The sequence below is a fragment of the Gorillibacterium timonense genome (genome assembly GCF_001457415.1).
In the GTDB taxonomy this organism is placed as follows: Bacteria; Bacillota; Bacilli; order Paenibacillales; family NBRC-103111; genus Gorillibacterium; species Gorillibacterium timonense.
This window is the reverse complement of the sequence record NZ_LN881724.1, coordinates 2189383-2247053: the sequence shown is the minus strand read 5'-3', so window position 1 is coordinate 2247053 and position 57671 is coordinate 2189383. Positions and strand designations below refer to the sequence as shown.

Genomic DNA, 57671 nt, shown 5'->3' with positions numbered 1-57671 from the left:
GATTTCGTACGTTGATGTGGTCCCGCTCTCTTACTTGGACAAAAAACATAAGCCGGCGACGGCCGAGGTTTATGCCGTTGCGGTGACCGACCCGAACTGCGTGGAAGCGAGCATTTCGGGAGACGGTGTGGTCATTCGCGTGGAGCGGGAATTCCAGGTGGAGATGACAGCCGAGACCAAGGTGTGGGTTCTCGTCAACCCAAACGGAGGCTACGGAGATGAGAAGAACTATGATTTCGACGGTTCCGACGAAGCGGAATACGACGAGCTGGATTTGGAGCTTCTTGATGAAGAACTGACCTGAGATTTTGTACAGCATATGCAAGTCAAGGGGCAACTGCTGAGGGCGGATGCCCTCTTTTGTATGAAAAATCAGCGCTAGCGTGGCGAGATGAGCCTGTGCAGGACATGAGCGAATTCTTGAACGGAGCAGGGAGGGGACGTAGGTGAAGTGTTTTTTTCTTCATGCCGGGGAAAAAGGAGCCGAGCGGTTGGCGGAGCGGTTGACGTTTCCGAGCGGTCGCAAGCTGCCGAGGGGCGATGCTTGGGACGCAGTCATCCGATATGGAACGCTGGCCGACGAGCCGGAGGGACCGGTCGTCATCGGGCGGCTCGCTCCCATTCTGCGGGCGGGTAAGCAGGAGACCTGCGGCGAGCTGCTGAGGCAGTGCGGGTTGAAGACCGGCCGAGGACTTGGAGCAAGGCATTCAGCTAAACCGCTCCGTCTCGAAGAGAGTTTCGCCCGCGATGCGGCTGTGCGCACGCATGGTCCTAACGTGCCGTCAACGGAGGCTCCTGCCGCCTGGGAATATCGGATACCGGTCTTTCAGCAGGACGCTCTTACGATGTACGCCAGGAAGTCGGCTCCTCCCGGAAACGGGATGCTTGTTCGGCGGGAGGAGCACAGCTATGGGGAACTGCCGGAAGCGGAGCGGCATTTCCGTGCGAAGCGGGCGATGCGAGACGCTGTGCGAGCCGTCTATGCGCTGGGCTTGGATTATGGCCTGGTTACGGTCGTCTCTACGGCGGACGGAGACACGTTGATCGAACGGGTCGATCCGGTGCCGGATTCGACCCGCGAGTGGATCGATCCGTTCGCGGAGGCGCTTAATCGGTTCGTGGCTGCAGAATGGCCGAAAGAGTCCGCGCTCATGCTCGGAGCCGATCCGGAATTTGTTCTGATGGGATCGGACGGGAAGGTCGTCCCCGCGTCCCGGTTCATGGAGCGGCAGGGCAAGGTGGGCTGCGACGCGGTGATTCTGAGCGGCCACCGGATCATCCTGCCGCTGGCCGAGCTTCGCCCGGACCCGAGCCCGGATCCATTGGCGCGAGCTGCGCCAGGACCCGCTCCGGCACCCCGGCCTGCGGCTGCATTACTATCGCGGCGAGACCCGGCCGCTCCAAGAGGTGGCCGCCCGCCTGTGGGCGGAGCTGGAGCCGCTTGCCGCTTACAGCGAGCAGGAGCGCGAGCTCTCCTGGCTGAAGCGGCAGCTCTTCGACGCGCCGCCCGAAGCCGGACTCATCGACGCGTCCGGAGACTTCCGCGCCGCTTGGGGCATCGGACCGGCGGATTATGAAGCCCCCGCGGGCAAAGCGAGCTTCGATCCCGCTCGCCCCCTTGCCGTCTCCGGGCTGCCCCTTACGGTCAGCACCCGCACACAGGCGGCAGTCGTGCCGACGCTTACCTCGCAGGCGCTGCTATACGTGTGACCCCTGAACGAGGAAGACGCCTCCCTATCCCGAAAGCAAGCGGATGGAGGCGTCTTGCCGTTGCGAAAGAGTCTACGTTGGCCAGCAGGCGGCGGTTATCGATTGAAGCGCCCGAGGCAGGGGTACATCGGTACACTTGCCGTTCACTCCACAACAATCTGATCGATAACCCCATTGAGCATAAGCTCAATAACAGATGTTTGGACAGCTTCGCCTTTCTCCTGCAAGAACATCCAGCTGTGGTAAAGGGCCTGAAAGGCATAAGAGGCGGTCTGAATGTCGCATGTGAACGGGATGCCGTGGTCATGCAGAGATTGTGCGGCGTCCAGTTGCTGACCATCGAAGGCCAGAAGCCGTTCTTTCGAAACCTTGCGGGCGATTTGTTCCACCGTAATCGTGTCGATTTGGCTGAGGATCGGATAACGGAGCATCCCGTTTGCCATTGCGGCAAACACTTGCCGAACGCGCTCTTTACGGGGCAGTCCGCCATTGGAGTCCAATAACAAGTTCAGCTCGTTAAAGATGGTTTTCTGAAGGCCTTGAGTAATGTCCAAAAACAGATATTCCTTGCTTTCATAAAATGTATAAAACGAAGCCTTGGCGATCCCGACGGCGCCGACCAAGTCATCAATCGTCACTTTTTTGATCCCATGCGCGGTAAATAACCGTTCACCCTCGACGAGCAGCCTCTCGCGGATTCGTTCCTTTTCTTTCTCGCTAAAACGCGGCATAGCTACCTCCTGTTCGATTGTGCATCCTCCCGGGCGAATTGAATATGAAGAATTTGACTTCGATTTCGGGTGGAGGGCAGAAGATTCAGAATCCGTATAAGCATAGATTGGCGCTCCTTAAGCAGGTTTCCGGTACTCCACGCTTGAACCAGACGTACCTGCTCGTTCAGCTTTTCAATATCTTTTGCGCGGTCAAGCCCCCACAAAAAAGGGCTGCTCATTTTTTTGTTTACGAAAAAGCGGTGGACCACGTCAAAAAACAGATGCGCACCCGAGAAGCGCTTCGCTAAGAGAGTAAAAAACCGAATGACGTCTTCCTCCGGAAAGTACATGAGCAAGCCCTCCGCAACAATGACAACCGTGCTGTTCTCCGGCAGGGGGATCTCTTCTACCCATGAAGCATCCAATACTGATTTCGAGATAAAGCGGACACGGTCATTCTCCGAGAAAAAGCGGCTGCGAAGCGAGATGACCTCCGGTAAATCCAGGTCAAACCAGGTTAAGAGTCCGTTATCGATTCGGTTCATTCGCGTATCCAACCCTGCCCCGAGATTGAGAATGACAGCGTTCGGCGTTTGCGCAATAATCTTTTTTACCTCGTCATCGATTACTTTTGTTCGCGCAAGAATGCCCTGCGTTGCGAGTTCGCCGCCATCGGTTACGGTAGTGCTGGTGTCAATCGTACGGAGCATCTCCAATGATTTTTCGTCTGTAAAGATCGGATTCTTCCGAGTCGTTTCCGCAGCTCTTGCTGCCAAAGGAATGAATAGCGTCTCTGAAATGGGGGGCCAATCCTTCCTATTCGTTGTCTGCATCCGATTCACCTCTTCGTTTTGATGATAGAAATGGATCTTCGTTATCCTTGTTCACGTTTTATGTATACCAAATAAATAAATCAGTATATATAGTATGTTTATCTTCGCTCCATTTGTCAATAAATACAGGAGTTCAGTTTTAATCACCAAATGCGGATGAAGACGGCTTCGCCGTCGAAGAGATCCAGTCGAGTGGCTATCTGCTGGGGGGAATGGTTTCGAGATCGTGATTTCACTCCAGCGTCTGGATGCTCAACGAAAAGGGCGGGCTATGGTATACTGGATTTAAGAATAAGCAAGCATCAATTGCGAGATTAAGGGCGCTGGGCAGCAAGTGAGCTGTCCTTGTCCCAAAGGTGTTGGAGGCTGGATCTGTTGGCATATACCCCGATGATGGAACAATACTTAAGCGTGAAGGCCGAAGTGCCGGACGCGTTTCTTTTCTTTCGGCTAGGCGATTTCTATGAAATGTTTTTTGATGACGCCATTCAAGCGTCGCGCGAGTTGGAATTGACTTTGACCGGACGAGAGGGCGGGGGAGGAGAACGCGTACCCATGTGCGGCGTTCCGTATCACTCTGCTGAAGGATATATTTCCCGTCTGATTGAAAAAGGCTACAAGGTCGCCATCTGCGAACAAATGGAGGACCCGGCTACGACCAAGGGGATGGTGCGGCGCGAGATCGTCCGGATCGTGACTCCTGGAACGCTGATGGAAGGCAAGCTGCTGAATGAACGAGCGAATAACTACATCGCCTGCGCGTCGGAATACGGCAGCCGGTATGGGTTCGCCGCCTGCGATTTGTCCACGGGCGAGCTTCATGTGACCTGGCTGGAACGGTCATCGGACCGCTTGGCGGACGAGCTGACCGCCTTTCAACCGGCTGAGCTGCTTGCCCACGGAGAGATGCTGGACACGCTCCGCAAGCTGCCGATGATGGCAGGCGTGCCGCGGACGGATTGGAACCGGCGCGACGAGGAGTTCGTACGCGGCCATTTTGCAGCGGACGCGCTGGATCGGCTCGATCCGGCTGCGCGGGAATCCGTCGTGCTGTTGATGACTTACCTGAAGGAGACTCAGAAGCGGTCCCTCTCGCATATTACGGAAATCCGTTTCTACGAGCCGGATGAGTTCATGACGATGGACCCGTTCACGCGGCGGAATCTGGAGCTTACGGAGACGGTCCGCGAACGGGCGAAGAAGGGCTCGCTCTTCTGGCTGCTCGACAAGACGGAGACCGCGATGGGCGGGCGGCTTCTGCGCCGCTGGATCGAGAAGCCGCTCTTCAACAAGGGTCGCATTGAAGAACGGCTGGAAGCCGTGGACAAGCTGGTGAACCGCTTGATCGAGCGGGAAGAGCTGCGCGGCGTCCTGCGCGACGTGTACGACCTGGAACGGCTCGTCGGACGCGTCTCGTACGGCAGCGCCAACGGCCGGGATCTTGCGGCGCTTCGCCGCTCGCTGGAGCAGATGCCGGCATTCCGCGCTGCTTGCCTCGCCAGCGGATCGGAGACGCTGACCCGGTTGGCGGAGAATCTCGATGAATGCGCCGACGTGCGGGAATGGATTTCGGCGGCGCTCGTGGAAGAACCGGCCTTATCTGTGAAGGAAGGCGGCATCATCCGCGACGGGTACCATGACCATCTGGACAAGCTTAAAGTAGCGAGTCGCGACGGCAAAAGCTGGATCGCCGCGCTGGAGCGCCAGGAGAGGGAGCGGACCGGCATCAAGTCGCTCAAGGTCGGCTTCAACAAAGTGTTTGGCTATTACATCGAAGTCACCCGCTCCCATATCGCCTCCTTGCCGGAAGGACTCTACGAGCGCAAGCAGACGCTAGCTAATGCGGAACGATATATCACCCCGGAGCTGAAAGAAAAGGAAGCGCTGATCCTCGAGGCGGAGGAGAAGATGTTCGGGCTCGAGTACGAGCTGTTCTGCGAGCTTCGTGACCGGATCGCCCGGGAAACACGCCGTCTGCAAAAGCTTGCGGAGGTCGTGGCGGCCGTCGATGTTCTGCAATCCTTCGCTGCTGTCAGCGCCGCAAATCGCTTTACTCGCCCGGTCGTGACGGAAGGCTATGACTTGATCGTCGAGAGTGGAAGGCATCCGGTGGTCGAAGCCGTTATGGGCGATAACGCCTTTATCGCTAACGGCACCCGGCTTTCCCGTGAGGACACCCGCATGCTCTTGATCACCGGCCCGAATATGGCCGGGAAGAGCACCTACATGCGGCAGGTGGCGGTGCTGTCGATCATGGCGCAGATCGGCTGCTTCGTCCCGGCCGAGAAGGCGGAGCTGCCGCTCATCGACCGCATCTTCACGCGCATTGGCGCGGCGGATGACCTGATCGGCGGCCAGAGCACCTTCATGGTCGAGATGATGGACATTCGCGTCATGACCGAGAAGGCGACCGAGCGCAGCCTGGTCATCATCGACGAGCTCGGGCGAGGTACCTCGACCGGCGAAGGAATGGCGATCGCACAGGCTGTGATTGAATACCTCCATGACCGGATCGGCTGCAAGACACTCGTTTCCACTCATTTTCATGAGTTGGCGCATCTGGAGGAGACCCTTGCTTACCTGCACAATGCTTGCATGGCGGTGAAGGAGAGCGGCCAGGATGTCACCTTCTTGCGCAAGCTCATCCCTGGTGCGGCGAGCACCAGCTACGGCATTTATTGCGCGCGACTAGCCGGTCTGCCGGAATCAGTCATCGAGCGCTCCTATACGCTGTTGAATGTGTTTGAAACGAAAGGGGCCGAGGAGCAGGCCGCCGTATCAGAAGCGGCCACAGCACGCACGGAGCTGCCTGGGCAGTCTCTTTCGCGAGAACAACTAGAAACTCAAACCGCACAATCCGTGCAAGCAGGAGCCTCCGGGGATTCAAACTCATCCACAAGTACACAGGCTTCCGGCAACGGAGAGATCATTCAGCTCAGCCTATTCGGTGAACCGGAGCCGGATTCGGGTCATTCTCGGAAGAGCGATGCCAAGCTGCAGCTGTTGGCGGATCGCCTTCGCGGAGCGGATCTGATCAACATGACGCCGCTTGCCGCGATGAACTTCCTCTTTGAGCTGAAGCAGAAGCTGAGCGAAGCGGAAGCGAAAGCCGGGAAATAACGATCTTGCTTCGAAAGTCGAATAGGGGATGGAAGGGGGAGTCTTGATGGGGATCATCCGACTGTTGGACGATCATATCGCGAACCAGATTGCGGCGGGTGAAGTGGTCGAACGACCGTCTTCCGTCGTCAAGGAACTGGTGGAAAACTCAGTCGATGCGGGCAGCACCCGCGTCGACGTTACGATCGAAGAAGGCGGCTTGCAGCTCATTCGGGTCAAGGACAACGGCACAGGGATCGCGGACGACGATTGCGAAATCGCCTTTGCCCGCCATGCGACGAGCAAGATCAGAAGCGGCAAGGAACTGTTCCAGATTCGAACGCTTGGGTTCCGGGGCGAAGCCCTACCCAGTATCGCAGCCGTCGCCAAGGTGGAATGTATCACCACCGGCCGCACGGATGGCCTGGGGAGACGCATCGCTATCGAAGGCGGTACGCTCGTCTCCGTCGAGGAAACGGCGGCGGAGCGCGGGACGGATATCCGGGTTCGGGAGCTGTTTTACAATACACCGGCGCGGTTGAAATACATGAAGACGATCCAGACAGAGCTTGGACATGTATCTGATTATCTCTACCGCATCGCCATGGCACATCCTGAAATTGCGTTTACACTTCGGCATAACGGCCATACGCTCCTGAATACGCTCGGCAACGGGGATTTATTGGGGGTGCTGGCTGCTGTCTATGGGGCTTCCACCGCGAAGAGCATGGTGGAAGTCCAAGCGGAAGATCTGGACTATGTCGTCCACGGCTTCGTCTCCCGTCCGGAGACGACCCGTACGGGAAGAGCGGCGTTGACTCTTGTTGTCAACGGGCGCTATATCCGCAGCTACGCGGTCACCCAGGCGATTCTGCGCGCATATCATACGCTCTTGCCGGTCAATCGTTATCCGGTGGGAGCCTTGCATCTGACGATGGACCCTTCTCTCTTGGATGTGAATGTCCATCCGTCTAAGCTGGAGGTCCGCTTCAGCAAGGAAGTGGAGCTCGTCTCCTTGATTGAAGCTGCAGTCCGTGCCGCTCTCGGTCGGCAGACGTTAATTCCGGCAGGCGGCAAAACAGCCATCGGCAAAAATGCCGTTGTCCAGGAGCAATTTGCCCTCTACCGCCCATCGGAGGACAGCGGTCCGGTGCCCGCGAATGCACCGCTGCCTGAGCCTCCTGAGCTCACAGCAGCCAGCGGAGGGAGTGGAACCGGAGTTGCTTCCACAGCTTCGGAGTTCTCCGGGAGCGGGGAGAGAAGATTCGGCGAAGCTTCTGGCGTTTCTGTTTCGCCTACTGCTTCCTTTGGCAAGATGTCCACCGGAGCTTCCTTCACGGACGGCACCACCAGCCGACCGTCTTGGCCGGAAGAACGGAGTGCCGATTCCCGTTCTTTTTCACCGGAGAGTTCGTCAGACGCGCAGCGTTCTTCCTTCGCTGGATCAGACCGCTCGGACCGCTCCGAGCAAGGCCGCTCGCCTATGCCAGGATCGTCTGCCGCCTATGCAGACCGTTCCATTGCCGGCACTCCATCCGCAACCCGCGCATCATCGGGCTCTTTCGGCGTTTTCCCGGGTCGCCCGGCATCCGCCGGCTTATCCGCACCGATCACAGCGGAACAGCTTGCCCGCATCGTGGCTCCTTCGGATGGCTCCGCTCCGGCGATGCCTGCTTTTCCGAAGCTCGATCCGGTGGGCCAGCTCCACGGCACCTACCTCGTCGCGCAAAACGAAGAGGGCATGTATCTGATCGACCAGCATGCGGCTCATGAGCGGATCAATTACGAATATTACCGGGAGAAATTCGGGAAGCCGGAGGAGGCGAGCCAGGAGCTGCTGCTGCCGCTCACTCTCGATTTTACGTCTGCCGAAGCAGCTGTCCTGGAGACCCGGCTCTCACTCTTGGAGCAGGCCGGCCTGTACCTGGAACCGTTCGGGGGAACGTCCTTCCTCGTGCGAGCTTACCCGCATTGGCTTCCTGTCGGGGAAGAGAAGGATCTAGTCGAAGAGATGATCGACTGGGTCCTCGCCGAGAAGAAGGCAGTCGATCTCTCCGCGTTCCGGGATGCGGCTGCCGCGATGTGTTCCTGTAAGGCATCAATAAAGGCGAATCAGCCCATCACCCATTCGGAGATGGAAGCCTTGCTCGATCGACTGTCCGCCTGCCGCAATCCGTACACCTGCCCGCACGGAAGGCCGATTCTCGTCAGCTTTACCCTCTACGAGCTGGAAAAAATGTTCAAGCGCGTCATGTGAAGGAGAACATTGACGAGTTCATCTTCGACCGTTTACAAATTGCAGATAAAGGCATTCATTTCTTTTAGAAGAGCGAGCAAAAACGCCTCCAACCCCAATCGGGGAAGAGGCGTTTTTGCTGTGCGAACGAACCGTATGGCGATCAGCCGATTACGCGTTCAACAGGTATTGGTTGACGATCGCGCGAACCAGTTCCAGGTTGCCGGATTTGTTGACGATCGGGTTGTTTTGCAGAGCGTAAGCTTCCAGCGACTTGAAGTCGACTTTGCCAGCGACGATGTCGGCGCCGATGCCGGACTTGAAGGAAGCGTACTTGTTGTCGATCACATGAACCAGGGCGCGGTCTTCCAGCAGCTTCGCAGCAACAACGAGCCCGCGAGCGAAGGAGTCCATTCCGGCGATGTGTCCGTAGACCACGTCGATCGGTTCGAACGATTGACGGCGAACCTTAGCGTCGAAGTTCACGCCGCCGCGGCCGATGCCGCCTTCGTTTTGGAGGATTTCGTACATGGCGAGCGTCGTCGAGTACAGATCGGTCGGGAATTCGTCGGTATCCCAGCCCAGCAGCACGTCGCCTTGGTTGGCGTCGATGGAACCGAGGGCTCCGTTGATGCGGGATACATGCAGCTCATGCTCGAAGGTATGACCGGCCAGCGTGGCGTGGTTCGCTTCGATGTTCAGCTTGAAGTGCTTGAGCAGATCGTATTTTTGCAGGAAGGAGATGGACGTCGCAGCATCAAAGTCATATTGGTGCTTGGACGGCTCTTTCGGTTTCGGTTCGATCAGGAATTGGGCGTCAAAGCCGATTTCCTTCGCATAGTCGACCGCCATGTGCATAAAGCGGGCCATGTTGTCCAGCTCGAGGGCCATATCGGTGTTGAGGAGGGATTCATAGCCTTCGCGACCGCCCCAGAACACATAGTTTTCGCCGCCCAGCTCTTTGCCGTGCTCGAGAGCTTTTTTCACTTGGGCTGCAGCATAAGCGTATACGTCCGCGTTGCTCGTCGTGGATGCGCCATGCACAAAACGCGGGTTGGTGAACATGTTGGCCGTGTTCCAGAGCAGCTTCTTGCCAGTCGCCTTCATGTTGGATTGGATCAGGGCGACGATTTCATCGAGGTTCTTGTTCGTTTCTTGCAGCGTTGCGCCTTCCGGAGCGATGTCGCGGTCATGGAAGCAGAAGTAATCGGCGTCCAGGATGTTCAGAAGCTCGAAGTTGGCTTCCACGCGAGCTTTGGCCAGGTCCATGCCGGTAAATTTGTCGTAGCCGCGGAGCATCGTGCCAGCGCCGAACGGATCGCTGCCGTTGTAGGTATAAGAATGCCAGTAGGCGACGGCAAAGCGCAGATGCTCGCGCATCGTCTTGCCGAGTACGACTTGATCCGGGTTGTAGTGTTTAAATGCAAGCGGATTGGTTGAGGTCTTGCCTTCGTATTTAATTTTGTCCACATTGCCGAAATAGCTCATGGATGATTCCCTCCGGTAATAGATTGGCGCTCGCCTCAAGGGAGAAACGCTTTCAAAATCATCATACCACTTGGTAATGACTTTGTAAATTGAGTAAACTAACTTTGTGGAAAGAAAGATGAATTCCTTTCCCAAACATGATAAAATCGAGGGATATTGAATGGTTTTGGGGGAAGTCATGAAGCAAACCGGCGATTTGAGCCTGATGAAAAAATTGAATAAAGCGCTCGTTCTCGAGTTGATCCGTCATGAATCTCCGACCTCCCGGGCACGGATAGCCGAGAAGACGGGGCTGACCAAGGCGACCGTATCCAGCCTCGTTACGGAGCTGATCGACGCCAATCTGGCCTATGAGAGCGGTGCAGGCGAATCGCGAGGCGGCCGGAAGCCCGTGACCTTGCTCTTTCAGGAAAAGGCCGGCTATGCGATCGGCATCGACCTCGGGACAGACGGGATGACGGCCGTGCTCACCGATCTGAACGGAACGATTGTCGATGAAAGACGAAAGAAAAACAACAATCGGGAGACGTTGTCCGCCATAGCGGTTCTCGGGAGCTGTATCCGCGAGCTGATGGATAGCGCGCCGACCAGTCCCTACGGGATCATCGGTATCGGAATTGGCATTCCCGGCTTCAGCGACGAAGCCGGCAACGTGCTGTTCGCTCCTAATCTCGGATGGGAGAATGTGCCGCTCCAGTCACTTCTCGAGCAGGAATACAATCTGCCCATCGTCATTGAGAACGAAGCGAATGTCGGTGCGCTCGGCGAAAGCCGGTACGGCCTGGCCAAGGGCACAGCCAACCTCGTTCACGTCAGTATCGGAGCTGGGATCGGGACGGGCATTCTGCTGAAAGGAGAGCTGTACCGCGGAGCTTCCGGATTTTCCGGTGAAATGGGTCATATCTCGATCCATCCGGATGGCAAGCCTTGCCGCTGCGGCAACGTCGGCTGTTGGGAGCTGTATGCCTCGGAGAACGCGCTCGTCGACGCAGCGCGAAAGGAGTATGAAGATCCCGATATCACCCTGGACGGTCTACTGGAAAAAGCGGAGCAGGGAGAAGAGCTCGCTCTTCAGCTCCTTGAAGAACATGCCCGTTATTTGGGCGTGGGACTCATTAATATCATAAACAGCTTTAATCCGGAGCTCATCATTCTGGGAGGGAGGCTGGCAGCGGCGGAGAAATGGCTTTCGGAGCCGCTCCAGCATTTCGTAGAAAGTCGATCGCTTCCGTATCCGCGCGCAAAGCTGGATATTCGTTTCTCGCAGCTGGGGGATCGGGCAACGGTCCTGGGAGCCGCTTCCATCGCGATCGCCAACTTCTTCGCTTCTCCGAAGCTTTCTGTGGAGTAAGCAGGAAATAGTAAGCTATCAACCTTACCAGGTGGATAGGAGTTGGCGTCATCGGTATGGGAAAGGGTGCGGTACCACGATTTTAGACGATGCCTGATAGGGGAGAGAAGGGGAAGCCTTTGAAGATGATCCTGCAACTGGATCAGGCGGGGAAACGGTTCGGAAGCAAGCAGGTGCTGGAATCGATCGATCTGTCAATCGGTTCGGGGGAATGCGTGGCGATCAAAGGCAGGAACGGAATGGGGAAAAGCACGCTTCTGCGCTTAGCCGCTGGAATCGACCGGCCTTCATCGGGTCGGGTGGAGTTCGGAGTCGCCAAGCGAGAGATCGGCTACGTTCCCGATCGGTTTCCCCATCTGAGGTTTACCTTGAACGAGTATTTGACGTACATGGGACGTATCCGCGGCATGAGCCCGAACAAGCTTCAACGACGGGTTCAGGAGCTCGCTTCCTTCGCGGGTTTGACGGCCGATGCCGACCGTCAGATTCGTTACTATTCGAAAGGCATGCTGCAAAAAAGCGCCATCCTCCAAGCGCTCATCGAGCAGCCGCAGCTGCTGCTCATGGACGAGCCGATGTCGGGACTCGACAAATCGTCCCGGGAAGATGTTCTCTTGTTTCTCAGCCGGCTGCGTTCCGAGGGGATGGCGATCCTATTCTCATCCCATGAGGACCATTGGGTCACCAAGTTGGCGGATCGGGTGTATCAACTGGAGAACGGGATGCTCCTTCTTCAAGAAGCAAGTGAGGGGGACCGTGACTTTTACACCCGGCTCATCATCGAAGTCGAGCATTTACCAGAGACTGTCGCCTGTAAGCTCGCGGATGAATTGCCTCCTCTGCAGGCGGCAGCCATTCGGGAAGCGACGTCCACCTTGACCGGACTCCGCATCGAGGCGGACCCCGCTTATTCGGATGAGCTGCTCCTTGCTCTTCTTCGAAGCGGCGGGTCTGTCCGCTCTGTAAGGGAACATGTGCCAGCCCTGGTCCCGGAGAAGGGGGGAGGGCAAATCGGATGAGAGCTCTCGTCGCTTTTCTGCTGAAGGATTTCTATCGCTCGCACCGGTATTTCATTCCCATGTTTTGTTATGTAGGGTTCGTGGGTTGGCTGTATACCATCGTACCCAATCCGGTGCTCGAAAGCTACTCCACAACGTCAACTCTATTGTATGCCATTACTGCGTGGCTGACGCTTAATTTGCTTCGAAGTGAGCCGGTCGTGCAGGGGCAGCTATCGATTCTGCATGTCGGGAAACGGATCCGATATGAGTGGGCGCGTCTTGCGGCTGCAGGTCTGCTTGTCACGGGGCTCAGCCTCTTCGCGACATTTTATCCGCTGCTCCGTGGAGCGTTTCAGCTTCGGCCGTCGGGAGCCGAGCTTCTCACCGGCTTCTATTCTCATCTCTCCCTTTCCTTGCTCATGATTTCACTTGTTTGGGTGATCGAAGGTGACGGAAAGCGGAATTACATGAACAACTTGTTTTTGCTCATCCTATTCATAGCTTTGTCCATAGGAGGACAGGGCATTCTTGCAGAGCTGCCGGAGAGCCTGCGGTTTGCGGGTTGGATCCTGCCGCCGGTTTTTCGAGTAAATGACGCTCTTCTGAACAGTGACGTCCTTTCGACGGGAGAGTACCTGACCAAGCTTGCGGCGCCTATTTGGTACAGCATGCTGCTTCTTGGGCTCGGGTTTGTCCGTCTCAGAAAACAATAATCACTACATAAAGAGGGATTCCATGCTTGTAACCACTTCGTATTACGCGACTCCGTCCACACGGGAGGAAGCCCGGCGGCTTGCAGCCAAGTCCGGAGGCCGTTATGTGGACAGGAGAAGAGATTCGTTACCTGATTTACGGAAGAAGTACGGGGATCAGGGAATCCTGTTACTTACCGAAGAGAAGATGATGTATTGTCCCGTTTCAGGCGACCCGATCTATTTTCACCCAAGCACCGCTTACATTCGGGTGAAACGGATGACGAAAGGAGAAAGCGACCCGCTCGTCGATCTTTCCGGCGTCCGTCCGGGCGATCGCGTGCTGGATTGCACCGCAGGCCTCGCCAGCGATTCGATCGTCTTCGCCCACGCCGTCGGCGATAGCGGCAAAGTGACCGCGCTGGAGAGCGAAGCGATCACCGTGCTGCTGCTGGAGGAGGGCCTCGTTCATTACGAAGCCAAATTTCAGGCCGTCAATGAGGCGATGCGTCGCATCGAGGTGGTCCATACGTTTCACCTTGACTACTTGCGCAAGCTGCCCGATAAGAGCTACGACATCGTTTATTTCGATCCGATGTTCCGCATTCCGGTGGAGGAGTCCAGTTCCATCTCTCCGTACCGCGAGATCGCGAACCCGGATCCCCTTACCTTGGAAGCAGTGGAGGAGGCCAAGCGCGTTGCCATTCGGCGGGTTCTGTTGAAGGAGCATCGAGACAGCCCCGAATATGAGCGTCTCGGTTTTCTCAAGCACCGTTCCCGCACGAAAATCGCATACGGGGTGATCGAGCTTTGAGCGAAAGGGAAACGGGAGGATCGCCTGGACCGGAAGCGAGCAAACCACCGCTCATCGTGCTGGTCGGTCCGACGGCAGTCGGCAAGACGAAGCTGAGCATCTCCATTGCCAAAGCATGGAATTGCGAGATCCTGTCCGGCGATTCCATGCAGGTCTACCGAGGCATGGACATCGGGACGGCGAAGATCCGCCCGGAGGAGATGGAGGGGATCCCCCATCATTTCCTCGACATCGTAAATCCCGACGAAACATTCAACACCGCTGATTTTCAGAAGCAAGCAGGCGAAACGATCGAGAAGATCGCCTCAAGGGGGAAGCTGCCTTTTCTCGTTGGAGGGACCGGGCTCTATATCGAATCGCTGATCTATGGCTATGAATTCAGCGAAGGAGGAGCCGACGAAGCGTTTCGCAGGGAGCAACAGGCCTACCTGATCGAGCATGGAGAGCAGGCTCTGCATGATAAGCTGAGGGAGATAGATCCCGTGACTGCCGATCGGCTTCATCCGAACGATCATCGCCGGGTGATCCGCGCTCTTGAGGTCACACATCTGACCGGCATCCCCCAATCCGAGCATCTTGCCAGGCAGCGCAAGGAATCGCCTTATCGGCTCTGTTTGCTCGGGCTCACCATGGAACGCGAAACGCTATACAAGCGGATCGAGGACCGGGTGGACCTGATGCTGGCGGACGGCTTCGAGGGTGAGGTTCGGCGGCTTCTGGCGGAGGGCTACGGACGCGAGCTGCCATCCATGCAGGGGCTTGGCTACAAAGAGATGACCGCCTACCTTGCCGGTGAATCAAGCCTGGATGAAGCGGTTGCTTTATTAAAGCGAAATACCCGGAGATTTGCCAAACGCCAGCTGTCCTGGTTCCGCCATATGAAGGAAATCTCGTGGGTTGAGGTCGATGGAGGAAAAAACTTTTCCAAGCAAATGCAAGAAATTGATGCTATAATAGCAGGAAAGATCAATTTATAAAGCGAATCATTCCAATACAACATAAACCGAACAGTCCGTTGCGGGGACGGTTAAGTTTTCTACCAGGAAAGGGGATCTTGAATGAACAAGTCGATCAACATCCAAGATAATTTTTTGAACTCGCTGCGCAAAGAGAATATCCCGGTTACGGTATACCTCACCAACGGGTTTCAAATCCGGGGTCTTGTCAAAGCCTTCGATAACTTCACGATCATCATCGACAGCGAAGGTCGGCAGCAGATGGTGTACAAGCACGCGATCTCGACCTTTACTCCGCTCCGTTCGGTCTCTTTCCTGTCCGATTCCAACGCTGAGTAAGGGATGTAGAATGATCAGAACAACCCGCTTCGATAGATGCTTCAAGGAACCCATGAAGAGCAACCCAAGTCATCGCGCTGGGGTTGTTCTTTGTTTTAGGCGCATCGAATTTAGGAAAAACGAAACATATTCGCCGTTTGACTCGTATATTTTACGGTTGGCCATAGAGAGAAAATAGGAATAGGGGGAATCCCACATGTCGAATCGAGGGCCGCAGAAGAAACCGCCGCTCAAGAAGAAGAAACGACTGAACAAGAAGAAAGTGTTTACCTTTGTGCTCATTGCGGCTGCACTCGCCATCGTGATCGGCCTGTCCGGATATGTGTTCATCCTTTACAGCGGACAGAAGCAATTGAAGGCAAATGAGAATAATTTCGTCATGTCGCAAGCCTCAACCATCTATGACGTCGATGGGAATGAAATCGCCAAGCTGTATGACCAGGAAGGGAACCGCGAGATCGCGAAATACGAAGAGTTTCCCGATCTGCTGATCGACGCGTTCGTCGCCACGGAAGACAAGCGCTACTGGGATCACTCCGGGGTTGACCCGCAGTCTATCGCCCGGGCGATTGTCAAGGATATCGTTCACCGCAGCGCGGTGGAAGGCGGAAGCACGATCACCCAGCAGCTAGCCAAGAACATGTTCCTCAACTCCGACAAAACCTTCTTCCGCAAAGCGACGGAAATGTCTATGGCCATGGCTCTTGAGGAGCGCTTTGACAAGAAGGAAATCATGGAGATGTATCTGAATCGGATCTTTTTCGGCAACAGCTCCTGGGGAGTGAAGACAGCCGCCAAAACCTATTTTGGCGTGACCGACTTGAAGAAGCTTGAGCTCTGGCAGATCGCAACGCTTGCCGCCATGCCGAAGGCTCCTTCCTATTACAATCCGATCAAGAATCCCGACAAGTCGATGGAGCGTCGAGAAGTTGTATTGACGCTGATGTATAACCAGGGCTATATCACCAAAGACCAGCTGGAGCAAGCATCCAAGGTGGAGTACGTTCGTCCGGCCAAGAGCACAACCGCTTCGAGCACGTCCATGTTCGACAGCTTCAAAGATTATGTCTTGCAGGAAGCGGCCGACAAGTACGGTATCGAAGAAGATAAGCTAGCTCGCGGCGGGTACAAGATCTATACCACGCTGAACCGGAACGCTCAGAAAGTAATGGATACGGCGTACAAGAACGATGAATTGTTTCAAAAAGACATGAACGGGGAAAGCATGCAGAGCAGCATGGTCATCCTGGACAACGCCAGCGGCGGGATCGTCGCGATGATAGGCGGACGGGATTACGAGTACAAGATGACCTTCAACCGCGCTATGAACATGACCCGCTCTCCGGGCTCGTCCATTAAACCGATTCTCGTCTACGGGCCGGCGCTCGAGAGCGGCAAGTATACCCGCTACAGCCAGCTGGACGATGTTCGGACCGATTTCAACGGGTACAGTCCCCGCAATGCCGACGGCAAATACGAGGGGAAAATCTCGCTGGAATATGCCGTCAAGAAGTCCAAGAACGTACCTGCGGTCGCTGTATTGAAGGACATCGGCGTGAAGACGGGCAAGACCTTCGCCGAGAAGCTCGGCATCACCTTTGATAAAACCGACAATAACCTGGCGCTCGCGCTCGGAGGAATGGCGCATGGGGTCTCTCCGCTGCAGATGGCACAAGCTTACAGTGCCTTCCCGAATAACGGAGTTCTTCATGAGGCCCACGCGATTACAGAAATTGTAAATGTCGACGGAGACACCACCGCTTCCTTTAAAACAAAAGCCAAGCAGGTCATGAGTGCGGAGACGGCGTGGAACATGACGCAAATTCTGGAAACCGTCGTTCAAAAAGGCGGAACAGGGACGAAGGCGGCGATGAACCGGCCGGTGGCGGGCAAGACCGGCTCGACACAAATGACCATCAAGGGGCTTGAAAAGTACAACACCGACCTTTGGTTCGCCGGCTATACCCCGGAATGGACCGCCGCCGTCTGGATGGGCTTCGACACCACAGACAAAAACCATTACATTACCATATCGAGCGGTAGTGCGGCAGCGGTCTTCAAGGCGGTCATGGAGCAAGCGCTAGCCGGCTATAAGGTGAAGGCCTTTGATCGCCCCGACGGGGTACAGGACGCGTCTACGCCTCCGAAGGGAGTGACGGAATTGTCCGCCACCTTCGATCTGGAGACCGTGCACGTGAAGCTGGCGTGGAAGTCTCCGGAAGACGCAAGCAAGCTTACCTTCCGGATCTACCGCAAGGAAGCAGAGGATGCTGAACCTGCCGTGCTGCAGGAGCTTTCCGGGGTAACAGAGTTCGAAGACATGACCATCGTACCCGGGGGCAAATACGAATACTTCGTAACCACCTACGACCCCGAGAACGGCCAGGAGGGGACGCCTTCCAATACGGCGGTGATCGAAATCCCCGCGGATGCGGGCAGCCCGACTCCATCGGAAAGTCCTTCGGAAAGTCCGACCGTGAGCCCGGAGGAAACCGCTACGCCAACTCCGACGGACACGGAGAACAACGGAGGAGAGCCGGGAACGGAGCCGACGCTGTCTCCCACCGACACGGCAAATCCAACTCCCACTCCGACGGGAAACGAAGGAGAACCGGGAGTGACGGCAACGCCGGTCTCCGGCAATGAAGCCGGAAGCGGCAACGGAAACGGAAATGGGAATGGCAATGGAAATGGGAACGGAAACGGCAATGGCACTGGGAATGGAGGCGGAGGGAATTGAGGATCCAACCGAGAAAGCTTGTCGGATACACAATCGCCGTTCTCCTTCTGCTGACGGCAGTTGGATGCGGAACTCGAACCTCGAACAATCCGGAGTCCAGCCAACCGGTCCCGTCGGTTTCTCCGGCTAGCTCCGAACCGTTCCAATGGTCCACCTCTCCGGAGATGACGATCGATAAGACCAAGAGCTACGAAGCGGTATTCGAAACGAACAAAGGGACCTTTACGGTCGAGCTGTTCGCGAAAGATGCTCCGATTACGGTCAATAACTTTGTTTTTTTAGCGGAACAGCATTATTTCGACGGGGTGACCTTTCATCGGATCATCGAGAGTTTCATGATTCAGACAGGAGATCGTACGGGTACAGGCTCAGGCGGTCCCGGCTATTCGATCCCAGATGAGCTGAACAACGGCCATACCTATGAGACCGGGATCGTCGCTATGGCGAACGCGGGTCCGGGGACAGGCGGGAGCCAGTTCTTCATCTGTACGGGAGACGACAGTCAGGGCTTGAACGATTCCCGTTACGCCAAATACTCGATCTTCGGCAAGGTAAGCTCGGGGATGGATGTGGTGAAGAAGATCGCGGCAACTCCGGTCGCCCTTAATTCGAATGGCACTGAAGTCAGCGTTCCCGCTGAGAAGGTTACGATCGACAAGCTCGTCATCAAGACTCATGATTAAGTCTCGTCGTTTCGGTTCAAAACCGTAATGTTCAGATTCGTAAAAGCTTTCAATTCCTTCCGGACCTAAGGTTCGGAAGGTTTTTTATACCTATTCCGGCTGCTTGGATAAAGGATCGTTTCACCCCAGCCTTCCAAGCAACCCGTTCTGCCGTCGAAGGTTGAATCGTTGACCATTTCAAACGGAATGAATGCGAGAACGGAAGCATTGGCAAGATAGAAGGGGGATTGCGCGCGAGAAATTGGGGTTAAGCATAGAAGGCGGCAAAAGGATGCGTTTTCAAGAGATTCAGGTCGGTAAAACCTCTCTAACCGATTCTTTACGGATAAATTGCGTTACTTTATGATTAGAAATCGGGTCTAGGATACCCCATTATCCACTGAATTTGGAAAAGGAGTTTTGCTGCAATGGCCAATCAACTGAAGCGCTTTTTGATCGGTCGGCCTATGAAATCGACCGAACTGGAAGACGAAAAATTGACAAAGCTTAAAGCGCTGGCCGTTCTTTCTTCTGATGCTCTCTCATCGGTTGCATACGGCACGGAGCAGATTCTCATCGCCCTGATGGCCGCCGGAGCTGTTGCGATCTGGTATTCGATCCCCATTTCTTTTGCGGTACTCGCTTTGTTGCTCGTGCTCATTCTTTCCTATCGGCAGACGATCTACGCCTATCCTTCCGGAGGCGGAGCGTACATCGTTGCCAAAGACAATCTCGGACAGACGACCAGCCTGATGGCGGGAGGCTCGCTGCTCGTCGATTACATTCTGACCGTTGCGGTTAGCTCATCCGCCGGCACGGACGCCATCACATCGGCGTTTCCTTCTCTACATGATTACCGAGTGCTGATCGCCCTTGTTATGATCATCTTCCTCACCCTGATCAATTTACGGGGAACGACGGAATCGGCGAGCTTTCTTGCAGTTCCCGTGTACCTGTTTATCACGTCGATCGCCGTCCTGATCGTATCGGGCGTGATCAAGTATTTCATGTACGGGGCGCCTGCGCATGTTCCGGCTATGGGAACGACCGTATCCAGCATGAGCTTGTTTCTCTTGCTCAAGGCATTCAGCTCGGGCTGTACCGCATTGACCGGCGTCGAAGCGGTATCCAATGCCATTCCCAACTTTCGTAAGCCTGCTGAGAAGAACGCGGCGAAGACCCTCATGATGATGGGGGCCATCCTCGGCTTTATGTTTCTCGGCATCAGCCTTCTCGCCTATTGGAACGGTGTTCTTCCCAACGAGAAGATGACGGTCGTCTCGCAGATTACCGAAGCGACGTTTGGTCGTCATGTTCTGTTCTTCTGGATTCAAGGAATCACGGCCGTCATTCTGTTTCTGGCCGCGAACACCGGCTATGCCGCTTTTCCGCTGCTCGCCTTCATGTTGTCCAAGGATAAATTTCTGCCCCATGCCTTTCAGGTGCGGGGAGACCGCCTCGGGTTCTCGAACGGCATCATCTTCCTCGGCGTGATGTCAGCGCTGCTTATTATCGGCTCCGGAGGGGACACGACCAGCCTGATTCCGCTATATGCGGTGGGGGTCTTCATTCCGTTTACGATCTCTCAGCTCGGAATGATGGTTCGCTGGTTCCGCTTGCGTCCGAGCGGCTGGATGATCAAATTCGCCATCAATACCATTGGGATGCTGACGACGCTCACCATCACGATGATCTTCGTGATCACGAAGTTCACTCACATCTGGGGAGTATTCGTGTTTCTCCCGGCCGTCATTTATCTGTTTAAACGGATTAGCCAGCATTACAAAAATACGGCGGACCTCTTGCGGATCGATCTCGAGAAGGAAAAGCCGGTCATCAAGGGCAGCACGATCATCGTACCCGTTGCGGGCGTCACCCGCGTCGTGCTTCACACGATCAGTTACGCCAAATCCTTGACAGACAACGTGGTCGCGGTTTACGTTGGATTTGACGAAGACGAGATCAAGCGCATGGAAGAGAAATGGGAGCTGTGGAATCCCGGCGTCCGCCTGATCACCCTCCGTTCCCGGTATCGCAGCATTCTGCGCCCGCTCACGCGGTTTATCAATACGGTGGAATGGAAGACATCGGACACGGACCACATCACCATTCTCATTCCGCAATTCATCACCAAGCACTGGTGGCAAAATCTGCTGCACAACCAGACGAGTATCCTGATCCGTGCCTATCTGTTTACGCAAAAGGATGTCGTCATCGCCACCGTTCCCTATCACTTTAACAGGTAGCGGGTCTCGTCCGTAACGAAGGGGGTTATGGCAATCCGAACCAAACGAAAAGCCGCAGCATCATATGACAGCAGGAGCCGTGAAGCGGCCGAAGCAGCGCAAGCCCCGAAAAGCAACACACGTAAAATGGCGACGGTCTCGCTCTTGGTCATGGGCGGAGGCTTTGTCGGCAGCTTGTTTCTTCCCGAAACTCCATTCTTTCGGATTCTATCCGGCGGCTTTGAAGCCGGTCTCGTAGGGGGCTTGGCAGACTGGTTCGCCGTGACGGCACTCTTCCGGCATCCCATGGGGATTCCGATTCCGCACACCTCGCTCCTGCTCAAAAACCGTAACCGGATCATTGAGTCCTTGATCGGCGCCATGGAGACGGAGCTGCTCAACAAAGAGAGCATCCAGCGTAAGCTGACGGAAGTCCGCCTTCTGCCCCTTGCGGCATCCGGTATCGTCAAGCAGGCCGGCAAGCGAAGCTCGCGGGTGGCGGCGGTTCAGGGAGCCGCCGCCATCGTACGTGCCATTCCTTTGGACAAGACGGCCGCCGTCATTCAGAACGGGCTGTCTTCCACGCTGACCAAAGCCGATATCCAACCGCTGCTCGTGCGTCTTGCGGAAGCGGGAATCCGCGAGGGATGGGACGAGCGCGCCCTCGATGCGGTGCTGCGGGCAGGCGGCGAATGGGTGGAGCGGCCGGAGACGGAGGCTCTGCTCGGCCAGATGGCTCACGCGAAGCTGCGAGAGCTGCAGGTAGGAGGATTCATGGGCTTCGCTTTTCAGGCGGCAGCCGGCTTCCTCAGCCCGGATAAGCTCGGAAATATGTTAAAGGGGATGCTGCGCTCGGCATTATGGGACATGCAGGCCTCGTCGGCGCCAATGCGCCTCCGACTGCTTGAAGAGATTCGGTCGCATGCGTTCACGGCGGTCAACGACTCGGCGCTGACGGAACAGCTGCGCAGCTGGGGGCTTGGCAAGCTGGAGGAGGAAGCGACGGAGAGCTGGCTGCTGGAGCGCCTGGAGGAGCTGCGCAGTCAACTGCTGAACCGGCTCGATGAGGAAGCGCGCCTTGGCGGCAAGAAGGTGGTACCTTTATTGCGCTACGTGCTGGAAAAGCTTCGGGCGATGCCGGAGACGACGGACAAGTGGGAACGCCAGCTGGCGGACGCGCTTGTTACGCTCGTGGAGCGCAATCATTACCGCATCGGCAATCTGGTGCGCGACAACTTGAATAAGCTGGATGACAAAGCGCTCGTCGAGATGCTGGAGGAGAAGATCGGCACCGACCTTCAATGGATCCGGCTGAACGGGGCCATCTGCGGCTTTCTGGTCGGGCTTGTGCTCACCCTCTTTCGGTTATAGTCGAACCCATTTCTGGGCTCCTGCGTATACTGCTTACACCTGAAGGGAGAGGTGAATGCGCATGAGCGTGAGCGAGAATAGAATGCCCCTGGATCCGGCGACGAAAGAGAGACCTTCCCGGCAGATCAGCGTCGTCCTGCGCCAGACGAAACCGGGACCGCGGGAGGAAGCGTTGAGTGAATCCTCCGCTGCGACTGTCCGGAAAGCGGAGCCTTTTGCCGATATGATGCAGGAATTTGACCGGATGATCGGGCTGGAGGAGGTCAAGGACTTCCTGTACGAAATCTATGCCATGCTGACGGTGAAACGCTACCGCTCCGAAGCCGGACTTGCGATTCAACCTCAGGTTTACCATATGATCTTCAAAGGGAATCCCGGGACGGGCAAGACGACGGTTGCCCGCATGGCCGCGAAGCTCTTTCAGGAGATGGGCCTGCTGTCGAAGGGGCATTTAATCGAAGCGGAAAGAGCCGACCTGGTCGGCGAATACATTGGACACACTGCGATTAAAACCCGCGAATTGATTAAGCGGGCGATGGGCGGCGTCTTGTTCATCGACGAGGCGTACAGCCTCGCTCGCGGCGGCGAGAAGGACTTCGGCAAGGAAGCCATCGATGCGATGGTCAAAACCAAGGAATTGAATATGCGATGAATGAACCGGCAGGCACATGCCGGTTTTTTCGGTTTTTCTTCGCCTTTTTGCCAACTTTGTATATATTTTGGCTCGTCCCCGCATACTATTTAGAGCCGGGGTTTCCCTGGCTAATCCATGTTGGAGGTAGTACGAGAATGACGACCGGTACGGTGAAATGGTTCAACGCAGAAAAAGGATACGGCTTTATCGAGGTGGAGGATGGAAAGGACGTCTTCGTTCATTTCAGCGCGATTCAAGCGGATGGTTTTAAATCCCTGAACGAAGGCGAGCGCGTCCAACTGAATGTGACCCAAGGAAACCGGGGGCCGCAGGCGGAGAATGTGGTTCGGCTGTAGCTTCCCGTGAACTTGCATAAAGCTCGCTCCCGGCAGCCCGCCGGAAGGTGAATTCATTGGCGGTCATCCCATATCGATGAAGGAGGGATTGATATGTTTTCCAAAAAGATTCCCGAAGCGCTGCCCGAAGAAGATACCTCCGTCTGGTCCTGTATCAGCGGGGATTGCAAGGGATGGATGAGAACGAACTTCGTGTTTCAGGAAGAACCTGTCTGCCCTCTCTGTGGTTCGGCTATGGCGCAGGAGATTCGGCTGCTTCCCGTTCTGATGAACTCCACCAAAAACGCAGCTTTCCCGTAAGAGACCTTGATGCAGAACAAAGAACGACCGTCAGTTCGAGCCTGAGCGGCTTGCGCTGACGGTTTTTCATTTTGGGGGCATCGTCAAAGGAATGGGACATTCCGAAGGCGTCATATAGTGAGAGCAGGAGGGGAGCACATGGCGCGCAGGCCGCTCCGCAAGGCCGATATCGCTTGTCTGGAGACGTTCGGGCATGGCGGTTCGGATGACGGAAATTTGGTGGCCCGGCTAGTCTTTTTGCTTATGGAACCGGATGTCTGGAAGGCAGGGGAGCAAGCTGGCGATGAGGCCGGTACCTTGCCAACGCAAACGGAGCGAGGTTGAGCGAGTCCGATTCACGGTTGGTGCAGGTTGGAGTTGGCGAACGGCCGGACGGAAAGGCAGCTTTAGCGAGAGGATAAGCGGGCAGAACCGAACATGGCTTTCAGTGAGAAAGGAGGTTATCCGATGGGGATGACCTCCTTTTCCTCGTATTTGGAGGGTGGGGCCGCCATGCGTCCGTGGAAGGCTGTTATCTATACGCGCGTGTCTACGGAGGAGCAGGCGGAACGGGGCTACAGCCTGGACGCTCAGAGGGAGGATTGCATCAAGCGCGCAGCAGAGCTCGGTTATGCACCGGAGGACGTCCTCCTATTGGCTGACGAAGCATCGGGAACGCTGCTTGATCGTCCGGGCTTGAGCCGTATGCGAGAGCTTGTCTCGGTTCCAAGCGGGATCGAAACGGTCATCGTCTTCGATCCGGATAGGCTTGCGAGGAAGCTGTCACATCAGCTTCTTCTCACTGAGGAAATCGTTAAAGGGAAAATCACCCTTGAATTTGTGAACTTCACATGGAACAATACACCTGAGGGACGCTTGTTTTATCAGCTTCGCGGAATGTTCGCGGAATTCGAACGGGAGAAGATCCGGGAACGGACGATCCGCGGCCGGCTGGCCAAGCTCAAGCACTACGGGAAGCTGAGCGGGGATCCGCGGCTGTACGGCTACCGATTCGATACGGAGGAGGACGTGCTCGTCCCTCATGCGGAGGAAGCGGATGTCGTCCGCCGGATGTTTCTCATGGCAGCAGCTGGCAAGAGCGCTGCCGCGATCTCACGGGAGCTGCAGGCCGAGAGCTGCCCGGCTCCCCGGGGAACCCGCTGGTACGGCTCGACGGTCAGCCGGATCCTCCGCAACCGGAGCTACCTCGGAACCTACATGGCCTACAAGGTCGATTATCACCTCGGCTACCGCCGCGAGCGTGCGCCCGAGGAGCAATACCCGCTGCCGGTCGAGGCGCTTGTCGACGAGGCGCTGTTTGATGCGGCGGCGCGAACGCTAGCCGCAGGCCGCAGCCAAGGCCGCACGGGGCGCCAGAGCGCCGCCGAAGGCCGTGCGCCCGCCGCCCGCCTGCGCATCAGCGGCGCTCTAGCCGCCGCGGATTTCAAGCTGCGCCGCGAGGTATTCGAGCTCGCGGTCGAAGAGGTCATCTTCATCGCCGATCCCGAACTGCGCATCGAAATTCGCTACCGGCTGCCTCTTTCCTCGCAGGTTCGATGCGATGGTCAAAGCCATGGAGGATCATAAAAATCAGTTCATTCTCATCCTTGCCGGATACCCGGATGAAATGGATGAATTTCTCAGCACAAATCCGGGATTGCCTTCCCGGTTTCCCGTCATGATTGAGTTTCCTGACTATTCGGTCGATCAACTGGTTCAAATCGCCGGCCTTATGTTGAAGGAAAGGCAGTACGTGCTGACGCCCCAGGCGGAATGGAAGCTGAGGCAGCAAATCCAACGGGAGAAGGACACCTGCCTGGAGGCGTTCAGCAACGGCCGCTTCATCCGGAATCTGATGGAGAAAGCTCTGCGCAACCAAGCCGTCCGCTTGCTGCGGCATAGCGGCACACCCACCAAACAGGAGCTGATGGAGCTGAGGCCGGAAGATTTGCCGCAGGCAGCTCCTGCGCCTCGGGAGAAGCTCATGCTATCCTTTTGACAGAGCGGGCTTGTGGGGCTAGAGTGGAGCAAGCACTTTTCATCAGAAGCAAACCTAACACCAGCCTAAGCTGCCTGAGGTATAGGCAGCCTGCCGGAAGCGAATCCTGATACCGGAAGATCTATCCATACCTGTACCCTTACTTAATATGAGACATCTGGACGGGGGGCCGCATCGGCTCCCAATCGCTCCGGCTGCAAGGAGGCCCTATGAAACCAACTTCACACGAAGTAGAAGGCGTTACCGAAGAAAAAGCGATCCTGGTCAGTCTCGTCACGGACGACCTGAGATGGACGGCCGAGATGGCCAAGCATTCCTTGAACGAATTGATCAATTTGGCGGAGACCGCAGGGCTGGAAGTGCTCGGTGTGATCACCCAGAATCGTGAAACCGCCGATTCCAAATGGTTTATCGGCAAAGGCAAGGCGGAAGAGGTCAAGCAGATGGTCATTCAAACCGGTGCGAACATCGTCGTGTTTGACCAAGAGCTATCCGGCGCTCAGGTTCGCAACCTGGAGGAGCTCCTCGACGCCAAGATCATTGACCGCACGCAGCTGATTCTCGACATTTTCGCCCAGCGAGCCAAAACCCGCGAAGGGATTCTTCAGGTGGAGCTCGCGCATCTCAGCTATTTGCTGCCCCGTTTGTCCGGACAAGGCAAGAACCTGTCCCGGCAGGGCGGCGGCGTCGGAACGCGCTTCGGCGGTGGCGAAACCAAGCTGGAGACGGACCGCCGGCATATCCGGGAACGAATCTCCACACTGAAAAGACAGCTGCAGGAAGTGGTCCGCCTGCGCAACCTTCACCGCGAACGGCGCAAGAAGACCGGCGTGTTTCAGGTCGCTCTCGTCGGATATACGAACGCGGGGAAATCGACGCTGCTCAAGCAGCTGACCCAAGCTGATGTGTATGTGGAGAACAAGCTGTTCGCTACCCTTGATCCGACCTCGCGGAACTTGACGCTTCCGGGAGGCAAGGAGATTGTGGTCACCGATACCGTAGGCTTTATCCAAAATCTCCCCCATGACTTGATAGCCGCCTTCCGGGCGACCTTGGAGGAAGCGAACGAAGCCGATCTCATCCTGCATGTGGTGGACAGCTCCTCCGAGATGCGGGACGAACAGATGCGAGTCGTCGGCGAAGTTCTCCGCGAGCTCGGCGCCCATGATAAAGAGACCGTAACCCTGTTTAACAAGGTGGATCGGATCGACGAGAACGAGCGGAATTTGCTCACCGCGCCCGGCGAGTATCTTCGTCTATCTGCCTTAAATGAAGGCGATCTAGAGGCTTTACAGGCGCTCTTGGAGCACAAGCTTTCGGGCGGCGTCGCCCGGTTCCGAATTCCCGCCGATAAGGGGGATTTGATTGCCCTCGCTTATCGCATCGGGACGGTTCAAGACAGTGCGGTGGATGAGGATGATATGGTGTTGAGCGTGCGGTTGGACTCCGCTGACTCGCAGAAATTCGGCGGGCCGCTCGCCCCTTATCGGGATGGCTCCCCTAGTGCTGCTCCTGTCAGCCAGACGACTTCCGAATTGGAATAGGCACATTCATCGAAGTTTCCATGCAATGGAACGGGATTGGGAGTATTCACTTCATCATAAGCAAAGAAAGTGGCGCATCGAGGAGTTGACCATGAACCAAAAACATGGTAAGCTCCTGTTTTGCGCTTTCATCCATGATAAGGGAGACCTGAACATGCATGTGTCTGAAGATATCCTCAAGGTAGCCGAAGCGGCCGAAGAAAAAGCCGCTAGCAGGTTGAAGGAGCTTGACCGCCTCGCGGAAACCAATCAATGGAAGGTAATCGAAGCTTTTCAAAAGCATAAGGTGAGCGATTTCCATTTTGCCGGATCGACGGGCTATGGGTACAACGACCGGGGCCGTGAGGTTCTCGACCTCGTCTATGCTGATGTATTCGGCGCGGAAGCGGCTCTTGTTCGTCCGCACTTCGTATCCGGTACCCATACGATCGGAACGGCACTGTTTGGTGTTCTGCGTCCGGGTGACAAGCTTCTTTACATAACCGGGGACCCTTACGACACTCTTCATAACGTGATCGGCAGCGGCAAGGACGGCTCTGGGTCTTTGGCCGACTTTGGCATCCGCTACGGGAAAGTGGACCTGAAGGAGGATGGAAAGCCTGACTGGGAGGCCATCGATGCCGCTTTGACCGCGGATACTCGCGTCATCGGCATTCAGCGTTCTCGAGGCTATGCTTGGCGCTCCTCTTTTACCGTGGAAGAGATTGGGGAAATGGTTCGCTTTGTGAAAAAGAAGAAACCGGAGGCAATCGTCTTCGTAGATAACTGTTATGGCGAATTCACCGAGCTTCATGAGCCGACCGAGGCGGGGGCCGATCTGATTGCGGGCTCGCTGATCAAGAATCCAGGCGGAGGGATCGCTCCCACCGGCGGCTATATCGCGGGCAGAGCGGAGCTCGTGGAGAAGGCCGCATTCCGTTTGACCGCTCCGGGGATCGGCGGAGAAGTGGGGGCGATGCTCGGAACGATGCGCAGCTTGTTTCAAGGCCTTTTTCTTGCCCCTCATCTGGTCGGACAGGCACTCAAGGGAAGCGTATTCGCTGCGGCCCTGTTCGAACAACTAGGATTCGATACGAAGCCGGGGTGGCAGGATTCCCGTACGGATCTCATTCAAGCGATCCGGTTTACCGGGCCGGAGCACCTGATCGCCTTCGTTCAGGGCATCCAGAAGGCATCGGCAGTTGACTCGCATGTCGTTCCGGAGCCTTGGGATATGCCGGGCTATGACGATCCGGTGATTATGGCGGCGGGAACCTTCATTCAAGGCGGCAGCCTGGAGCTTTCTGCCGACGCTCCTGTTCGCGAACCTTACATTGCTTACATGCAGGGCGGACTGACTTATGCCCACGCCAAGCTTGGAGTTATTCGCGCATTGGAAAATATGAAAAATCGAAACTTATTGTAATTAAACCTAACACAGGTTGACACGTTTTCGTTCTCAGTGTAAGATGAGGAAGAATATCAGTCACAGGAGTGATTGGACTTGAACAATGATGAAATCCGCAGGAACATGGCGCTGTTTCCGATCGGGATCGTGATGAAGCTGACCGACCTCACCGCCAGACAAATCCGTTATTATGAGCAGCATGAACTGGTGAAGCCGGCACGGACAGGCGGGAACCAACGGCTGTATTCCTTTATCGATGTGGAACGGCTCCTGGAGATCAAGAACTTGATCGAGAAGGGCGTGAACATCGCTGGAATCAAGCAGGTTCTGTCTCCGATCACCCAGAATTCCGAGGAAGCGACGGTTATCACCGTGGAAACCGAACAGAAACGCAAGGAATTGTCGGATTCGCAGCTTCACAAGATGCTTAAGCAGCAGCTATTTACGGGCAACAAACGCCCCAACCAGGTTTCTTTGATTCAAGGAGAGCTGTCCCGCTTCTTCCATTGAGCAAGCGGAGAGCTTTCGATACCGGGATAAAGAAGCGGCGGGTTCCGATTGGTACCGGCAGCCGTTATCTTTGCTCTAAATTGGTATCGCATTCATCAGAATCCTTTTACAGCCATCGAATACGGACATGTACTTACCAATAGGGAGGAATCGGTTTCGTGACGACCAAAGGGTACAGCAAAGAAGATATTCTTCGCATTGCGAAGGAAGAGAACGTCCGGTTTATCCGTCTGCAATTTACGGATTTGCTCGGAACGATCAAGAATGTGGAAATCCCGGTAAGCCAACTGGAAAAAGCGCTCGACAACAAAATGATGTTCGACGGCTCGTCCATCGAAGGGTATGTGCGGATCGAAGAATCCGACATGTACCTGTACCCGGATCTTGATACCTGGGTAATCTTCCCTTGGGTAACGGAAGATCGCATCGCTCGCCTGATCTGTGATATCTATCTGCCGGATGGCACTCCTTTCCCCGGAGACCCCCGCGGCATTCTGAGACGCGCCTTGAAGGAAGCCGAGGAAATGGGCTACACCACCATGAACGTGGGTCCGGAGCCGGAATTCTTCCTCTTCAAGACGGATGAGAAGGGCAATCCGACGACCGAGCTGAACGACCAAGGCGGATATTTCGATTTGGCTCCGACCGATCTCGGCGAGAACTGCCGCCGTGAGATCGTTCTTACCCTGGAAGAGATGGGCTTCGAAATCGAAGCTTCTCACCATGAGGTTGCTCCCGGCCAGCATGAAATTGACTTCAAATATGCCGATGCACTGAAAGCGGCCGATTCGATTCAAACGTTCAAGCTCGTGGTCAAGACCGTGGCCCGTCAGCATGGGCTGCATGCGTCCTTCATGCCGAAACCGCTGTTCGGCGTGAACGGCTCCGGCATGCACTGCCACCAATCGCTTTTCCGCGGCAAGGACAACGCCTTCTACGACGAAGACGACAAGCTGGGACTCAGCCAGGACGCCCGCTATTACATGGCCGGTATTCTGAAGCACGCCCGTTCGTTCGCAGCCGTAACGAATCCTACGGTTAATTCGTACAAGCGGCTCGTTCCCGGCTATGAAGCTCCGTGCTACGTCGCTTGGTCGGCGAGCAACCGCAGCCCGATGATCCGCATTCCGGCATCCCGCGGACTCAGCACGCGCATCGAAGTTCGGAATCCCGATCCGGCGGCTAACCCCTATCTGACGATGGCGGTCATGCTGAAGGCGGGTCTGGACGGCATTCGCCACAAGACGCAGCTGCCGGCCCCTGTCGACCGGAACATTTACGTCATGACGGAGGACGAACGGATTGAGCAGGGCATTCCCAGCCTGCCGAGTGATCTGAAGGAAGCCCTGAACGAGCTTCTTCGCGACGATGTCATCTGCGAAGCCCTCGGCGATCACGCTCTTTCCTACTTCTTCGAGCTGAAGGAGATCGAATGGGATATGTATCGCACACAAGTTCACCAATGGGAACGCGATCATTACATGACGCTGTATTAAGAGAGGGTTAACCTCGGCATCCAATGCCGAGGTTTTTTTTTTGGGAATTTCGCAATTTTTTTGGTTGGACAGAGGATGGTTCCAAATGTAAAATCTAGAGAACTGTAACAATGCATGGGTCCGCCTTGAATAGCAAATGGGTACTGTTGACCAGGAGGTGATTACTTGTCAATAAAAATTCTAATCATTGAGGATGAAAAATCAATTCAACATATCCTAAAAGCATTTTTGATTGATGCAGGATACGAGGTCTGTCTTGCGGATAATGGCTTGGAAGGGATCTCGGCTTTTCATAAAGATACCTATGACCTTGTGTTGCTGGATATTATGATGCCGAGAGTAGATGGCTATATCGTCTGCGAAATGATACGAAACGAGAGCAAGATCCCCATTATTCTCCTTACAGCCTTAGATGATGATGAGAGCCAGATGAAAGGCTTCGATCTTTTGGCTGACGATTACATAACAAAGCCATTTTCCATGCCACTGGTGTTGCGAAGAATTGAAGCTGTTCTGCGACGGACAAGGAACTGCAACGAGAATCCGACCATTCTAACTCATAAGGAAATTCAACTTGATACGGAGAAGTATAAGGTCTTTGTATCCGGTAGTGAAGTGGGTTTGACTGCTCGTGAATTTGAAATTCTACGGTTGCTATTGGAGAATAAAGGACGTGTTTTTACAAGGGACAACCTGTTAAATCAGATTTGGAACTATCATTTTTTGGGGGATGAAAAAATCGTCAATACCCACATCAAGAATATTCGCAAGAAACTTGAGGTTGACTGCATCGAAACGATAAGAGGGGTAGGGTATAGAATTGATAAGAAGGATTAATAACAGTCTTGTTGCCAAAATCTTTCTGACAATTGCGGTTGTTTTATTTGTGGTCAGCTTCATATTGTACGGCATCATGATGGCAGTAATGCCAGTAAGTTATCGAAACCTTGCCACATCAAATTATACGGTCCAAATCAGTCAGCTTACTTCCAAATTAGAAAGCGGCACATTGGAGGATGCCATTCCCAAAATCTATGACTTCTGTATCGTGAATAGTGCAGTAGCCATCTTGTCCGGTAATGGAACGGAAATGTCCTTCGGAGGAAATAGCATAAAAGAGTACAGGGATGATAATCCAACTCAAACGACAACGATCTCACTGCATTTTAGCGGGACTTCAGAAAACTATCTTTTGAGCATATCCATTGCCAGTAATACAGCTGATCAAATTAAACAGACATTTTTGAAGTTACTTCCAATCATCGCAGGAATCATTCTCATTATTTCTGCGATTGCTGCTTTTTTCTGTTCCCGCTTCTTATCAAAACCGATTATTGAAATCAGCAATAGCTCAAAGAGAATGACAGCCCTTGATATGACATGGCGTTGTAAGATCAGGCGTTCCGATGAAATTGGTAGTTTGGCTTCCAATCTCAACACAATGGCAGAAAAGTTGAACAATACTCTTGAGGAACTGAAATCTGCTAACGAGAGGTTGAAGGGAGATATTGAACGAGAGCGGCAGCAGGAGAAACAACGTGTGGACTTTTTCAGGGCTGTTTCTCATGAATTGAAAACCCCGATTACGGTTTTGAAGGGGGAGTTGGAGGGGATGATCTATGCTGTTGGAGACTATAAAGATAGAGATACTTACCTCAAGCACTCCATGGGAACAGTACTTGAAATGGAGCATCTGCTGAAAGAAATTATGGCTGCTTCTCGTATGGCAGCCGATGACCTTACTTCATCATTGTCAACAATCAATGACGGACAATTGATTACAAATTGCTGCCGAAAGCTGCAGGGCTTGGCGGAAGATAAGGAAATGACCTTCATTTATGAGATCGAAAATCCTTTTCTTTATCGCGGCGATGAAGCTATGTTAAAAAAAGCTTTCTCTAATATTATCAGCAACGCAGTATCCCATTCACCTACGGGTGCAGCCATTACCGTTTCCTTTAAAGACGGTTTGTTTCGAGCAGAGAATACAGGCGTTCAGATTAACCAATCGGATTTAAGGCAAATCTATCAACCCTTTTATCGCGTAGAGCAATCGCATAATCGAAATACAGGCGGTAGTGGTCTTGGATTGTACATCGTGAAGACGGTTTTTGACCAGCATGGACTACCCTATAAAATTGAAAATACTGATAAGGGTGTTCACTTCATCGTCAGTTTAAGAAACAACATAGCTTGACATTTGAGGAGAAACCAAGGAGCTAAGCGACGTTTTTTGCTTAGCTCCTTGGTTTTTTGCGTCTCCCACTGCCATCAGGAGTAGATTGAACGATGACATTTGAGATATCCTCTTTTTTTGCAGCTTCATCTAAAATCCTCCTGTACTCCACCTTAACTCCACCATAATTTTCGAAAATCAAGCTATCCTAGAAATGGAGGTTTAAAGAATGAATTTACTAATAAGGGCTTTCCTTTATGTCACTAGGAAATGGGGGAAAAGCTTACTGTTGTTTTCCATTATCTTTGTCATTTCGACCCTTGTTCTTTGTGGTTTGGCATCGTTGGATGCAGAGGAAAAAACTTCTGTGGAGCTTCGTGGTACTACCGGTGCCAGTTTTACGGTTAGCCGAAATTTGTCAACAGGCGGATGGGGGAGTGGAAAAGGCGGCTCGTATAGCACTCAGGAATTTATTACCGATGAAATGGTAAAGAAAATTGCTACTGTTGAAGGTATTGAAGCCTATAATGCAACTTATGCGACCATCTTCGAGTTTTTTGACACAGATGGTCACGATTATGAGCATATCAATCCCATAGGACAGAGTATGGTTGATGATCAATATTATTCCATCGGTACTATGCACTCCGAATATTCATCGATGTTTTTGTCCCACGCATTTACGTTGGTCGAAGGACGTCATATTACAAATTCTGATCATAATGTTCTTCTAATCAGCAAGGCTATCGCCGATAAACATAAGTTGCACCTTGGAGATCCCATTGTTGCCGTCAATGATCTCTCTGAGGAATTTACTATCATCGGTATCTTTGATGTCGTCTCGGATAAGACTGACGAGAAGAATAGCTACAATATGGCATCTTATTATGATTATGAAAACTATGCATTTATGGACATCAAAGCAATGGCAAATGTCCTTAAGAACTTTCCGGATGGGCCGAGCGAAGGCTATTCTTCCGCCGACTTTTTTGTTACTGACCCTACGCAGTTAGAAACCATCATCATGGAGGTACATAAAAAAGATAGCATCAACTGGAACAACTTCACGGTGTCTGCGAATAATGAGGTCTACGAACGAACCGCTCATTCGATGTCGGATATGAGTTCTCTGATACGGGCATTGATTATCGTGATTGTAGGAATTAGTATGGGCATCGTTACGTTAATTCTTACCATGTGGGTGAAAAGTCGCATCAGAGAAACGGGTATCCTGCTGGCCGCTGGTATATCAAAACGATCCATTTTGCTACAGCAAATTTCTGAAGTTGGATTCATCGCCATATTCGGTTTCTCACTGTCCTATTGGTTCAGTAAAGGAGTAGCCGGAAATGTCGGCAGCCTTTTTGGAATGACAACAGATCGTGTAATTGTTACGTCAAGGCACTTCGGTTTCGTTTCCAGTCTTGGTGCAGTCATTTTGATTTTATCCATTCTTATTTCAAGCATTTCTACCATGAGAGTAAAGCCAAAAGAAATCCTATCCAAAATGAGCTGACAGGAGGTATGCCCTATGAACTCATGGAAGCGGGCCTACCTTCATACAACCCGAAAAAAAGGAAAAACCATCCTCATTTTTAGTATCCTGCTGATTGTATCCACCTTGCTTTTGACTTGCCTTGCGATACGGACCGCAACAAGCGTGACAGCCCTAAACATTCGGAAATCCCTTATGGGGAGCTTTACCATCAATGCAAAACAACTGGATATGCAGCTGGAAGATTCTGTTGTGACCGAGATTTTGAATATCGATGGCTTGACTACCCACTATAACCTCCGTTCCTATTTTCGAGCGGATTACCGCAGTTTGGATGGACAAGCGCTTGAAATCACTACTGATGGGGCTTTGGATGTTCCGAAAGGGTATGAACATGCAGGTAAAATAATTAGCAATACACATTCCGATGCAGATCCCTATTTCACGGAAGCAGGATTTAAACTTAAAAAAGGACGGCATATAACCGCAGAGGATAGAAATGTCGCTCTTATTCATGAAGAATTTGCACAGCGTAATATGTTATCTCTCGATGATCATCTCATTTTTGGAGCAACAGGGGAAACAAACCGTCAGGCTGAGGTTGAAATTATCGGTATTTTCACGAATACCGTTCCTCAAGATGCTTATGGAATGATACCCTCCTATGATTTGTATGAGAATATTGCTTTCTCAGATCATGCGACCTATTCACAGCTTTCCTATGGGGATGGCATCGAACATTATCAATACGGTGATTTTTATGTTGATGATCCGGCTGAACTGGACAACGTCATTTCCAATGTAAAAAGCATTACTGGATTAAACGGAGATGAGTGTATTTATTCAAAAAATGATGCGGATTACCAGAATGCAAAAACGGCCTTGGAAGCCTTACAGAGATTGGTAACAACGATAGTCTGTGTACTGATAGCAGTTAGCGTTGTGCTTCTCATTTTAATTTTGTCCTTGTGGACACGAGACCGTGTTCATGAAGCGGGTGTGCTCTTAGCAATGGGTATTAACAAGGGAGATATTCTGATGCAGCATATTTTGGAAATCCTGATGGTTGCTGCTCTTGCCTTTGCGTTGTCTTTCGGAACAAGCTCACTTTTGGCGCAAAGAGTCGGTAATCATTTCCTTCAACAAGCAACCGCCAAAGAGCAAGTTAAGCTAATGAATCTAACAGATGAAGCCGCAAATGATAAGGAGGTAGACAAACTGTTTTCACTAACTTCCATAAAAATGAACGTATCCGGGTCAAATTTGCTGCTTGTCTATGTCATTGGAACGGGGATCATTCTGCTGTCCGTATCACTTGCGGCTTATCCTGTTATGCGAATGAAACCTAAAGAGATTTTAACCAGAATGAGCTAAGGAGGATGTAGGAGATGTGTATTTTAGAAGGAAAGGGAGTTCAATACTCCTATGACAATAAGAAAAAGGTGTTAAAGGATATTCATATCCAGCTGGAAACGAGCAAGATGTATGCGATCCTTGGTCCATCCGGTTGCGGTAAAACCACATTGCTTTCCCTTTTGGGTGGTCTAGATTGCCCTACCGGAGGCCAGATCTTGTTTAAGGGTAAGGAGCTAAAAAAAACCGATCTTTCCGACTACCGTAAAAACCATGTTGCTTTCATTTTCCAAAGCTATAACCTTATCGACTATATGACAGCTGTTGAAAACGTCAGACTTTCCACAAGATTGCCTGCATGGCCGGTTTTGGAAAAATTGGGATTGACCAAAGAGGAAGCCCATCGGAATGTTCTGAAATTGTCTGGCGGTCAACAACAACGCGTGGCGATAGCCCGTGCTTTGGCTTCGGAGGCTCCGATCATCCTTGCGGACGAACCAACGGGAAATCTTGACGAAGATACGGCAAAAGGAATCTTCACGATCCTGCAAGAGAGTGCTCATCAATTAAATAAATGCGTGGTCATTGTTACCCACTCGTATGAGCTTGCAAAACAGGCAGATGTCATCTTGCAACTAAAGCACGGCGAAGTACAAATGCTAACACACTTTAAGCAGGAATCGGGCAACTGAGCTTATCAAAGATAAGAGTGATGTCGACTCTGAGAAAACATGAGGACACTGGATAAGGTTTTGTGGTGAACAAGATCCGTCATCAACAAAACCCTTGAAGCCGCTGCAGCCAGCTTCAAGGGTTCTGTTTTACTCTTCCATGTCATAGGCGGCGAGCGCAGCCGGTAATGATTGAATCACGCTCTGTCCGACGGCGGGAAGCCCCACCAGGATGGCGCTGATGATCTCTTCGCGGGTGGCTCCGAGGGCTTTGGCATGCTTGACGTGAAAGGGGACGCCGCTCTCCATTCGGCTTGCGGCCAGTACAGCTAAATAGGTCAGCTCTTCCGTCTTCGGATCGAGCTTGCTTGCGGCCCCCAGCTTCTGAACGGCTTCCATCCAGGCGGCTTGATGCTCGGATGCTTCCGTCAGAAAAGCTTGGAAGGATGAACTGATCCCTGCATGTTCAGTCATGGTCGTTTACCTGCTTTCATATGAGATGTCATTGAAATAAAACAAAGCCTCTCCGATTGCATAAGGATGCGTCTGTAGGAGAGGCTTTGCGTTTGGCTTATATGGGGGGGAGATCAGTGAATATCGCGGAAAACTCCAACGACCTTGCCCAGTATGGAGACGTTCTTCAGAAGAATCGGCTGCATGGTTGTGTTCTGCGGTTGTAGGCGTATGTAGTCCTTCTCTTTATAGAAGGTCTTTACCGTCGCTTCATCGTCCTCATTCATCGCGACGACGATATCGCCGTTATTCGCAGTGCTTTGCTGGCGAACGATTACATAATCGCCGTCATGAATTCCGGCATCGATCATGCTCTCTCCTTGGACCGTCAGCATGAATACCGTGTGATCCCCGACATAATGCTCGGGGAGAGGGAAGTAATCCTCGATGTTCTCTGTAGCTGTGATCGGTACGCCGGCGGTAACCTTCCCGATCAGGGGAACGCGGGCAATCGAGAAGGAAAATTGCGATACCGTATCGTCGCCGGTTCCGAGAAGCTCGATCGCGCGCGGCTTCGTCGGGTCTCGACGAATCATTCCCTTCTTCTCCAAGCGGTCCAAATGTCCGTGGACGGTCGAGCTGGAAGCAAGGCCTACAGCCTCTCCGATTTCGCGAACGGAGGGAGGATAACCCTTAGCCCGGACCTCGTTGCGGATAAATTCTAGAATGGCCTGTTGTCGGCCCGATAGTTTCGTCACGATTATCACTCCATCAGGGGGAATTAATAAGAAAAGTATACCATAGAATAAAAGTTCGTACAAACATAAGTTCGTTTTTCATGTTGACATGAACGTATGTTCGCGTTATATTGAAAACAGAACAAATGTTTGGAGGTTGTTGACCGATGAGCTCTTACTATTATTGTGAACCTGCTGCCCCCCGCACGAGTGGAAGGGAGATCACCGTTGTTTTGAGGCCCCGAACGAAGGATCGCCAAACCGGAATCATGAGCAGCAGCAGCCTTCATCCGTCACGAACGTTTGTTCTTGCTCTGCTGATCACACTATCCTTGTTCAGCGGTTTTCTTGTTACCGCTTATGCGACGTCGGATTTGCCCGCGAGCAAGAATTCAACGGGTTCTACGAGTGTAGCAGCAGCTTTACTAGCCAATGATACCGCTAGCGGACTGCAGATCATTGATGTAGCACCAGGGGACAGCCTGTGGAGCATCGCGAAGGAATATTCGAAGGGACGAACGATTCCTTCTTATATGAGAGAATTGATCGAACTCAATGATCTCGCTTCAAGCGAATTGCAAGTTGGGCAACTGCTTGTTTTGCCTGACGAGAAGTGAGCATGACGAGGTACTGAGCGCGCAGCCTTCCTAATCAGGCTATGTTACTACCAAGATGATACAAGCGGGTATCCTTCCCTTTGAGACCTGAGGATACCTGCTTTTTTGTGCGTTCCGCCGTTTCACCGACTCGGTCGGATCTACGCTTGACAAGGCATTGTCCGAATGGCAAAGTAATAGAGAAACTCGCATCAGGGAGGTGCTTTCATGAGCATAGACGAAACGGTTGCCCGTATTAACGAGTTGGCACGCAAAGCCAAAACGGTCGGGCTGACGGACGAAGAACTGGAAGAACGCAACGCTCTTCGTCGGATCTATATTGACGCTTTCAAGAGGTCCTTGAAGTATCAACTGGACTCCATCAAATATGTAGAGGATGAAGAGAACAATGTCCCGTAAATGGGAGCGTATGGTTGAGAAGAATCAGAAAACGATCAATGCGAAACGAAAGAAGGAAGGACTTTCTCCGGTATCGGCGAAGGCCAAGGAAGCCAAAGAAGCCTTTAAGGGAATGAACTGGATGCTTCCGTTTTTCCTGGTCCTGATCACGATTCTGAACATCGTCATGTTCATTCGACAGGATGCAATGACGAGAGGAAATTGGATCACTTTCGCGGTCTACATTTTGCTGGCTGTTCTGCTGCTGTTCATGAATCGCCCGACACTGTCAATCGGGCGCAGCTCGATCACATCTCGCCGGTTCGCAAGCTTTCAAACGGCTACGGCAGCTGACATTGAAGAGATTCAATTGATGAAGAATGCCGTCGTGATTCGACTGAAGACGAAGAAGAAACGTTGGGTCTACACGAAAATCACTCATTGGTTCCCAATAGCCTCCGTCTCAGAAAGGCTTCGGGAGTTTGCCGAAGTGAATCACATTGCCTTGGCTGATGATAACCAGTAATGATGTGGGGGTAGGAGAACATGGGGATTAAGGCCGTTTTATTTGATTTGGATGATACCCTGCTCTGGGATGAACGAAGCGTTAAGGAAGCGTTCGAAGCCACATGCGTGTTCGCTGCCGAACAGCATGCGGAATTGGACCCGGAGCAGCTGGAAGCCGAGGTTCGCAGGGAAGCGAGAGCGCTCTATGAATCGTTCGACACCTTTCCTTTCACCAAGATGATCGGCATTAATCCGTTCGAAGCGCTTTGGGCGGAATTCAGCGGCGGAGAGCTGGAAGGCTTCCGCAAGCTGCAGGCGTTCGCTCCAGGCTATCGGGAGGAGTCTTGGACCCGTGGCTTGAAGGCGGTGGGGATCGACGATGCCGAGCTAGGCTCGATTCTTGCCGAGCGTTTTCCTGCCGAACGCAGAGCTCGTCCGCTCGCCTACGAAGAGACGTTTGAGGTTTTGGATGCTCTGAAAGGGAGATATAAGCTGCTCCTGTTAACCAATGGAGCTCCCGATCTGCAGAAGGAAAAGATTGCAGGCTTTCCGCAGCTGGCCGCCTATTTCGACCACATCATCATTTCAGGCGAGTTTGGCGAAGGGAAACCATCACCCAGCATCTTCCGAAATGCGGTTCAGCTTCTCGATATTTACCCGGAAGAAGGAATCATGGTTGGCGACAAGCTGACGACCGATATTCTTGGCTCCGGCTCGATCGGGATGTCGAATGTATGGATTAACGCCCACGGAATGACACAAACGGGTGATGCCCTCCCCACCTGGGAGATTACTCGGCTCCGCGAGCTTCTCGACATTCTTCAAAAGCTCGAATCCTGATTATCATCAAAGGTAATTAGAGGCGAATCTCACTCAGACAACAAGAGGAGGTTCGCCTTTTTTCTAAAGATTGAGAAATTCCCATGACTCAAACCAAAGAACCGAGGAGGAGAACGGATGAAAAAGGCATTGGTTTTCGGAGGAACGCGTTTTTTCGGTAAACGGCTTGTGGAATTGCTGCTTGAGCAAGGAGTAGAAACGACGATCGCTACTCGCGGTCAGACCGCAGATTCTTTCGGAGAGCGGGTAACCCGAATCCAATTGGATCGGGAAGACCGCAGCTCGTTGGAAGCCGGGCTGGGGACAGGCGAGTGGGATACGGTCTTCGATAATATTTGCTACTCGCCCAATTCAGCACTTGATGCTTGTGAGTTGTTCAAAGATCGGGTAGGAAAATATGTATACACCTCCAGTATGAGCGTCTATGATCTGGGAGCTGGATTGACTGAGGATGTCTTCGATCCTTATACCTATCCGATAATAATGGGCACTCGGAGCGATTTTCCATATGGAGAAGCAAAACGATTGGCCGAAGCGGTTTACTTCCAGCAAGCAGCTTTTCCGGTAAGCGCCGTCCGGTTTCCCATCGTGCTCGGAACCGACGATTACACACGCCGCTTACATGTTCATATCGAGCGCGTGTCCAAGGAACTGCCGATTGGAATGCCGAATCCGCAAGCGGAAATGGTCTTTATTCGATCAGACGAAGCCGCCCGGTTTCTTCTCTGGCAGGCGGACGCTTCTTTGACAGGCCCGTTTAATGCTTGCTCGAACGGTTCGATCGCGCTTGAAGCTCTCATCAAGCGGATTGAGGCTGAGACAGGGAAAACTGCGCAGCTCGTTCCCGAAACGGAGGAGGCGGGTATGTCTCCCTTCGGAGTACCCGAATCCTGGACGGCATCCAACCGAAAAGCGGCAAATGCGGGCTTCACCTTCCTCACTTTGGGAGATTGGCTGCCTGAGCTCGTTGAAACGATCGCGCATTCGGAATAAGTCGAAACAGCCTTCGTGAATGGATCGGAATGATTCGTATAAAGCTCTTTTGTTCGCGGATTGATTCTGGTACACTTTGATTACATTTCATGAATTGTAACAGATTGTTCATCGGATCGGCGGAAAGGGAGTAGGAACGTGGGCAAACCATCATTGAAAGAGCAGATGACCAAGAAAATCATGATTTTGGACGGCGCGATGGGGACCATGATTCAACGGGAACCTCTGATGGCCGAAGATTTTGGCGGAGAAGAGCTGGAAGGCTGTAACGAGATGCTCGTGCTGACCCGTCCCGACGTCATCTCCCGCATCCACGAAGCGTATCTGGAAGCGGGTTCGGATATTCTCGAGACCAACACCTTCGGGGCAACAAGCGTGGTGCTGGCAGAATATGGAGTAGAGTCCCGTGCGGATGAAATAAACCGAGCTGCGGCTCGGCTCGCGGTTGAAGCGGCAGCCCGTTATTCTACGCCGCAATGGCCGAGATATGTGGCGGGAGCACTCGGACCAACGACGAAGACGTTGTCGGTCACGGGTGGCGTTACCTTCGAGCAGCTGGAAGTCAGCTATTATGAGCAAGCGGTCGCACTCATCAAATGTGGAGTCGACGCGCTTCTTATTGAGACTTCTCAGGACACCTTAAATGTAAAAGCAGCGAGCATCGCCGTTCGCAGAGCCATGGAATCGGTTGGGCAATCGGTACCCATTATGATCTCCGGAACAATCGAACCGATGGGAACCACTTTAGCTGGTCAATCCATCGAATCCTTCTATATTTCGCTGGAACACCTGGACCCTGTCTCCATCGGACTAAACTGTGCGACCGGACCGGAGTTCATGCGCGATCACATTCGAACCCTCTCTCAAATCTCGCACAGCGCGATCAGTTGCTATCCGAATGCAGGGCTTCCCGACGAGGATGGGCATTACCACGAGTCCCCGGATTCCCTGGCGAAGAAGATGGCCGGTTTTGCCGAACAGGGCTGGCTGAACGTGGCAGGCGGCTGCTGCGGAACGACACCGGATCACATCCGGGCGCTCGCTGATACCTTAAAGGCTTATCCGCCACGACAGGCGGACGGTGTCCACGCACCGGCCGTATCGGGGATCGATACCGTCTATATTGAGCCGGAAGGCCGTCCCTATATGGTGGGAGAGCGGACAAACGTACTTGGCTCGCGGAAATTTAAACGCATGATTGCAGATGGCAAATACGAGGAAGCCTCCGAAATTGCAAGAGCACAGGTGAAGAAAGGGGCACATGTCATTGATGTCTGCCTCCAGGACCCGGACCGGGACGAAGCGGAGGATATGGAACGCTTCCTGCAGCTTGTGGTGAAGAAAGTTAAGGTTCCGCTCATGATCGATACGACCGACACGAAGGTGCTTGAGCTTGCTCTCACCTATACCCAAGGCAAATCGATCATTAACTCCATTAATTTGGAGGAGGGGGAGGAAAAGTTCCATCGCGTCGTTCCGCTCATCCATCGCTATGGAGCCGCTGTTGTGGTGGGGACAATCGATGAACGAGGCCAGGCGATCACCGCCAAGGATAAACTTGAAGTAGCGCTTCGCTCCCGAGAGCTGCTCGTCAATAAGTACGGGCTAAAGGATGAGGATCTCATCTTCGATCCGCTCGTCTTTCCAGTTGGGACCGGCGACCAGCAATATATCGGCTCCGCCGGCGAGACGATCGAGGGCATTCGGCTGATCAAGGAAGCCATGCCCCGCTGTCAGACGATTCTCGGCCTCAGCAACGTATCGTTCGGGCTGCCCGAGGCTGGACGCGAGGTGTTGAACGCCGTTTTCCTGTATCACTGCACCAAGGCGGGGCTCGATTATGCCATCGTCAACACCGAGAAGCTGGAACGATATGCCTCTATTCCGGAGGAAGAACGAACACTAGCGGAGGATCTGATCTTCCGTACGAACGACGATACGCTTGCCCGATTTGTGGCGGCTTTCCGGGAGAAAAAAATCGTCAAGACCGTACAGGTATCCAACCTTACTCTAGAGGAAAGGCTCGCCGGTTATGTTGTGGAAGGCTCGAAAGATGGGCTGACGACCGATCTGGACGAAGCTCTCGGCAAGTACCCTCCTCTCGAAATCATCAACGGTCCCCTCATGAAAGGGATGGAAGAGGTTGGACGACTGTTCAATAACAACGAGCTGATCGTGGCGGAAGTGCTGCAGTCCGCCGAGGTGATGAAAGCCTCCGTCGCTTACTTGGAGCCTTATCTGGAGAAGAAGGACAGTGCCGTCAAGGGGAAGATTTTGCTTGCTACGGTTAAGGGCGACGTGCATGATATCGGCAAAAACCTGGTTGAAATCATTCTCGCCAACAACGGCTATCAAATCGTGAATCTGGGCATCAAGGTTCCGCCTGAACAGATCATTGAAGCGTACCGGGAGGAAAAGCCCGATGTGATCGGATTGTCCGGCTTGCTGGTCAAATCGGCGCAGCAGATGGTTCTCACGGCGCAGGATCTGAAGACGGCGGGGATCGATGTGCCGATCATGGTTGGCGGAGCCGCGCTCACCCGCAAATTCACGAAGACCCGGATTCAGCCCGAATATGAAGGGATGGTTCTCTACGCGAAGGATGCCATGGAGGGACTGGACCTGGCGAATCGGGTCACGGACCCTGAGAAGCGGGAACTTCTCGTACAGGAGCTGCGCGAAGCCAAGGCTTCGCATGTCCAGGAATCCGGCAACAAGAAAGCGGATGAGATCGTGCTCACTCGCGCCCGCAACACATCCATTGACAAAGAAACGAAGGTCTACGAGGCGCCGGACATGGAACGGCATATTTTACGCAATTACCCGCTCCCATACTTGATTCACTATGTGAACTGGGAGATGCTGCTCGGCAAGCATCTGGGACTTAGAGGCTCTGTCGAAAAGCTCCTAAAGGAAGACGATGCGAAGGCCGTCCAACTGAAGGAGACCGTGGACAGTATTTTTGCCGATGCGGAAAAAGAAGGCTACATCAACGCGCATGCCATTTATCGGTTTTACCCTGCTCAAGGAGACGGCAACGATATCTTGATCTATGATCCGGAGGATCAAACCCGGATCTTGGAACGCTTTTCTTTTCCACGCCAAGAAGTGGAGCCCTACCTGTGCTTGTCGGACTTCTTGAAGCCCGTCGAAAGCGGCGTGATGGATTATGTCGGATTTCTGACCGTTACGGCGGGGCACGGCATCCGCGAGCTGTCGGAACGATATAAGATCAATGGCGATTATCTGCGCTCCCATGCGGTTCAAGCTTGTGCGCTGGAAATCGCCGAATCGTTCGCGGAACGCGTCCATCAGATCATGCGCGACAGCTGGGGCTTCCCCGATCCCGCGAATATGACGATGAAGCAGCGCCACGGCGCCCGTTACCAAGGAATTCGCGTATCCTTCGGTTACCCGGCTTGTCCCAACCTGGAAGACCAAGAGCTGTTGTTCCGACTGCTGAAGCCGGAGGATATCGGGATCCATCTTACGGAGGGCTTTATGATGGACCCGGAGGCTTCTGTCTCGGCGATGGTCTTCGCCCACCCGCAGGCTCACTATTTTAACGTGGATAAGGTTTAAAAGCGGATCGGCGTGTCCATGACTAACCATAGGCACGTCTATCCACTTTTTTCGAGCAGGGCACTGGATCTCTTTCAACTCATCAGAAAGGCATGAAGGGGCGGACACAAGCACTATGGAACTCACTTTTCTCGGCACCGGCGCGGGGACTCCGACCAAATTTCGCAATGTCACTTCCTCGGTGTTGAATCTTCAGAAGGAATGCGGCGTCTCCTGGATGTTCGATTGCGGCGAAGGCACCCAGCATCAACTGCTGCATTCGTCGCTTCGAATGAGCCGCATGACCAAACTGTTCGTGACCCATCTGCACGGGGATCACATCTTTGGCATTCCCGGACTTCTATCAACCCGGTCCAATCATGGAGCCGAGCTACCGCTCGTCGTCTACGGTCCGAAAGGGATCGCTGACTATATCCAAACCTCGCTGCGCCTGAGTGAATCCCGAATGAAATATCCGGTAACTATCGTGGAGATCGACGAAGGGGTCATCTTCGAAGACGAATACTTCACGGTTGAAGCGGCCCGAGTGGATCATCGGATCGAATGCTTTGGCTTTCGAGTGTGCGAGAAGGATCGTCCGGGGACGCTGGACGCCGATGCCCTGAAGGCGGACGGAGTACCGGCCGGGCCACATTTTGCCGCATTGAAGAGAGGGGAGACCGTCATTCTCTCGGACGGCAGAAGGATTGATGGAGCAAGATATGTCGGACCCGTTCAACCCGGACGAATCGTTGCCATTATTGGGGATACTCGACCCCATCCTTCCTCGATCCGGCTAGCCGAGGAGGCCGATCTTCTGGTTCACGAGGCGACTTTTACGAATGATAAAGTCGATATGGCCTTCGACTATGGTCATTCCACTGCTCGGCAAGCAGCTGAAATCGCCATGAAGGCAAACGTTCGTCGTTTGGTGATGACACATGTGAGCGCCCGCTACCAAGGCGGGGAAGAAGCATTGCTTCAGGAAGCGCGCGAGATTTTTCCTGCCAGCGATTATGCAGAGGATTTTTTGACGGTTTCCGTTGAGCGCAGGCGGAGCTTTTCTCTATGAAAAAAAAGAAATCAAAAAAATTTCCTGACCGAGACAATTTATCATTCCCCCCACTATAAAAATGTGGTAAGCTAAATCCTGAGTTTTTGGTAGTGAATTCCCTAAAGCGAACCGAATCCTTTAGTTCCGGTGAATAATGGGCGGCGTTTGATTCGCCTAGACGGGGTTAAGGGTAACTATAGAATGAAAAGCCGCAGAGGCGGTACTTAAACATAGCGGATTGGAACATTGCCTACTTCAATAAGAAGAATAGGCGGATGGTAGGAGAGGAATGGAGAGCTTGCGAGACTGTTATGGGACGTATTTTGTCCCTCTAGGCTGGTTTGTCTCTCTAAGCAAGGACAGAATGAACCCTAATACGTCGCTCAGAACGGATGCTTGCAGAGAGTCGGCGAGGGTTAAATTCGGTTGATTTGGCTAATACAGATAAGAGCACATCGTCCGTATATCAGGGGGAGGCAGCCGAGATGAAGTTCATTGAAGTGGGGCAATCGGGACCGCTCAGCGGCAGCGTGAAAGTATCGGGTTCCAAGAATAGTTCCCTCGCTTTGCTTGCAGCAGCCTGCATGGCCGACGGGCCGGTAAGGTTGAAAGGGATTCCGAATATTTTGGATTTTCGTTACATCGAAGAAATTGTTTCGGGCATCGGCATCACCATGGTTCGCGAACCGAATCGGGATGTCGTCATGGATGCTTCGAAGATGAACTCCAGCGATTTGAATCGGGAAAAAACGTCCTCGTACCGAGCGTCTTATTATTTCATAGGCGCGCTTTTGGCTAAGATGGGCAAGGTGACCATCGGCTATCCGGGCGGAGACAACTTCGTTTCGCGTCCGATTGATCAGCACATTAAGGCGCTCGAAGCACTCGGTGCGCACTTTGTTTTCTCCGAAGGATACTATACGGTAGAAGCGAAGCGCCTTCGCGGCGCGGTCATCTTCTTCGATACGATTACGATGGGCGCCACGATCAACGCTCTCTTGGCTGCTTCCCTAGCCGAAGGAGTAACGGAGCTGCACAATGCGGCCAAGGATCCGGAAGTGGTGGATACGGCCAATCTGTTGAATCAGATGGGAGCCCGAATCTACGGGGCGGGTACCGATACCATCCGCATTGAAGGCGTGAAACAGTTAAGCGCAGTGGAGTACACCGTCATTCCCGACCGGTTGATTGCCGGCGCCTTCTTGATGTCCGCGGGCATCACGCGCGGAACGATAACCGTCGAAGACGTCATTCCCGAGCACCTGGGCAGCGCCATTGCCAAGATGCGCGAGATCGGACTGCACATTGAAGTGAAGGACAGCAGCATCACCGCGTACGGAGATGTCAAGCTGCACGCAACTCGCGTCCGTACCGGCATGTATCCGGCTTTCGCAACAGATTTACAGCAGCCGATTACCGCTCTGCTGCTTATGGCGCAAGGCCGCAGCATCGTGACGGAGAAGGTCTATCCGGAACGCTTCAGCCATGTCCCGCAGCTCAAGAAGATGGGAGCCCGCATTGACGTGCGCCGTGGCTCTGCCTTCATTCAAGGAGGGGCGCCGCTCACGGGCGGCATCGTTCATGCATCGGATGTCCGGGCAGGAACATCTTTGATTATGGCGGGTCTGGTCGCGGAAGGGAAAACCATGATCGGCGGTACGGAACATATTGAACGGGGCTATGAGGATGTCATCAGTCTATTCAATCAGCTTGGCGCGAATTTGCGTTATACGGAAGAGAAAGCCTTGATGAATGCTCCGCTTGCCGCAGTATCATCCATTGCATCATCCGCAAAATAGCCTATCGAAAGCAGAGAAGACGAGGATCGGCAGAGCCGATCCTTTTTTTGTGTTGCGTAGCGCAGTTGTCTGCTGCAGGAAAGGAACCTCAGGGAGTCTTAACCTGAGCTTGACCCGCTGCTCAGCCGTTAACTTTTCCCGGGAAAGCGCAGGAAATGACAGAGGGTCGATCCTTGTCTACCGAAGGAGGCGTAATCCCAGATGTCGTGCCAATTGCTGCATCAATTGCCGCCGATAGATCTCCACAGGATAGGAGTTGAAGGCTGTAATCGTTATTCATGTGCCACCGATGATAAAAGAAAGCGCCTCTTGCTTGGAGCAAGAAGCGCCTTCTTCATGAGCCGTTGAGGGGGCAATTACTCTTCCCCAACCGCCCGCTGTGCCAGCTTTTGCTGCATGGCGAACTGGGTGTAATACAGGTTCGCGTAGATCCCGCGGTGCTTCAACAGCTCCTCGTGGTTGCCGCTCTCTGCAATTTCGCCGTCGCGAATGACCAGAATCTTGTCTGCGCTGCGGATGGTGGAGAGGCGGTGAGCGATGATGAAGGAGGTACGGCCTTCCAACAGCGTGTCGAGAGCGTCTTGGATGTGCTGTTCGGTCTCTGTATCGACACTGGATGTCGCTTCATCCAGAATGAGGATGCGGGGATCGGCGAGCAGCACCCGACCGAAGGCGAGCAGCTGGCGTTGGCCGACGGAAAGCTTCGAGCCGCGCTCTTCCACCTGCGTCTGATAGCCGTCCGGGAAGCGGTCCGCGATCCGGTCCACCCGAACGCTTGCTGCGGCCCGCTTTAATTCCTCGTCGGTGGCATCCTTTTTGCCGTAGCGAAGGTTCTCTTCAATCGTTCCGGAGAAGATGAAGGAGTCCTGAAGCACGATCCCCATCTGGCTGCGGAGAGAAGGGAGCGAGACGTCCGTCAAATCGATCCCATCGATGATGACCCGACCTTCGCTCGGATCGTAAAACCGCATCAGAAGGTTGACGATGGTGCTCTTACCCGCCCCGGTCGGTCCAACGAGAGCGATTCTCTCACCCGGCTTCACTTCGAAGTTGAGGCCCTTGATGACATCCGGCTTCGAAGGCTCGTAGCGGAACTTGACATTTTCGAAGACGACATGGCCCTGGATCGGCGGCATGTCGCGGGCATCGGCTTTGTCCTTGATCTCCGGCTCGGTGTCGAGAATCTCGAAAATTCGTTCGGCGGAGGCCATGGCGGACAGCAGCTGGCTGTACACCTTGGACAGAGCGGAGAGAGGACCCCAGAAGCGCCACAGGTAATTGATGAAAGCGACGATGAAGCCGACTGTCAGCTCGCCGGAGATGACCCGGCTGGAGCCGTACCACAGCACGATGACGGTGCCGATCATGCCGATCAGCTCGACGAGCGGCCATACCGTCAGCTCCAGGCTTACAGCGCGCATAAACGCTTTGCGGTTGCGATTGTTAATGTCGGTAAATTTCTCCTCGTTGACCGGACCGCGAGAGAAGGCTTGAATGACCCGAACGCCTTGGATGGTTTCGTTCAGGTTGCCATTGATGGCTGACATCGTTTTGCGCGAACGCGTCCAGGCGCTCTCGATGCGAGTGCGAAAGCCTGTGACGAGCAGGACAAGAAACGGCAGCACCGTAAAGGCCATAAGGGCCAGCTTCCAGTCCCAATAGAGCAGAATGATGACGATCCCGACCAGATGGGTCAGCTCCATGATGATCGTGACCAAGCCGCCATTGATCAGTTCGCCGATGGCGTTCGTATCGTTCGTTACGCGGGACATGATTTTCCCTGCCGGACGTCCGTCGAAGAAACGGAAGGACAAGGTCTGCAGATGATCGAACAGCTGTTGGCGAATCTCAAAGAGAATCCGCTGTCCGGTGTAATTCACCTTACGGATCTGAATCCGTTGAAGGAAGAAGGAGACCAGGCGAATGCCGAAGATGGACGCGGCGAAGATGTGAATGACGCTCATGTTCTTCTTGGCCATACCTTCGTCGATCGCATAGCGGATCAGCATCGGTTCCATAAGGCTCAGCAGCATGCTGATGATGACGACAACCGCTACGATCAGCAAGGTCTTCTTGTGGGGCTTCAGATAGCTGAGCATGCGAACCATGTAATCTTTATTAAAGCCTTTCTCAGATTCCTCTTCGTCGGAATCCCATTCGATCTGACTCATGCCTTCACCTCCCAAGCGCCGGATACGGCTGTATTTGCATGTTGGGTCAGTTCCATCGAGGCGTTAAAGCCTTCGGCATCTTGCTGAAGCTGATAGAGCTTGCGGAAAAAGCCGTCATTGGCCATCAGCTCTTTGTGGGTGCCTTGCTCGGCGATGTGCCCATCTTCCAGTACAATGATGCGGTCCGCCCTCTGGATGGAGGACAGGCGCTGCGCCACGATGAAGGTTGTGCGGCCTTTCATGACATCAGCCAAAGCTTCATGGATGGCGGATTCCGTCGCTGTATCGACGCTGGCGGTTGCTTCATCCAGTACGAGAATGGGCGGGTTGAGCAATACAGCGCGCGCAAGTGCGACCCGTTGGCGCTGACCGCCGGAGAGGCCGACACCGCGTTCGCCAATGACGGTATCGTATCCGTCCGGCATCGTCTGGATGAAGTCGTGAATCTGCGCCCGACGCGCCGCTTCTTCGATCTCTTCCTGCGTGGCTTCCGGGCAGCCGAAGGCGATGTTCTCCCGGATGGTCGCGGAGAAGAGGAAGGTCTCCTGCGGGACGATACCGATTGCCTTGCGAAGCTGGCCCAGGTTGTACTCGCGAACGTCGACTCCATCGATGAAGACGGCTCCGTCCGAGACGTCATAGAAGCGAGCGAGCATCTGGATCAACGAACTCTTGCCCGAACCGGTCCCGCCGAGGATGGCAATCGCTTCCCCCGCATGAACCTTCAAGCTGATGGAATCGAGCACATCCTTCGAGCGCGCTTCGCCTGGCTCAGACGAATTCGCCTTTTCCTGCTCGCCATCCAGCGGTTTCGTCTCTTCAGAATACCGGAAGGAGACGGAGCGAAATTCCACATTACCCTGTACGCCATCGGCAGGACGGCCGCCGTCTGCAGGAGATTCCACGGCGATCGGGGTATCGAGAATTTCGAAGACGCGAGGAGCCGCCTTGAAGGCCTGCTGCATCACATTCACGATCCAACCCATCATCTGCAGTGGCCAGATGAGCCCCCAAGCATACCATTGGAAAGCGGTCAGCGTTCCGATGGTCATCTCGCCTTTGATCACATAGATGCCGCCGACCCAGTTCATCAGCAGGAAGACGGCTCCGCCGAACAGGTTCATCACGGGGAATGAATTGGCTTCCAGTTTGGCGCGGCTCATGTTTGTGTCAAAGTTGACCTCGTTGCGGACGCCGAATTTTTTGCGCTCGAGCTTTTCTTGGGCGAAGGCTTTGACGACGCGGATCCCTGCGATGTTTTCTTGGAGGGTGGTGGTCAGCTTGCCCATCTGCTCCCGGATCTCTCCCCATGCCGGTCCTACCTTTTTGTTGAACTGATAGAGAACCAGAATGAGCAGAGGCACGGTGGTCATGCTGATCAGGGTGACCTTCCAGTTAAGCAGCATCATCACGACGATGGTACCCCCGAAAGTGAGGACGCCAAGGACCATATTGATAAAGCCGAAGGAAATAAAGTTCTTGATCGAATCGATATCTCCGGTCATCCGTGACATGATTTGTCCGGTCTGCGCCTTGTCGTAATACGAGAAGGATAGTTTCTGCAGATGGGCGTACAGTTTCTCGCGCATGTCGAAGATGACATTTTGCCCAACGAGCTCTTGGTTATACCCTTGAAGGTAGCTGATAACGGTCTTCATGATTTGGCCGGCCGCGAGCAGTAGGCAAAATTGAATGACGATCTTCATGCTTCCGCCTTTGATCCCGTTGTCCACGGCAAGCTGCAGCAACCATGGGGCAAGAAGATCGAATGAAACACCGAGAGTCATCAGTGAAAGCGCAAACAAGGCGCGGCCTGAATACGGTTTAACAAAACCGAAGAGGCGCGAAAACAACTTCATGAGGGTTTCCCTCCTTTTTTTTCTATCTCAAGCACAAACGCATCTTATCATTCCGTTCCGAAGGGCTGCAATAGAAAAAATGATAAAAGAAAAAAAGCCCGATCATCAAAAAAATACGGTTGTCATGCGAACGTACATTCTGTAAACTAAAGAGGATACCCATTTAGGGAAAGGCGGTACATAGCCATGAACCCATTGACCGGCAAAGTGTCAAACGTCGCCGAGATGATCGATACCATCCGCAGTACGCCGGAGATCATGAACCAGGTGACCCATTGGCGGACGATTCCGCCGAAGGAGCCGCATTATGCCGATTTTCCCACAGGACTCGATCCTCGGATTGCGGAGGTACTCCGGCAGCGCGGAGTCTCCGCTTTATATACGCATCAAGCCGCTGCCTTTGAAGCGGCCACGAACGGCGACCATGTCGTCGCGGTGACGCCTACGGCGTCAGGTAAGACGATGTGCTACAATCTGCCGGTGTTGAACACCATTCTCAACGATACGGAGGCGCGCGCTCTGTACCTGTTTCCGACCAAAGCGCTTGCGCAGGACCAGGTGTCCGAGCTGCTGGAGGTCGTCAATATCCTCGGTGCGGACATCAAGGCGCATACCTACGATGGCGACACGGCTCCCACCGTGAGGACGGCGATTCGCAATGCGGGTCATATCGTCGTGACCAATCCGGATATGCTGCATTCGGCGATCCTTCCGCATCATACGAAGTGGGTGAAGCTGTTCGAGAACCTGCGCTATATCGTCATTGACGAGCTGCATTCTTACCGAGGCGTGTTCGGCAGCCATGTAGCGAATGTGATCCGAAGGCTGCTCCGCATCTGTCGGTTTTACGGCTCCAAGCCGCAGTTTATTTGCGCCTCCGCTACCATTGAGAACCCTCGCGAGCACGCGGAGAGGCTGACGGGCTGTCCCATGACATTGGTGGACAACAACGGAGCTCCAACGGGTGAAAAGCACTTCGTGTTCTACAACCCGCCGGTCGTGAACCAGCAGCTCGGCATCCGCAAGAGCAGCGTCCTGGAGACGCGCAAGATCGCCGGCTCGCTCTTGAAGAACGGCATCCAGACGATCGTCTTCGCTCGCAGCCGGGTGCGCATGGAGATTCTGCTGACTTATCTGCAGGATCTCATCAAGCAGGAGCTTGGCCCGAAGACGATTCGCGGATACCGCGGAGGCTATTTGCCACGGGAACGGCGCGAGATCGAGCGCGGGCTGCGCAGCGGCGAGATCCAGGGCGTCGTCAGCACCAACGCACTTGAGCTCGGCATCGACATCGGTCAGCTGCAAGCCTGCGTGCTGAACGGCTATCCGGGCACGATTGCCAGCACCTGGCAGCAGTCGGGGCGTGCGGGCAGGCGGCAGGAAAGCTCGATCACCTTCCTGGTGGCGAGCAGCAACCCGCTCGATCAATACGTGATCGAGAACCCGGATTTCTTCTTCAACAAGCCGCCGGAGAGGGCGTTGATTCACCCTGAGAATCTCATTATTCTCGTCGATCATGTGAAGTGCGCGGCGTACGAGCTGCCTTTTGAGGAAGGAGAGACCTTCGGCGGTGAATCGCTCTCCGACATTCTGGAGTTTCTAACGGACGAGAAGGTGCTTCATCACGTCCGAAACCGCTGGTATTGGATGGAGCAATCGTTCCCCGCTCACGACATTTCTCTCCGCTCAGCGGCGCAGGAAAACTTCATCATCATCGACATCTCCCACGGCAGTCGAGTTTTGGGCGAGGTGGATCGATTCGGAGCTCCTACGCTGATCCATGAGGAAGCCATCTACATTCATGAAGGCGTTCAATTCCAGGTAGAGAAGCTGGATTGGGAGGAGAAGAAAGCCTACGTGCGGGAAGTCAGCGTGGATTACTTCACGGATGCCTCCTTGGCCGTCCAGCTTAAGGTGCTGCATGTCCACCGGGAGGAAGAGATTCATGGGATTCAGCGGCAGTACGGAGAAGTGACCGTCAACGCCAAGCCGACCATCTTCAAGAAGCTCCGGCTGCGCACACATGAGAATATCGGCTCAGGGCCGATTCATCTCCCAGAGGAAGAGCTCCATACCAGCTCGTATTGGATCACCCTGAGCGAGGAGCTTACGGCTGATATGAGGCCGAACGATGTCCAGAGCGCGCTGCTCGGGCTGTCCAACGTTCTCGTCCACATCGCTCCGCTCTTTCTCATGTGCGACCCGCAGGACATCCGCGTGGTCGCTCAGGTGAGAGCCGTTCACAACAAGCTTCCTACGCTCTTCTTCTATGATCGCTATCCCGGAGGGGTAGGATTAAGCGAACGTTTGTATGATGTGCACGGGACTTTGTTGCGGCAGGCGGAGGAGCTGATCTCGCGCTGCGGCTGTCTGAGCGGCTGTCCGGCTTGTGTCGGCCCAATTGAGGAGGTTGGCCTGCTCGGCAAGAAGCAAGCGCTTGATATGCTTCGTCTCATAACGGGAGGAACCCCGTCATGAGCAGCTTGCGGGAACGGCTCAACCGGATGAAAGGGACGACGTCACCTTCATCTTCATCTTCGTCTTCGGAAGAGACGGAACGCGACGAGAGATCATCCGGGCAGGAAGCCCTTGCCGAAGTCCCGCCTGTATCGGGTGAGAAGGCTGCATCATACGAGAATGCGGAAGCGGGAATCGCCGGTTCCGATGAATGGGCCGCATTAGGTGCGGAATGGCTGGATACGGAGTGGGGACCCTTCATCCGCCGCACCGTCCGTTATCCGCTTCAACATCGCCACGGGCATTACAGGCTGAACGAGCTTGCCGCTTCAATCTCGGGGCTTGATGCTTTTGGCAGCCCGGTGGCCGTTCAACCGGAATCGCTGTTGTTCTTTGATACAGAGACCACAGGGCTGGGCCAGGGAGCCGGAAATGTTCCCTTCATGATCGGTCTCGGATTTTATGGAGACCATGAGTTTATTCTGGAGCAGCTGTTCATCCGTAATCCGGCGGAAGAGCTTGCCATGCTTGCCTACTTGAGCGGGAAGCTCGCCGAACACAGCCATCTGGTGTCTTACAACGGTCGGTCGTTCGACTGGCCGCTCGTATTGAATCGGTTCGTCATGAATCGATTGAAACCGGATCGCTCGCCTGCCGTGCATCTGGATTTTCTCCATCCTTCAAGGAGCTTGTGGAAGCACACGCTCCCTTCCTGCAAGCTTGGCAGGGTGGAAGAGGAGAAGCTTGGCTTTCAGCGTGTCGAAGACGTTCCCGGATCTCTTGCTCCAACCTTGTATTTCCGCTATCTAGCAGAAAAAGACCCGGAAATCATGCGGGGGGTATTCCTTCATAATGAATGGGATATTTTATCGCTTGCCGGATTGGCCATTCATTTCGGATTCATACTGGATGGATGTCAAGAATCGGAAGCCATGGCGGACATGGACAGCGAGGAGGTCTATCGGCTAGGCCTTTGGTTGGCGAAGATGGGGAAGGAAGAGTTGGCGGAGAAGGCGTTCCGTCATCTGCTGGCTCGCCCGGCAGCGGAGTGCTTCGAGTATTGGTACCCGCTCGGACTTTACTACAAGAAACTTAAGCAGACCGAGCTCGCGGTAGAACTCTGGAAACGGGCGGTGGACCCAAGCCAAGAACGGACTTTGCTTCCAGTAGAGCCTTATGTGGAGCTTGCCATGTATTACGAGCATGCCCGGAAGGACTACGCACAAGCACTCGCTTATGCGGAGGATTCATTGACGGCGGTGAGGAGACGGCTTTCCCTCTCCCGTATGTCCGACAAACAGCGAGCGGAGCTGGATGCGCTGGAGAAGCGGGCGGAACGGCTGCGGCGCAAGGCCTCCAAGCCGCGTGCGGTAGAGAGTGGCCGTTCGGTCAGCCGCAGCAAGAAGTCAGGTTCCGCTCCCGTGAGCTATGCGGGCTCCCTCTTTGAATAGTACGCCGTCATATTTATTCGTGCGGATACGAGTCGGCGTCAATCGGTATGAGATAGGGTGCAGATACCACGATTTTCGAATAAACAGTATATTAACATCATGCAGGATGCTTAGCGGATAGCCTTGGACGATACCCATCGACCAAGGCTTTTTTGGTTGCAACGAGTCTTTGCTCATTACGACCCTCCTTCCAGCTTATGCATTTTTCTCGATTAAAAAGCGGGATGGAAGGACATACCATCCCTATAGCGTTTCGAGCGGCGCACCGGACATCGGCCGCTTCGGATACCGTGCTGGAAGGAGAATGTAAAATGCCTGAGCTTCCCGAAATGGAGACGTATCTCACGGGGCTGACTCCGCGGGTATGCGGCCATCCGATCACGGATACCGAGATCAACCGGGAGAAATCGATCAATGTTCCCGTAGCGGTCTGGAAGGAGAGCTTAATCGGCTTATCTGTTACAAGGATAGAGCGGAGAGGAAAGCATCTGCTGTTTCATCTTCCCGATGAAAAGCTTTTGCTTTTACATCTAATGCTCGGCGGTTGGATGTTCTGGGGAACAGAGGAAGAGAAGCCGGATCGGACTGTTCAAGTCCAGCTGTCTTTTGGCTCGAAGCATTTGTACTTTATCGGTCTTCGGCTCGGCTACCTCCATCTGCTAAGCGATGCCGATGCGCAGCATAAGTTGGCAGCTTTAGGTCCGAATCCTCTTGAGCTTTCGGCGCAGCAATTCCGTAACCTTCTGTTGGCTCGGAGGAGCACAATTAAAGCTGCCTTCCTGGACCAGAGGTTTCTCTCGGGCATCGGAAACTGTTATACCGACGAAATCTGCTTTCATGCAGGAATCCGACCGGATCGGCGAATCCATGATTTGTCTGCTGAGGAAGTCTCGAATTTATATGATTCCATGAAGACGATATTGACTAAAGGAATCGCAAGCGGTGGCTACATGGAGAATCCTCTGTATACGGGTGACCGGTTGACAGGCGGCTTCAACGAGCTGTGCCAAGTATATGATCGAGGAGGAGAGCGATGCAATCGCTGCGGCGATACGATCGTTCAAACCGAGCTTGCGGGGCGAAAGCTGTTTTACAGCGCGGGCTGTCAACGATGAAGTCGAATGAACAGGATACACCTAAGATTGGCTGTCACATCAGCATTCGCAAAGGGTATTTAGAAGCTGCGCACTCGGCCTATCTTCTTGGAGCAGGCGCTTATCAATATTTTCCGAAGAATCCCCGTTCCTTGTCAGTCAAGTCCTTCAACATGGCGGACGCTCTCTCCTGCGCTTCCTACAGCAAGGAATACGGGCTCGTCTCCATTGCCCATACGCCATATCCAACCAATTTGGCTGTTCATGATCCCGGTTTAATGAACAAGACCGTCGAATCCTTGCTCAATGATCTGATAATTGCAGAAGCTTGCGGCTCAATCGGAGTGGTGGTTCATTTCGGCAAAGGCAAATCTGCTGATCCCCTCACCGATTATCGACAAATACTCGCCGCCCTTGATGAGGTGCTAAAGGAATGGAAGGGCCGCGCAAAACTGCTGATTGAGAATCAAGCTGGTGACGGAAGCCCGATGGGAACGACGTTGCACGAGCTGGTGCAAATTCGCAGCCTTGCTTCTTTTCCGGAAAAGCTCGGGTTCTGCTTCGATACCTGCCATGCATACGCGTCAGGACTTTGGAGACCGGGAGGCTGGAAGGAGCTTGTGGAGATCGGCAATCAATTGGGGTATTGGAGAGAGGTCGGAGCGATTCATTTGAACGATTCCGTGTATCCATTCGCTTCGCGCAAGGATCGTCATGCGGGCATCGGATGCGGGGCGATCGGAGAGAGCCAGCTTAGAGAAGTGTTGGAATGTCCGCTTTTACGAGAAGTTCCGTTTGTGCTTGAAACCGGCGTTGGTGCTGACGGAACGCATCACGAAGAGATTCAAATGGCGCAAGAGTGGGCGAGAGGGACGCCTTCATGACCCATTATCGTCCTGCGAGCTTTTCTTAATCGGCATGATTCTGGAAATCTGCATCACACCGGGCTAAAATGAAGGGATCACCTTTTTTTTCATAAGCCTGTAAAGCGAGGAATGTCCAGTGGATCCGATCATTGAACTGAGCAATATTACCTTTCATCGAGCTGAAAGAACCATTCTGCAGGATGTTTCGATGACCCTGACACCGGGAGAGCATTGGGTGATTCTTGGGCGCAATGGCTCTGGCAAGACAACCCTGCTTGAAATGATGAACGGCTATCTCTTTCCTACCTCTGGCAAGGTTCGGGTGCTAGGAGAATGGTATGGAGAGACAGATCTCCGCGAGATACGCAAGCGGATCGGGTACATCAGTCAGTCCTTATTTGAAAAAATGTCACTGCGCGATCCGGTGTGGGAGGTTGTGGCTACCGGTGCTTATGCCTTCCTCCGTTTCTATCAACAGATCCCTTCCGAAGTCAAAGAGAAGGCTTTAGAGCTCCTGGAGTTTGTCGACTTATCGAAGGTAAAGAATCAACCGCTTGGGACTTTGTCTCAAGGGGAAAGAAAGAAGATCATGCTTGCCCGAACGCTTATGGTCGAACCCTCCATTCTCATCATGGACGAGCCATGTGCAGGTCTCGATCTCTATGAACGGGAACGGTTTCTCGCCAATGTCGAGCTGTTGAGGA

At 53.7% G+C, this 57671-nt stretch carries 48 protein-coding genes and 3 pseudogenes (2 of these 51 only partly in view); 43 read left to right on the top strand and 8 right to left on the bottom strand.

The genetic code is table 11. The features are described from left to right. The 3 genes and pseudogenes from cotE to BN2684_RS25455 all read left to right on the top strand — a co-directional run. Window positions 1–304 carry the 3' portion of an outer spore coat protein CotE gene (cotE, locus tag BN2684_RS22950; RefSeq protein ID WP_058304389.1) on the top strand. The gene continues 257 nt to the left of window position 1, outside the view, so the window shows 304 of its 561 coding nt (coding positions 258–561); its start codon lies beyond the left edge, outside the window; its stop codon occupies window positions 302–304. Between the two features lie 541 nt (window positions 305–845). Beyond that, window positions 846–1313 (top strand): annotated as a pseudogene (locus tag BN2684_RS25460) (putative amidoligase domain-containing protein); the annotation flags it as partial. A 4-nt stretch (window positions 1314–1317) separates the two neighbouring features. Then, on the top strand, window positions 1318–1710 hold the full coding sequence (locus tag BN2684_RS25455) for a putative amidoligase domain-containing protein (protein WP_108722243.1): 393 nt from the start codon (window positions 1318–1320) through the stop codon (window positions 1708–1710). 143 nt (window positions 1711–1853) lie between these two features. Here BN2684_RS25455 and BN2684_RS22940 read toward each other — a convergent pair whose 3' ends face one another. Next, window positions 1854–2441 carry a TetR/AcrR family transcriptional regulator gene (locus BN2684_RS22940; RefSeq protein ID WP_058304387.1) on the bottom strand — a complete coding sequence of 196 codons (588 nt, stop codon included), beginning with the start codon at window positions 2439–2441 and terminating at the stop codon, window positions 1854–1856. A gap of 2 nt (window positions 2442–2443) precedes the next feature. Beyond that, complete coding sequence (locus BN2684_RS22935) at window positions 2444–3256, bottom strand: class I SAM-dependent methyltransferase (protein WP_058304386.1); 813 nt, start codon at window positions 3254–3256, stop codon at window positions 2444–2446. Window positions 3257–3628: 372 nt separating this feature from the next. On the opposite strand from BN2684_RS22935, the gene mutS reads away from it, so the two are divergent. Next, window positions 3629–6376, top strand: a complete 2748-nt coding sequence (gene mutS, locus BN2684_RS22930) for a DNA mismatch repair protein MutS (protein ID WP_108722273.1) — start codon at window positions 3629–3631, stop codon at window positions 6374–6376. 46 nt (window positions 6377–6422) lie between these two features. After that, the gene (gene mutL / locus BN2684_RS22925) at window positions 6423–8612 is read left to right on the top strand and encodes a DNA mismatch repair endonuclease MutL (protein WP_058304385.1); all 2190 of its coding nucleotides are present in this window, start codon (window positions 6423–6425) and stop codon (window positions 8610–8612) included. Window positions 8613–8762: 150 nt separating this feature from the next. On the opposite strand, the gene xylA is transcribed toward mutL, so the two are convergent. Next, window positions 8763–10079, bottom strand: coding sequence for a xylose isomerase (xylA, locus tag BN2684_RS22920; protein ID WP_058304384.1), 1317 nt, complete (start codon window positions 10077–10079; stop codon window positions 8763–8765). 178 nt (window positions 10080–10257) lie between these two features. Between xylA and BN2684_RS22915 the strand changes: the two genes are divergently transcribed. The 22 genes and pseudogenes from BN2684_RS22915 (at window position 10258) to BN2684_RS22810 (ending at window position 32632) form a co-directional block, all read left to right on the top strand. Next, on the top strand, window positions 10258–11430 hold the full coding sequence (locus BN2684_RS22915; RefSeq protein ID WP_058304383.1) for an ROK family transcriptional regulator: 1173 nt from the start codon (window positions 10258–10260) through the stop codon (window positions 11428–11430). 125 nt (window positions 11431–11555) lie between these two features. Beyond that, on the top strand, window positions 11556–12449 hold the full coding sequence (locus BN2684_RS22910; protein ID WP_159065835.1) for an ABC transporter ATP-binding protein: 894 nt from the start codon (window positions 11556–11558) through the stop codon (window positions 12447–12449). Continuing rightward, a complete protein-coding gene (locus BN2684_RS22905) occupies window positions 12446–13144 on the top strand; it encodes a hypothetical protein (protein WP_058304381.1) in 699 nt (232 codons plus the stop codon). The genes BN2684_RS22910 and BN2684_RS22905 overlap by 4 nt, the downstream gene beginning before the upstream one ends. 22 nt (window positions 13145–13166) lie before the next feature. Further along, on the top strand, window positions 13167–13937 hold the full coding sequence (locus BN2684_RS22900; protein ID WP_058304380.1) for a class I SAM-dependent methyltransferase: 771 nt from the start codon (window positions 13167–13169) through the stop codon (window positions 13935–13937). Further along, the gene (miaA, locus tag BN2684_RS22895) at window positions 13934–14914 is read left to right on the top strand and encodes a tRNA (adenosine(37)-N6)-dimethylallyltransferase MiaA (protein WP_058304379.1); all 981 of its coding nucleotides are present in this window, start codon (window positions 13934–13936) and stop codon (window positions 14912–14914) included. Before BN2684_RS22900 ends, miaA begins: the two co-directional genes overlap by 4 nt. A gap of 81 nt (window positions 14915–14995) precedes the next feature. Next, the gene (gene hfq, locus BN2684_RS22890; RefSeq protein WP_058304378.1) at window positions 14996–15232 is read left to right on the top strand and encodes an RNA chaperone Hfq; all 237 of its coding nucleotides are present in this window, start codon (window positions 14996–14998) and stop codon (window positions 15230–15232) included. A 196-nt stretch (window positions 15233–15428) separates the two neighbouring features. Then, window positions 15429–17972, top strand: a complete 2544-nt coding sequence (locus BN2684_RS22885; protein WP_058304377.1) for a PBP1A family penicillin-binding protein — start codon at window positions 15429–15431, stop codon at window positions 17970–17972. Continuing rightward, window positions 17969–18655, top strand: a complete 687-nt coding sequence (locus BN2684_RS22880; RefSeq protein ID WP_058304376.1) for a peptidylprolyl isomerase — start codon at window positions 17969–17971, stop codon at window positions 18653–18655. The genes BN2684_RS22885 and BN2684_RS22880 overlap by 4 nt, the downstream gene beginning before the upstream one ends. 407 nt (window positions 18656–19062) lie before the next feature. Next, window positions 19063–20880, top strand: coding sequence for an APC family permease (locus tag BN2684_RS22875; protein WP_058304375.1), 1818 nt, complete (start codon window positions 19063–19065; stop codon window positions 20878–20880). Window positions 20881–20907: 27 nt separating this feature from the next. Then, complete coding sequence (locus tag BN2684_RS22870; RefSeq protein WP_058304374.1) at window positions 20908–22230, top strand: DUF445 domain-containing protein; 1323 nt, start codon at window positions 20908–20910, stop codon at window positions 22228–22230. Between the two features lie 61 nt (window positions 22231–22291). Beyond that, a pseudogene (locus BN2684_RS22865) lies at window positions 22292–22867 on the top strand (AAA family ATPase); the annotation flags it as partial. Between the two features lie 152 nt (window positions 22868–23019). After that, complete coding sequence (locus BN2684_RS22860; RefSeq protein WP_058304372.1) at window positions 23020–23220, top strand: cold-shock protein; 201 nt, start codon at window positions 23020–23022, stop codon at window positions 23218–23220. A gap of 93 nt (window positions 23221–23313) precedes the next feature. Continuing rightward, the gene (locus tag BN2684_RS22855) at window positions 23314–23520 is read left to right on the top strand and encodes a cold-shock protein (RefSeq protein ID WP_058304371.1); all 207 of its coding nucleotides are present in this window, start codon (window positions 23314–23316) and stop codon (window positions 23518–23520) included. Between the two features lie 138 nt (window positions 23521–23658). Continuing rightward, window positions 23659–23844 carry a hypothetical protein gene (locus BN2684_RS22850; protein ID WP_058304370.1) on the top strand — a complete coding sequence of 62 codons (186 nt, stop codon included), beginning with the start codon at window positions 23659–23661 and terminating at the stop codon, window positions 23842–23844. A 93-nt stretch (window positions 23845–23937) separates the two neighbouring features. After that, window positions 23938–25086, top strand: a complete 1149-nt coding sequence (locus BN2684_RS22845; RefSeq protein ID WP_082652143.1) for a recombinase family protein — start codon at window positions 23938–23940, stop codon at window positions 25084–25086. Next, window positions 25055–25498: pseudogene (locus tag BN2684_RS22840) on the top strand (hypothetical protein); the annotation flags it as partial. The gene BN2684_RS22845 and the pseudogene BN2684_RS22840, both read left to right, overlap by 32 nt. A 209-nt stretch (window positions 25499–25707) precedes the next feature. Then, window positions 25708–27042, top strand: a complete 1335-nt coding sequence (gene hflX, locus BN2684_RS22835; protein WP_058304367.1) for a GTPase HflX — start codon at window positions 25708–25710, stop codon at window positions 27040–27042. A 154-nt stretch (window positions 27043–27196) separates the two neighbouring features. Beyond that, the gene (locus BN2684_RS22830; RefSeq protein ID WP_058304695.1) at window positions 27197–28447 is read left to right on the top strand and encodes a methionine gamma-lyase family protein; all 1251 of its coding nucleotides are present in this window, start codon (window positions 27197–27199) and stop codon (window positions 28445–28447) included. Between the two features lie 105 nt (window positions 28448–28552). Next, entirely contained in the window at window positions 28553–28939 is a 387-nt protein-coding gene (locus BN2684_RS22825; protein WP_058304694.1) for a MerR family transcriptional regulator, read from the top strand. 158 nt (window positions 28940–29097) lie between these two features. Then, on the top strand, window positions 29098–30435 hold the full coding sequence (gene glnA / locus BN2684_RS22820; RefSeq protein WP_058304366.1) for a type I glutamate--ammonia ligase: 1338 nt from the start codon (window positions 29098–29100) through the stop codon (window positions 30433–30435). A gap of 165 nt (window positions 30436–30600) precedes the next feature. Next, the gene (locus BN2684_RS22815; protein ID WP_108722242.1) at window positions 30601–31272 is read left to right on the top strand and encodes a response regulator transcription factor; all 672 of its coding nucleotides are present in this window, start codon (window positions 30601–30603) and stop codon (window positions 31270–31272) included. Beyond that, the gene (locus BN2684_RS22810; RefSeq protein ID WP_058304365.1) at window positions 31256–32632 is read left to right on the top strand and encodes a sensor histidine kinase; all 1377 of its coding nucleotides are present in this window, start codon (window positions 31256–31258) and stop codon (window positions 32630–32632) included. The genes BN2684_RS22815 and BN2684_RS22810 overlap by 17 nt, the downstream gene beginning before the upstream one ends. Here BN2684_RS22810 and BN2684_RS24625 read toward each other — a convergent pair. Further along, window positions 32612–32761 (bottom strand): hypothetical protein, encoded by a 150-nt coding sequence (locus BN2684_RS24625; protein ID WP_159065834.1) that lies wholly within the window; start codon window positions 32759–32761, stop codon window positions 32612–32614. The genes BN2684_RS22810 and BN2684_RS24625 overlap by 21 nt on opposite strands. Window positions 32762–32840: 79 nt before the next feature. Here BN2684_RS24625 and BN2684_RS22805 point away from each other — a divergent pair, with 79 nt between their 5' ends. The 3 genes from BN2684_RS22805 to BN2684_RS22795 are packed head-to-tail and all read left to right on the top strand — an operon-like array spanning window position 32841 to window position 36151. Beyond that, a complete protein-coding gene (locus BN2684_RS22805) occupies window positions 32841–34127 on the top strand; it encodes an ABC transporter permease (protein WP_058304364.1) in 1287 nt (428 codons plus the stop codon). Window positions 34128–34142: 15 nt separating this feature from the next. Next, the gene (locus BN2684_RS22800; protein ID WP_058304363.1) at window positions 34143–35480 is read left to right on the top strand and encodes an ABC transporter permease; all 1338 of its coding nucleotides are present in this window, start codon (window positions 34143–34145) and stop codon (window positions 35478–35480) included. A gap of 14 nt (window positions 35481–35494) precedes the next feature. Then, window positions 35495–36151, top strand: a complete 657-nt coding sequence (locus BN2684_RS22795) for an ABC transporter ATP-binding protein (RefSeq protein ID WP_058304362.1) — start codon at window positions 35495–35497, stop codon at window positions 36149–36151. A 129-nt stretch (window positions 36152–36280) separates the two neighbouring features. On the opposite strand, the gene BN2684_RS22790 is transcribed toward BN2684_RS22795, so the two are convergent. Both BN2684_RS22790 and lexA read right to left on the bottom strand, forming a co-directional pair. After that, window positions 36281–36604, bottom strand: coding sequence for a carboxymuconolactone decarboxylase family protein (locus tag BN2684_RS22790; protein WP_058304361.1), 324 nt, complete (start codon window positions 36602–36604; stop codon window positions 36281–36283). Between the two features lie 113 nt (window positions 36605–36717). Beyond that, entirely contained in the window at window positions 36718–37341 is a 624-nt protein-coding gene (gene lexA / locus BN2684_RS22785) for a transcriptional repressor LexA (protein WP_058304360.1), read from the bottom strand. A 146-nt stretch (window positions 37342–37487) separates the two neighbouring features. On the opposite strand from lexA, the gene BN2684_RS22780 reads away from it, so the two are divergent. The 8 genes from BN2684_RS22780 to murA all read left to right on the top strand — a co-directional run bounded on the left by BN2684_RS22780 (window position 37488) and on the right by murA (window position 47069). Continuing rightward, window positions 37488–37937, top strand: coding sequence for a LysM peptidoglycan-binding domain-containing protein (locus tag BN2684_RS22780; protein ID WP_058304359.1), 450 nt, complete (start codon window positions 37488–37490; stop codon window positions 37935–37937). A gap of 207 nt (window positions 37938–38144) precedes the next feature. Then, the gene (locus BN2684_RS22775) at window positions 38145–38336 is read left to right on the top strand and encodes a DUF896 domain-containing protein (protein ID WP_058304358.1); all 192 of its coding nucleotides are present in this window, start codon (window positions 38145–38147) and stop codon (window positions 38334–38336) included. Beyond that, a complete protein-coding gene (locus BN2684_RS22770) occupies window positions 38326–38841 on the top strand; it encodes a hypothetical protein (protein ID WP_058304357.1) in 516 nt (171 codons plus the stop codon). The genes BN2684_RS22775 and BN2684_RS22770 overlap by 11 nt, the downstream gene beginning before the upstream one ends. Window positions 38842–38861: 20 nt before the next feature. Beyond that, window positions 38862–39662 (top strand): HAD family hydrolase, encoded by an 801-nt coding sequence (locus BN2684_RS22765; protein ID WP_058304356.1) that lies wholly within the window; start codon window positions 38862–38864, stop codon window positions 39660–39662. Window positions 39663–39779: 117 nt separating this feature from the next. Continuing rightward, window positions 39780–40655: an NAD-dependent epimerase/dehydratase family protein gene (locus tag BN2684_RS22760; RefSeq protein ID WP_058304355.1), complete on the top strand. Its 876-nt coding sequence runs from the start codon at window positions 39780–39782 to the stop codon at window positions 40653–40655. Window positions 40656–40793: 138 nt separating this feature from the next. Further along, entirely contained in the window at window positions 40794–44237 is a 3444-nt protein-coding gene (metH, locus tag BN2684_RS22755) for a methionine synthase (protein WP_058304354.1), read from the top strand. A gap of 115 nt (window positions 44238–44352) precedes the next feature. Further along, on the top strand, window positions 44353–45288 hold the full coding sequence (gene rnz, locus BN2684_RS22750) for a ribonuclease Z (RefSeq protein WP_058304353.1): 936 nt from the start codon (window positions 44353–44355) through the stop codon (window positions 45286–45288). A gap of 467 nt (window positions 45289–45755) precedes the next feature. After that, complete coding sequence (gene murA, locus BN2684_RS22745) at window positions 45756–47069, top strand: UDP-N-acetylglucosamine 1-carboxyvinyltransferase (protein WP_058304352.1); 1314 nt, start codon at window positions 45756–45758, stop codon at window positions 47067–47069. Between the two features lie 356 nt (window positions 47070–47425). Here murA and BN2684_RS22740 read toward each other — a convergent pair whose 3' ends face one another. Then, window positions 47426–49240, bottom strand: a complete 1815-nt coding sequence (locus BN2684_RS22740; protein ID WP_058304351.1) for an ABC transporter ATP-binding protein — start codon at window positions 49238–49240, stop codon at window positions 47426–47428. Next, window positions 49237–51099, bottom strand: a complete 1863-nt coding sequence (locus BN2684_RS22735; protein WP_082652142.1) for an ABC transporter ATP-binding protein — start codon at window positions 51097–51099, stop codon at window positions 49237–49239. Before BN2684_RS22735 ends, BN2684_RS22740 begins: the two co-directional genes overlap by 4 nt. A 186-nt stretch (window positions 51100–51285) precedes the next feature. On the opposite strand from BN2684_RS22735, the gene BN2684_RS22730 reads away from it, so the two are divergent. The 5 genes from BN2684_RS22730 to BN2684_RS22710 all read left to right on the top strand — a co-directional run. Further along, window positions 51286–53577, top strand: a complete 2292-nt coding sequence (locus BN2684_RS22730) for a DEAD/DEAH box helicase (RefSeq protein WP_058304350.1) — start codon at window positions 51286–51288, stop codon at window positions 53575–53577. Then, window positions 53574–55007, top strand: coding sequence for a ribonuclease H-like domain-containing protein (locus BN2684_RS22725; RefSeq protein ID WP_058304349.1), 1434 nt, complete (start codon window positions 53574–53576; stop codon window positions 55005–55007). Before BN2684_RS22730 ends, BN2684_RS22725 begins: the two co-directional genes overlap by 4 nt. 311 nt (window positions 55008–55318) lie before the next feature. After that, window positions 55319–56122, top strand: coding sequence for an Fpg/Nei family DNA glycosylase (locus BN2684_RS22720; RefSeq protein ID WP_058304348.1), 804 nt, complete (start codon window positions 55319–55321; stop codon window positions 56120–56122). Further along, window positions 56119–56985 carry a deoxyribonuclease IV gene (locus BN2684_RS22715; protein WP_058304347.1) on the top strand — a complete coding sequence of 289 codons (867 nt, stop codon included), beginning with the start codon at window positions 56119–56121 and terminating at the stop codon, window positions 56983–56985. Before BN2684_RS22720 ends, BN2684_RS22715 begins: the two co-directional genes overlap by 4 nt. Window positions 56986–57112: 127 nt before the next feature. Then, window positions 57113–57671: the 5' portion of an ABC transporter ATP-binding protein gene (locus BN2684_RS22710; RefSeq protein ID WP_058304692.1), read on the top strand. Its footprint extends 215 nt past the window's final position; only the first 559 of its 774 coding nucleotides appear in the window; its start codon is at window positions 57113–57115; the stop codon falls past the right edge of the window.

Coding starts and splice junctions, on each gene's coding strand:
- BN2684_RS22940 (WP_058304387.1), bottom strand. CDS start 2,441: ATGCCGCGTTTTAGCGAGAAAGAAAAGGAACGAATCCGCGAGAGGCTG.
- BN2684_RS22935 (WP_058304386.1), bottom strand. CDS start 3,256: ATGCAGACAACGAATAGGAAGGATTGGCCCCCCATTTCAGAGACGCTA.
- mutL (WP_058304385.1), top strand. CDS start 6,423: ATGGGGATCATCCGACTGTTGGACGATCATATCGCGAACCAGATTGCG.
- xylA (WP_058304384.1), bottom strand. CDS start 10,079: ATGAGCTATTTCGGCAATGTGGACAAAATTAAATACGAAGGCAAGACC.
- BN2684_RS22915 (WP_058304383.1), top strand. CDS start 10,258: ATGAAGCAAACCGGCGATTTGAGCCTGATGAAAAAATTGAATAAAGCG.
- BN2684_RS22910 (WP_159065835.1), top strand. CDS start 11,556: ATGATCCTGCAACTGGATCAGGCGGGGAAACGGTTCGGAAGCAAGCAG.
- BN2684_RS22905 (WP_058304381.1), top strand. CDS start 12,446: ATGAGAGCTCTCGTCGCTTTTCTGCTGAAGGATTTCTATCGCTCGCAC.
- BN2684_RS22900 (WP_058304380.1), top strand. CDS start 13,167: ATGCTTGTAACCACTTCGTATTACGCGACTCCGTCCACACGGGAGGAA.
- hfq (WP_058304378.1), top strand. CDS start 14,996: ATGAACAAGTCGATCAACATCCAAGATAATTTTTTGAACTCGCTGCGC.
- BN2684_RS22885 (WP_058304377.1), top strand. CDS start 15,429: ATGTCGAATCGAGGGCCGCAGAAGAAACCGCCGCTCAAGAAGAAGAAA.
- BN2684_RS22875 (WP_058304375.1), top strand. CDS start 19,063: ATGGCCAATCAACTGAAGCGCTTTTTGATCGGTCGGCCTATGAAATCG.
- BN2684_RS22870 (WP_058304374.1), top strand. CDS start 20,908: ATGGCAATCCGAACCAAACGAAAAGCCGCAGCATCATATGACAGCAGG.
- BN2684_RS22860 (WP_058304372.1), top strand. CDS start 23,020: ATGACGACCGGTACGGTGAAATGGTTCAACGCAGAAAAAGGATACGGC.
- BN2684_RS22855 (WP_058304371.1), top strand. CDS start 23,314: ATGTTTTCCAAAAAGATTCCCGAAGCGCTGCCCGAAGAAGATACCTCC.
- BN2684_RS22850 (WP_058304370.1), top strand. CDS start 23,659: ATGGCGCGCAGGCCGCTCCGCAAGGCCGATATCGCTTGTCTGGAGACG.
- BN2684_RS22845 (WP_082652143.1), top strand. CDS start 23,938: ATGGCTTTCAGTGAGAAAGGAGGTTATCCGATGGGGATGACCTCCTTT.
- hflX (WP_058304367.1), top strand. CDS start 25,708: ATGAAACCAACTTCACACGAAGTAGAAGGCGTTACCGAAGAAAAAGCG.
- BN2684_RS22830 (WP_058304695.1), top strand. CDS start 27,197: ATGCATGTGTCTGAAGATATCCTCAAGGTAGCCGAAGCGGCCGAAGAA.
- BN2684_RS22825 (WP_058304694.1), top strand. CDS start 28,553: ATGGCGCTGTTTCCGATCGGGATCGTGATGAAGCTGACCGACCTCACC.
- BN2684_RS24625 (WP_159065834.1), bottom strand. CDS start 32,761: ATGAAGCTGCAAAAAAAGAGGATATCTCAAATGTCATCGTTCAATCTA.
- BN2684_RS22805 (WP_058304364.1), top strand. CDS start 32,841: ATGAATTTACTAATAAGGGCTTTCCTTTATGTCACTAGGAAATGGGGG.
- BN2684_RS22800 (WP_058304363.1), top strand. CDS start 34,143: ATGAACTCATGGAAGCGGGCCTACCTTCATACAACCCGAAAAAAAGGA.
- BN2684_RS22795 (WP_058304362.1), top strand. CDS start 35,495: ATGTGTATTTTAGAAGGAAAGGGAGTTCAATACTCCTATGACAATAAG.
- BN2684_RS22790 (WP_058304361.1), bottom strand. CDS start 36,604: ATGACTGAACATGCAGGGATCAGTTCATCCTTCCAAGCTTTTCTGACG.
- BN2684_RS22780 (WP_058304359.1), top strand. CDS start 37,488: ATGAGCTCTTACTATTATTGTGAACCTGCTGCCCCCCGCACGAGTGGA.
- BN2684_RS22775 (WP_058304358.1), top strand. CDS start 38,145: ATGAGCATAGACGAAACGGTTGCCCGTATTAACGAGTTGGCACGCAAA.
- BN2684_RS22770 (WP_058304357.1), top strand. CDS start 38,326: ATGTCCCGTAAATGGGAGCGTATGGTTGAGAAGAATCAGAAAACGATC.
- BN2684_RS22765 (WP_058304356.1), top strand. CDS start 38,862: ATGGGGATTAAGGCCGTTTTATTTGATTTGGATGATACCCTGCTCTGG.
- BN2684_RS22760 (WP_058304355.1), top strand. CDS start 39,780: ATGAAAAAGGCATTGGTTTTCGGAGGAACGCGTTTTTTCGGTAAACGG.
- rnz (WP_058304353.1), top strand. CDS start 44,353: ATGGAACTCACTTTTCTCGGCACCGGCGCGGGGACTCCGACCAAATTT.
- murA (WP_058304352.1), top strand. CDS start 45,756: ATGAAGTTCATTGAAGTGGGGCAATCGGGACCGCTCAGCGGCAGCGTG.
- BN2684_RS22740 (WP_058304351.1), bottom strand. CDS start 49,240: ATGAGTCAGATCGAATGGGATTCCGACGAAGAGGAATCTGAGAAAGGC.
- BN2684_RS22735 (WP_082652142.1), bottom strand. CDS start 51,099: ATGAAGTTGTTTTCGCGCCTCTTCGGTTTTGTTAAACCGTATTCAGGC.
- BN2684_RS22730 (WP_058304350.1), top strand. CDS start 51,286: ATGAACCCATTGACCGGCAAAGTGTCAAACGTCGCCGAGATGATCGAT.
- BN2684_RS22725 (WP_058304349.1), top strand. CDS start 53,574: ATGAGCAGCTTGCGGGAACGGCTCAACCGGATGAAAGGGACGACGTCA.
- BN2684_RS22720 (WP_058304348.1), top strand. CDS start 55,319: ATGCCTGAGCTTCCCGAAATGGAGACGTATCTCACGGGGCTGACTCCG.
- BN2684_RS22715 (WP_058304347.1), top strand. CDS start 56,119: ATGAAGTCGAATGAACAGGATACACCTAAGATTGGCTGTCACATCAGC.